We start from the raw sequence: 56,394 nt of genomic DNA on the forward strand, positions 1-56,394 counted from the left end.
GCATGGCCGGCAAGACCGAATACTGGTTCCTACGCGCAGCTCCGTTACCGGCGCTTCTGTTCGGACCGCTCGCCGGCCTGTTGACGGTTTGGGCGCTACCCATGCATCGTCGGCGACCGATCGCCATGGTGAGCCTCTTGTGCTTTCTCGGCGTCGTCGGCTTCTATGCCTTGCGAGAATACGGACGTCTCGCTCCTTCCGTCGAGCGCGGGATCGTCAGTTTGGACTATGCGCTTTCCTATCTCGACATGGTGGTCGTGGTGGGAGCGCTGTGCGGGTTCATGGCGGTCGCGGCCTCGGCCCGCATCTCCACCGTCGTGCCCGAACAGGTCAAACGCGCGCGGCGGGCAACCTTCGGCGACGCCGACTGGCTTTCGATGTCCGCCACGGGAAACCTCTTTCCGCCGGATGGCGAAATTGTCGTCGGCGAGCGTTACCGCGTCGACAAGGCAATCGTCCATGAGCTGCCCTTCGATCCGAACGATCGCTCGACATGGGGACAGGGCGGCAAGGCCCCGCTCCTCACTTATAAGCAAGACTTCGATTCCACCCATATGCTCTTCTTCGCCGGATCGGGTGGATACAAGACAACCAGCAATGTCGTGCCGACGGCACTGCGCTACACCGGGCCGTTGATCTGCCTCGATCCGTCAACCGAGGTAGCGCCCATGGTGGTCGAGCATCGCACCCGCGTCCTCGGCCGCGAGGTCATGGTGCTCGATCCGACGAACCCGATCATGGGCTTCAACGTGCTCGACGGCATCGAGACGTCGAAGCAAAAGGAAGAAGATATCGTCGGCGTCGCCCATATGCTCCTGTCGGAGAGCATGCGCTTCGAAAGTTCGACCGGCTCGTACTTCCAGAGCCAGGCGCACAATCTTCTGACCGGGCTGCTCGCCCACGTTGTGCTGTCGCCGGACTATGCCGGAAGGCGAAACCTACGCAGCCTGCGCCAGATCGTTTCCGAACCTGAGCCGTCGGTGCTCGCCATGCTGCGCGACATTCAGGAGAATTCGGCCTCAGTCTTCATCCGCGAAACCCTGGGCGTCTTCACCAACATGACCGAGCAGACATTCTCAGGCGTCTATTCGACGGCGTCGAAGGATACGCAATGGCTGTCGCTCGACAGCTACGCCGCACTGGTGTGTGGCAATGCCTTCAAATCGAGCGATATCGTCAGAGGAAAGAAGGACGTCTTCCTGAATATCCCTGCGCCGATCCTGCGCTCCTATCCGGGTATCGGCCGGGTAATCATCGGCGCGCTGATCAATGCGATGATTGAGGCCGACGGCGGGTTCAAACGCCGAGCGCTGTTCATGCTCGATGAGGTCGACCTGCTCGGCTACATGCGCGTTCTCGAAGAGGCGCGCGATCGCGGCCGCAAGTACGGGATATCGATGATGCTGATGTATCAGTCGGTCGGTCAGCTTGAGCGGCATTTCGGGAAGGACGGCGCGGTGTCATGGATCGATGGCTGCGCCTTCGCAAGTTACGCCGCGATCAAGGCGCTCGACACGGCGCGCAACGTCTCGGCGCAATGCGGAGAAATGACGGTCGAGGTCAAGGGCAGTTCCCGCAACATCGGCTGGGATATGAAGAACAGCGCGTCGCGCAAATCGGAGAATGTGAATTTCCAGCGGCGGCCGCTCATCATGCCGCACGAAATCACGCAGTCGATGCGCAAGGACGAGCAGATCATCATCGTGCAGGGGCATAGCCCGATCCGCTGCGGTCGCGCGATCTATTTTCGGCGAAAGGACATGGACGCGGCCGCCAGGGCCAATCGTTTCGTCAAGCTCGACCCGTAGTAAGTGCTGAACCGTGCCCGAAGGCCTCGCCCACTCTTTTTTTCGGGAGCAACCGGCACACTTCTGCAGAACAAACCCACAAATCATCACCGCAATGAATCGGTCGGGCCGGATTGATTCAAGGAAGTCGTTGGACGCTGCTTCCAAAGAAAGCGAGACTCCGGCCATGAAGGACAAAGATACAGCAACAGTTCATCTTCGCCGCATCGACCAGTCGCAGAATATGCGGCGGTACTACTCTATCGCCATTCAGCCGACGCTGTTCGGTGGGGCTTCGGTCATCCGAAACTGGGGCCGTATCGGCGCAAATGGCCAGTCGAAGATGGAGACCTTCGACGGAAAGGACGAGGCGGCGCAGGCATTCGAGCGCCTCGCGCGGATAAAGCGCCGCCGCGGTTATCGCACCATTGACGCTACCGGAAACGGCTAATCTCTGTGAGATCCTTGCGGCGGGCGATGAACTCACGCAGGAGCGGCAGGAAGAAAGCCTTGCTGAAGCGCCCGACCGGCGGTTCCGGCTCCAGATAGAAAGATCTGCCGACAATATCTGTATTGAATTCATCGAGAATGATCCAGAGACGCCGGTCGGCGTCGAGACCTGCACGACGTTTCTCGATGTCGGGAATCTCGGGGGCAAACCGCGACTTCTCAGGCTCCTTGGTGGTGATCGGAAAGAAAAGCACAAAATCACCATCCATGCGATGAAGCCGGACACCAACGGTGACCGGCCGGTCCTTGCGCCCTTCGGTCTCTCCCGCGCGGGCCTGCCGCGCCCACAGATAGGCCCTGTCGGCTCGAAGCTGATGAGGTGGAACGGCCCTTCTCAAACGGCATCAAGTGCCTAACGTGGTCGTGTTTAAACGCCACAAAGAAGAAGGACCGCTCCATGGAAAAGATTACCACAGTCGGGCTGGATTTGGCCAAAACCGTTTTTCAGGTTCACGGCATTGCTTCGGATGGAAGTGTGATTGTGCGTCGCGCGCTCCGCCGGTCTCAGGTGCTGGACTTCTTTCGCACAAGCCTGTGGCAGCGCGCATTATTGGGCTCGGGGAAATTCAGGCTCTGGGGCATAGGGTTCGGTTGATGCCGCCTGCCTATGTGAAGCCTACCTCAAACGCAACAAAACTGACGCGGCAGACGCCGAAGCTATTTGCGAGGCAGTCACCAGGTCGACCATGCGCTACGTGCCGGCAAAAACACCGGACGAGCAGGCTGCCGGAATGGTGCTCAAAGCACGAGATCTGCCCATCCGTCAGCGCACTCAGGCAATCAACGCCTTGAGAGCTCATCTTGCCGAACTGGGCATTGTCAGAGCGACCAGTCTGGTCGGAATCATGCCTTGCCGCCATAGTGCGCGACGACAGTGACCTGAGACTGCCGGTTGAAGCGCGAATGGCTTTGGAAGAGCTCGTCGAGCAAATCGAGACGGTGACGGCACGCATTGAAAGGCTCGATCGAAAGATCCTTGAGGCGGTGAGAAAAGACGACAGCGCTCGGCGCCTGACAGCGATACCCGGCGTGGGGCCGATCATCGCAGCGAAAACGAGTGGGGCTCCGTCGCAGAAATCCTGCAGACCGTCCAAAAACTCTCTGGATGAATGATGGTCTGCGCTGTTCAGTGCCGGAACTCTGTTGGCATCGAGATTTTTCTGATTTCGATGTTCAACGAGTCCGATAAGGCACTGTTGAACACTTTGGCATCCATATTTGGTTCAGAAGGTGCGGTGACGATCGCGCTTGCCTTTGATAGCCGCAATCTTCTCCGCAAGTTTGCCACCGCCGGCACCACAGCCATTGCCGTTACCCAGCTTCTCTTCGTCGGCGTCGCTTTCATCGAGCCGCTTCATGTAGTCGGCCAACTTCTCATCCGCCTCGCTGATGAACTTGGTCAGCGCGCCGCGTGTAAAGTTGCTATCCTTGTTGTTGACCGCCTTGATGCGCGTGCCATCGACTGCCAGAAGCTCTTTCCCAAACAGATCGAGCTGGCGGCACAGGATGACGAACTCCCGGAACACCTGCCGAAATGCAGACCGGTTGATCTTCCAGAATGCCGCTATAGTGCGAAAATCCGGCTTCAGGTGGCGCAGAAGCCAAATCACCTCGATGTTGCGATGGCACTCCGCCTCCAGCCGGCGGCTCGATCGCACGCAGTTGACGTAACCATAGACGTACAACTTAAGGAGATCGGCAGGATCAAAGCCCGGACGACCAGTCTCCTTTGCCGCCACTCTCACAAAGCGAGCGGCTTCGAGATCGAGGCCGTCAACGAAAGCCTCGATGAAGCGAACCGGATTGTCCGGGCCAACATAATCCTCAACCGCTTCCGGCAGAAGCAGCATCTGGGAACGGTCAATTCCTGATAAATGTGCCATACCAAATTCTACCATGAAGCCACCAGAGGGGGGAATCTTGCTAAAGTAATTCTATTCGAGACTATTGACCTCAAGGCCGCTTGAGGTTGCAAACTATTCGACGAATTGGAGCTTTTGCCGTGACAATAATCTTGAAAGACGAGGACCTGGTAGGTAGCTCTGTCATGAAAGTTGCAATCGATGCCGTGGAAGGGGCCTTTCTCGCTCGCGCTCATGGTAAGGCAGTGTCGCCGCCAAGACATCACGTATCGTTTCCGGGAATTGGGGATCTGGTCTTTACGGTAGGTGGTATTCTTGGAGAGAGGCCACTCGCAGGCTTTCGGGTTTACGAGACATTCGATGGGTCCGAACACTCCCAGATCGTTGCCGTCTGGTCTGCAGACGACGCCAGGCTGAAAAGGATCATCCTCGGGGAGCGGCTGGGTGCTATCAGGACCGGTGCGATCGGAGGATTGGCCATTCGGCATCTCAGTTCACCCGAGGCTAATATCGTTGGCGTGTTGGGTAGTGGACTCCAAGCGCGCACCCAACTCGCAGCTGCCGCTGCAGTTCGCGAAATCACAGTCGCTCGGGTTTATAGCCGTAATGAGATAAATCGCGCCGTCTTCGCCCGGGAAATGCAGCTTGAGCTTGGTATAGATATAAGACCTGCAGAGAGCGTCAGAGAGGCCGTAAGTGATGCCGATATAGTCATCTGCGCCACATCCAGTAACCAACCGGTGGTCACCGCTTCCGATTTGAGATTTGGCGCTCATATCAATACCATCGGCCCGAAGACCCTAAAGGCATACGAGCTTGGACTTGATATTGCCGATGCGGCGAAGATCATAGCAACCGATTCTTCCGAACAGACACGTTCCTACGCATCGCCCTTCTTCCTCACCGGTTCAGGCAACGAGCAACGCGTGGTGGAACTCTCTGATATAATCGCGGGAACAGCGCTCGGACGGACGTCGGCGGCAGAGACCACCTTGTTCTGCTCGGCTGGCTTGGCAGGAACAGAGGTTGTCGTAGCCTCAGCAATCTTTGACAGCTTGTGAACCTGCCCCACTCCAAATAGATGCCCCGGGGAGCTAGTTTTGGGACGGTCTGCCTGACATTTGTGCCTCGCAAAAGTCGGATCATGTCGCTCAAGGCGCGGGTGCCGGAAAATCCGCGATTGCCTCTTTTAGCCATTCGACAAAATGCTCTATCTTTCGCCGCCCGGGCCGCTCAACTTTCACGACATACCGATAGTCGCTATGCAAGAACCCGTAGGGCGCGACCAGCCGACCGGATACGACGTCTCCCGCAACCAGATGCCACGGCGCTATTGCTGCGCCGAGCCCGCCCAGCGCCGCCTCGATGGTCAGGTGATAGTGGTCGAAAATCCTCGTTGCAAGGGCTGCGTCCTGCTCATCCTGGTTCGCGAGGCGCGACCATTCGTGCCAGACATGGGGGCGTGTTCGCGTTTCCAGTCGAGGGAGCGTGGCCGTGCCGGCCCGAACGCAATGCAACTCTCCCGTCGCAGCCGACGGCGCGACAACGAGCCCTAGTTGCTCTTGAAACAGGAGCGAGCAGTTATCCGGAATCGAGGCGCCCGGCGGCAAAACCGCAATCTGTACGTCGATCAGCGTGCGCGGTAGCCTATCGTCCGTCGCGAGCCGTACATCATAACGCGGATATTTGGCGGTAAAGTCATGAAGCCGCGGAATTAGCCAACGCATGGCGAAAGTGCTGAGGCACGCGACATCCAGCGTGCTGTCGTCGCCCTTCGCGACAATACGAATCGCGTCCTCAATCTGATCGAACGCAGCGGTTAGGGCGAAGCCGAACACACGGCCTTCCATTGTGAGCCTAGGGCGATTTCGAGGGCCTTCGAAAAGCGGCACACTGATGAATGCCTCAAGATGGCTGACGTGGCGACTGATCGCTCCATGTGTCACCGCGAGTTCCTCCGCAGCGGCCGTGAGCCGACCATGGCGCGCGGCGGCTTCAAACGCGCGCAACGCTGCAACTGGCAAGTTTTTACGATTTTTCATGTGATCTAAATTCACATTAAGTCGGCCAAGATGTCAATATTTTCCTCAGCTCCATTGTGATTAGTGGTGCAATCGTCAAATCATTGAGGTTGAACCATGCCATTTGTCAGAACCGCTCTTCCCCAAGGAACCGAACCGCATCGCAAGCGCAGTATCGTCCAGGGTATTCACGACGCTTTGGTCGAAGGGATCGGAATGCCGAAGGACGAACTGTTCAACCTTGTGACTGAATACAGGGACGGCGAGTTCTTCTATGACCGGAGCTTCAACGGCATCGCCCGTTCCGAAAATCTGATCGTCGTGGAAATCACGATGCGCAGGGGCAGAAGCGACGCCATGAAGCGTGCGCTCTATGCAGCCATTACCCGAAACCTCGAAGCGACGGCGGCGGTGTCTCCCAAGGATGTTTTCATTTTCATGCACGAGAATGATTATTCGGACTGGAGCGTCGGAAACGGTGTGTTCGCGATGGCGATCACCCAACAGCGCGGGACCGATTGCTAGGGGTGTGCCCACCCTTCAGCCAGCGTCGCGGGAATACTGATTTTCGCTCCATCCCCTTCCGCATCGGAGAAAACCGCGTATCCTGAAAGCCCGTAAATAATCATAACTTTCGGGGGTTCCATGGATATTTCGACCTTACTTGCCTTCGCGGCGGCATTCTCCGTGTTCGCCGCCAGTCCCGGCCCTGACAATATGACGATCGTCGCTCGCACGATCTCACACGGCGCGGCCTCTGGCATTGCCTACGGGGCCGGAACCGTCGTCGGCATTCTGCTTTTCCTGACGCTTTCCGCGTTCGGCCTCTCGGTCATTGCCGCCGAAATGGGGATCGTCATGACGATCCTGCGCTATGCCGGTGCGGCCTATCTGATCTGGATGGGCATCAAACTTTGGACGGTCGCACCTGTCGTGCCGGACCTGCAACCTGCTTCGCAGCGGCGCGGCCTGCCTGCGATCTTCGCAACCGGCGTCGCGCTTAACTTGGGCAACCCGAAGATGCCTCTTTTCTACATCGCCCTCCTACCGAATGTGGTCGGCGCTTCGCTGACGCTCGGTCATGTCGCGGTGCTGGCGACCGTGATCCTAGCGGTCGAGGTCGTGGTGATCGGCGGTCATGTCATCCTCGCCGGCCGTGCGCGCAAGCTGCTCCGGACACCATCTGTCGTGCGCCGCGTGAACCGGACAGCCGGGGGTGTCATGGTCGGCGCTGGCGTGGTCGTCGTCGCATCGAGGTAGGCCACCAAGCTGTCGCAAATATCAGTCGCGAAACTTTGACTTTCGCACCCGACTTTTGCGACAGATTTTCTCCTGCAAAATCAGCATTGTCGATTTCGTCGCGAATGTTAGGAGATTGGCCAGACCTCACTGCCGCTTGTGTTGGTTTTCTGTTCCATTTCTACTCGGCCCAGGTTTGTCCTTAGCGTGTATAATTTCAGGAATGTCCCACGTGAGCTTTTTAGGATGTTCTTTTTTCGTTCGTAAGGTTGGCCTTTTTCGCAGCTTCGAGCCGACAAAGCCAGATAGGCATAGCGGATGACGGTAGCGGTCTGGATATCGACAAAGCTCATAACCGGCCCTTCTCGTCCTCCTGCACATAGGATTCGACAGCTCCCTGAAACTCGTCGAAAAGGCTGTCGGGCATCGTCTCGATCGTGCCGACGGCACGGGCATCCGACTGACGCATCAACCGCTCGTAGTCGTCAATGCTGAGAAGGACGAGGCGTGGCTTATTGCGCTGGGTGATCGTGACGGGATGGCGCAGCGCCTCGGCGATAATGTCGCCAGACTTGCGGGAAAGGTCACTGGTCGAATAGGAACCAACGGAACGAGGCATAACGATCTCCTGTCATTGTTGAGATTGCTGTAAAATACAGCATTAACAGCATTTGTGCACTTGCCAGAGCAAGGAAATGCCGCCCTTAAAAGGGCGGCTCGCTGCTGATACGGCCTTCCTGCTCCGCCCACCAGACGGCCTCCTCGGCCCAGAGCGCCTCGCGCTCGGTCAGTGCCTTCGCCAACTCCCTCTCAATCCAGCGGCGCTCGTTACGATAGACGGCATTTCGCAGCTCGGCGCGCAATTCCTCGATGTGCTGATCGATCGACATTGGTCATCTCCTTGATGTTTGTGAAAGACGCCGCCCGCGGCCATGGCGGGCCGGAGGCGTCAAGGAGCGCGGAACGCGACCGCCGGAGGCGGCGAGTGGGGGAGCCGATTTTCTGACGCAGTCCCGCAGGGGCTGCGGCTGAAAATTGGGGGGACCGCTCGTCCTTGAGGCATTTGAGTCGCCATGGCACCCTTGGACGAACTGAGCAGACAAAGTTTGGTCTCGTTTGGCACCGGAGGAGCGGAAGGGGGCTCGATGCCCGCTTTCGCTCCCATGACAAAGCGGATCGGTCAGCGCCAAAATGCCGAAGCCGGCCCCGATCGCTCGGGGCCGGCTGCCTGCTCAGTTCGGGTTGTTCCAGAGGATCACCTTCTTCGCCGGATCGCCACCGGGGGCCTGTGCGAGATTACCGAAGATCACACCGATTTCGGGCGCCTCCAGCTTTACCGAAAGGTATTCCTCGCCGGTCTGGCGGGCGATGCGGTTCCAGCCCGCGCCGATCTCGAAGCCAGTCCGGCGGTGGATGACGCGGAAATCGGGCGCTTCCTCGCTTGCCTTCTGGGCATTCGGGACAATGGCGATCGGTGCGTTGACCCGGATGGTGGCGAAAACGCCTTCGAGGCTGCCGTCGGTCTTCTGCGTCAGGGTTGCGATCGTGGTGGCCATGGTATTGTCTCCTTCGGTTGCTCGGGACCATTCCCGATGGCGCACGAAGAGACGGCCGGCGGCTGCGGTCAGCTCGCCTGAAAATTTTGCAAAATTGTATTTTCCGCCAAGCCAAAAAACCTAAATAGAATTTTGCAAAAATTTCGGGCGAGTCTTACCCCTTCAGGGGTTGGCCGCAAAAGCGGGCGGTCGTCTATACGAGCGACATACAACGGGAATGGTTCGGAGCAATCGAAGGGCAAGAGAACCATCGTGGCTGCCCGGTCCCGGGCGCTGTGCAAAGCAGCCGTAGTTCCATCAGGCGCTTCGCCAGCATCCAGGGCAACACGACCTCATGGCGACCGCTTCCGGCTCAAAAGGCATGCGGTGACGTTCCCGTCTCGCCTTTCCTTCGCAGACGGGACGATCGGTACAGCGACCGTTCTGTCCATTGCCGACCCTGCGGCAACGTCTGGTGGCGTTGCGCCCGCCCGATATTCGATCCGCGATCTTTGCTGGTTTGCCCGGTTATCGCCTGGACACCGGAAGGTGGAGACCCTCTGGCAAACGGTCTGCCGGCAGGCCAGCAGTGTCGAGCGAACTGGGGCGGCTTCGTCGACGGAGCCAGGCCCATCGGTGATCACAAGGTGACAGGATCCGAGCAAGTCACGAACGGAATGCCGTAGAGCGGGACATTCTGATCCTGCGAAACGAAATGCGCCTCCTCTGTCACGGCCTGGGCCATGAGGAGATGATCGAAGGGATCGCGGTGATGAAGCGGGAGAGCAGCAAGAGCGACAAGATGCGCGTCTGTGATATCCAGCCGATCGAAACCCTGATTCGGCAAGATCGCAAGAATCTCTTCTATATCGGCATCGAGCTTGCCGATCCGCAGCTTCACGGTGATTTCCCAAAGAAACGACACTGACGAGGACATCGTTCTCAGGATCGCCGATAAGGCGACGTGCATGGCTTCCCAGCTTCTCATCGTCGTTCAGCCACCACAACAAGGCATGCGTATCGAGAAGTAGCCTCACGCTTCGTCTTCCATCGAGGCCACAACGTCCGCCGGCAGGGTGTCGAAGTCTTCGGCAACCTTGATCTTCCCGCGCAACGCGCCGGGCTTGCGAACAACAATGTCCTTTGACGGCGGTCCGATTTCCGCGACGACCTTATGATGGGAGGTGAGGACAAACCGCTGACCATCCTCGACCTGTTTCAGGAAGGACGTCAGGTTGCCGCGAAACTCGCGCACACCGACACGACGGGGGGAAGAAGTCTGTTGTCGGGATTGTGGCATGACGAGGCTCCGTTTGAGTGGGAAATGTGTACACAAATTGCCGAAAATGCAAGGCCCACTTTGTCTTCATCTCATAGGTTCGACAATTGATGTTAGCCGAAATCTCTCCGCGTCAGCCTATCCTTCAAAGAAGGCGACAGCATAGTCCGATGCACCACGCAAGACATGGACAATGACCACTTGTTCGGCGTCTACCCGATAAAAAATAAGATAGTTCCCATGCACCTGGCGGCGAATGCCGTAGCCTTCATATTGGGGCACCAGCGGAAACGCCAAGGGATTGTATGCCAATGCTTCGCACTTGCCGCGCAGTTCCTGTACGAAGAGAGCGCCCGGCGCGGACTATCGTTGGCGATGTAATGCACGATGGGTTCTAGATCGCTTCCCCCGCCGGAAAATTCAACGATCATGTGGGCCGTTCATCTGTGCAGCCATCGCACGATATTTGGCCTCCAGGCGGTCAAACACTCCATCGGCCGGCTTTGTGCGACCAGCGTCAGCATCGGCCAGCCCGCGCATAATCGACGCATCGAGTGCGGCCAGCTTTGTTTCCCTGCCCTGCACAAGCCGCACGCCTTCGCATAGCACTTCGCTCCTGGAGCCATAACGGCCCGTATCGACAAGCTGCTGGATATAGCTTTCGAGCTGTTTACCCAAATCGGTACTGATCATGTCAAAACCTCTGTCAAATGCGTTTGCAAAGGATGTTCGATTTATCAACTATTATCAATGCTCAGCACCTTTCACGTCACACGCGGTGCCCAACGTGATAGTTGGAATTTGACATGCCCTGTACGTCACAAAACCCGCATGTCGATCTTGAGCCTGTATTGCTTGAAATCAGGGCAGAAACGGCGTATATACATCCCAGTATATACAAGGAGGAGCGAAGCATGCCCCATATCGCCCGCGTATTTCAGTCCGGTAACTCTCAGGCGGTTCGCCTGCCGAAAGAATTTCGTTTCGATGTCGATCGTGTGGACATAACGCAGGAGGGCGATGCACTCATTCTGCGCCCGCACGTTGAGCGTGGTGACGCGTGGTCGTCCCTGAAAGCAGCGATGGCGCGCGGCGTGAGCGACGATTTCATGGAAGGTGGGCGCGAGCAGCCAAAACCACAGGACCGGCCGGAGCTTGATACGGTGTTTCCGTGATTTCGCATCTTCTCGACACGAATGCGGTCATTGCTCTGGTTGGCCGTCGATCGGACATGTTGGTCAATCGGGTGTTTCAGAGCGCCGAAGGAACGATCGGCCTGCCATCGATCGTCGCACATGAACTGTATTTTGGAGCCCAGAAGAGCGCAAAGGTCCAACACAACCTGGAAACATTGCGCCTGTTATTTGCTGATTTTCCGATCCTCGACTTCGATCAACGCGACGCTTTTGTCGCGGGGGAAATCCGGGCGGCTCTCGCCGCAAAGGGAACGCCTATCGGCCCCTACGACGTCCTGATAGCAGGTCAGGCCAAGGCCCGGGGCCTGATGCTCGTCACCAACAATCTCGGTGAGTTCAACCGCGTGGACGGATTGCGCGTTGAAAACTGGTCAATTGAATGAAGCTGTCAGCGGAGAGATTTTAACCAGTGCCCTATCCGGTGTGCTCTGTTCGCAAAATCCGGTTTGATGCCCTCGGCGAAGAGCAGAAACATTGCGTCGATCACAGCAAGCAAAACCGCGATAGCGCTCAGAATAGCAATCATCCATCCGAAAGCGATAGTGATCGCAAAAGCAGGCTGTCCGAGTGCGGGTCCCCATAGATCGGCATTGCCGACAATCAAGCCGAAGGCGAGAAGGATCAGCACGGAAGGCGTTGCCCACACCGCGAGAAGCAGGACCTCGATAAATCGGAGCGACGGCGAAACAGCGCTATGCTTTATCCGCCATGGAAAACGGAAGCGTATTGATGAGGCCGGATCACTGAACCTCATTTCAAGATATCGGTGCTTCAGCCCGGGCAGTTCCGATATGAACGTCCCGATCAACGCCGTAGCTATGCTCGCACCACGGTTATAGCGTCCGTCCGGCGAGGTCCTCAGTGCTATCACTGAGCGGACAATACTAGCCAGGACAAGAATCCACGCGCCGACCGTTGCTGCGGTCTCCAGCCACAATGGGTTTTCCTGCGGCCTCAAAACGAGCGCGAAATAAGCGAATCCAAGAGCACCAAGCACGACGGCCGTGCGGAATGGAAACATGACGAATATCTCTGCTCGACGAAGAGAGGAGCGTCGTTGTTCAAACGATGAAACAGAGTTCGGCATAGCACCCTCGTCAGTCGCACGATATCCTGGTCGAACTATAGCATCCGACCGTGCGACATCAACCATACCCGGCCAGTGCCTTCAGGGTCAACGTTGGCTCCCCTTGCGCGCGACAGGCCGAGACCACTGGCCACATGATGACTTGGGAGTATTTCAGAGGCCGCTGCGGTTGAACCGAACGGCCGCTGAAGGGCGTTTACAGATTGTCTCAGCCGAAGCGCCAGACCGGGATGCCGAACTGGCGGGCCTTGTCGGCAAGATTACCGGTAATCCCGGAGCCGGGAAAGACGATGACACCCGCCGGCATGATCGAAAGCATCGCATCGTTGCGGCGGAACGGAGCCGCTTTGGCGTGTTTCGTCCAGTCAGGCTTGAAGGCGATCTGCGTCACCTTGCGGGCCTCGGCCCAGCAAGCGGCGATGCGTTCGGCTCCCTTCGGTGAGCCGCCATGCAGCAGGACCAGATCAGGATACTTGGCATGGGCCTTGTCGAGGGCGGTCCAGATTTGCTCATGGTCGTTATAGTCCATCCCGCCGCCGAAGGCGATCTTGGTGCCGGCCGGGATCAGCACCTCGGTCTCGGCTCGCCTGCGGGCCGACAGGAAGTCACGGCTGTCGATCATCGCCGCGGTCATGTTGGCATGGCTGACCTTGGAGCCGGTGCGCGGGCGCCAGGCCGATCCTGTCTGCGCCTCGAACAGGTCGGCCGCAAAGTCGCGCATGAACTCGAAGGCGTTGCGGCGTTCGAGGAGCGTGATGCCTTCGGCGATATGGCGCTCCAGCTCGACACTCTTGACCTCCGAGCCATCCTGCTCGCGCTGGCCGGTGCGCTGGGCATCCTCATTGCGCTGAAGCTCGCGCTGAATGCGTTCGCCCGCACGGTGGAAAAGGTTGGGAACCGACCAGAGCAGGTCTTCAAGATCGGGCTCCAGCCGCGTATCGCCAAGCATCTCGAACAGGGCGTCGAAGATCGCGGTCAGCGCCGACTGGACAATCGGCTCCTCGGGCAGAGGTCGTGGATCCGGCTCGTCCTGGAAGGGGCGATGGCCGTAAAGCTGCATCTCGTAGATGAAGCGGTCGGTCGGGGAAGAGGTGTGGTGTGGCTCGAAGCCGTCGTCGTTGGGAAGCATGAGGTTCATGATGGTCTCCGTCGGTTGGGGCCGCGCCTCTCGCGGCCTGACGGCGATCCCTGTCCATGCGGAGGCGGGCCAGAACCGCTGCGCTGCGCGCTGCGGCCACGCAAAGCAGTGGGGCCCGCCGGGGAGGTTTTTTGCCCCGCGAGGAGCACCGGCTCCGTATCGGCCCGAAAAGTGGGAACCGGTTTTCGGAGCAGCCGATGCGCGAGGAGAGCCGGTGCGGGGAAAAAACTTTTCCGGCGGCGGCTGGCGGCCCGCCCGCCGCATGGTAAGGGTCGCCTCCCGGCAGGCCCGCGGGCGCGCGCCCATCCGGGCGGCGACCGGCAAGCACCGGCCTTCCCAACCACGCCGCCGCAACCCCTTCCCCGTCTCCCCATCACGGCCCCGTCACGCAGACAGGAGGACCTGAGCATCTTCCGGGGCGAGCTGCGCCCGCAGATTGGCGATCAACCGGTCCGGTCCGAGTTGGCGCAGATCCTCGTTGAAGTCGCCGAGTTGCGGGGTGAGCACAAGCGGCAGGATGCCGAGCGCCTGCGTCCGGCGGCTCAATCCCTCGATGCCGTGCCGGCCGGCGGCATCCGCGTCCGCCGCAATGTAGAGGCGCTCGCACTCGTCCGGTGGCCGGAAGGCGGCAAGGTGAGTGGCGGTCAGCGCTGATGCCATCGGCATGGTAGGCATCACATGCGACAGCGACAGGATGCTTTCGAGCCCCTCGCCAGCGATCATGACCGGGACGGGGCAATCGACGGAGAAACGGAAGCGTACGGCATTGCCGAGCAAGCCTCCAAGAGCACGCCGCGGCGTGTCCACCTGCGCCTTACCGATGCTGCCCGGATCGAGCCCACAGCGATCGAGATACGTGCGGTGTACGCCGGTGATTGTTCCGAAGGGATCGGTCACCGCTGCGATCAGCGCCGGAAAGCTGCTCGTCCTGCCCGTGACAAGATCGCGATAGTAGCAGGAGGGGTGAAACCGGAGCGCGGGATGCAAAGCCGCCCGTAGAATGCCCCGCTGGCGCAGATAGCTGTCTGCCAGCGTACGGGCAAGCGGCTGCGTCATCCGAAACAGGCGCTGCGCGCGTTCGTTTGCCGGCCTGCCCACCGGCGGACCTGGGCGGGGGGGGGGGCCGGGGGGCGACGCGGGGCCGGATTGGGGTTCGTTCAGAAAACGCCGCGCCTCATCGGCCACGTCGCGGAAATCTACCAGCCCGCAGGTTTCCCGCATGAGATCGAGCAAATCGCCGAACTGAGCCGTCGCCGCATCCGCCCACCTTCCCATGCGAGGACCGGAGAGGTGGACATAGAGCGACTTACCCTTGTTGTTGGCGACATCGCCAACGATCCAGTAGTTGCCGGCCCTGCGGCCGGCGGGGAGATAATGACGGCAGAACGCCTCGGCATTGCGCGCGAGACGATCCGCCAGTTCAGACGCGGACGACATGGCAGCTACCCCCGGCCAGCAACGTCGACGATGCGATATCGCTCGATCAAACGGGAGAGGATCGCCAATCCCTCATCCGAGGTCGGGATGAAGAACCTGACCTTCCAGGCGATCATTTCGGAGAACAGACCAAGCGATCGCAGCCTGTCGCGCATGCTATCGGAAAAGCCGGTGAGCTCGACGCGATAGTCGTTCATCACCCGGACACGCCGCAGCGTCATGTTTCCGGCAAGCGCGACAACAGAGGAGCCGCCGAGCAGCGATTGCCAGACCTCAGCGGCGCTGACGACCTCGGTCTGGTCGAGCCCAAAATTCCGGCAAAGCCGCGTCAGCCCCTCCGGGGAGACCAGACGTCCCACAATGCGCTCGCCGTCATCGGTCTGGAGACGATAGACCCGGCAATAATCCTGCGGCAGCAGCTTCCAGATCGGCAGCAACAGGCCCGACACCACATGCATGGTCGACACTGAGAATTCCGGAAGGTCGGCGATTTCGGCCTCCCATGCGGCGGAGAAGCTCTGTTCGTCCGTCGCTTCCCAATTTGTTTCTTCCAGCTGGCGCACTTCGAAGCGGATCTCGTCCATCGGCCGGATGAGCGCGACGCGTGGCTGGATTGAACCGTCGTCGAGCATGACCGATCGGGTCGGAACCTGCATCGCCGGGCGGCCGGACTTGCCGTTGATCATCAGAACGGCGTGCGGATCGCGCGCGGCGAGGCTCAGAGCATCGGCAAGCGGCATTGGCCTGTTGCGATCCATACGCTCGATGGTCAGGAGGTGTGATTGAGCGCCGGTGACCGGATGAGTGTAGACCAGCCGCCGGTCCTTCACCGTCATATGATCCGCTGTCAGTGTCTCAAGACCCTTGTCGTAGACGCCGGCGGCGATCGCGCCCTCAATGCGGGCGGCCAGCAATTGCTCGAAGGCGTCGAACAGCAGGTTCTGCATGGCGATGGTCAACGCCAGCATGCGGTTCAGGAAGGTGTGGATCGGCGGCAGTTCATCCTTGAGACCGCCCTCTTCGTCCCTCAGCGACAGACCGGTGATCGCTTCGAATTTTTCCAGCGAACAACCTTCGATACCGCCGGTATGGACCAGCTTGTAGAACTGCCGCAGCGCGTCCCGGGCATATTGGGATTCGAGGTTGTCTTCACTGCGGAACATCCCCTGTCCGCCGGTCTGGCGCTGCCCGCGGGTGATAGCGCCGAGCGTGTCGAGACGCCTTGCGATCGTCGACAGAAACCTCCGTTCGGCTTTCACATTGGTGGCGATCATGCGGAAACGGGGCGGCTGCGCCTGGTTGGTGCGATGGCTGCGGCCGAGCCCCTGGATCGCCACATCTGCCCGCCAGCCGGCTTCGAGGAGATTGTGGAGCCGCAAGCGCTGGTTCTTCGCTCCAAGATCGGCATGGTAAGATCGTCCCGTTCCCCCTGCCTCGCTGAAAATCAGGATCGGCTTCTCGTCGTCCATGAAGGCGCGGGTCTCGTCGAGGTTGGCGCTACCCGGCCGGCTCTCGACGGCAAAGCGATCGATCGTGCCGCCATCCTCGCGCCGAACGATGCGGCGGCCGCGGCCGGTGATCTCGGCCACTTGACCAGTGCCGAATTGCTGGACGATCTGGTCGAGAGCGGTCGGAATGGCAGGAAGACTGCCAAGCCGTTCGAGCAGCGTATCACGGCGTGCAACGGCTTCGCGGCACAGGACGGGATTGCCATCGGCGTCATAGACCGGCCGCGACAGGAGATTGCCTTCGGCGTCGGAATATTCCTCGAAGAGCTGGGTCGGGAAGGAATTGTTGAGGTACTCGGCGACGATCTCACGCGGCGTGACATCCACCTGGATATCGTTCCATTCCTCTGTCGGGATTTCCGCGAGCCGGCGCTCGATCAGGGACTGGCCGGTGGATATGATCTGGACGATCGCCGCGTGGCCTTCTTCCACGTCCGTCTTGATGGCGCTCATCAGCGCTGGCGTCTTCATCGACGTCAGGAGATGGTTGAAGAAGCGCTGCTTGGTGCTTTCGAAGGCGGAGCGGGCGGAGGCTTTGGCTTGCCTGTTGAGGGTACCGCCACTCGACGTGATGCCCGAAGCCTCAAGTGCCTGATCGAGATGATTGTGGATGACCTGGTACGCTTCGGCATAGGAGTCGTAGATGCGGACCTGCTCCTCGGTCAGTTCGTGTTCGAGGATATCATATTCGACGCCCTCGAAGGACAGGGATCGCGAGGCGTAAAGGCCCATGGCCTTGAGATCGCGGGCCAGGACTTCCATCGTGGCCACGCCGCCGTCCTCGATTGCCGCGATAAACTCGGACCGGGTCGAGAAGGGAAAGTCTGCGGCACCCCAGAGACCGAGGCGTTCGGCATAGGCGAGCGCCTCCACCTCGGATGCACCAGTCGCGGAAACGTAGACAACGCGGGCATTCGGCAGGGCGCGCTGAAGGCGCAGACCGGCCCGGCCCTGTTGCGAGGCAGACTTCTCGCCTCGATCCGACTTGCCACCGGCGGCATTGGCCATGGCATGCCCTTCATCGAAGATGACGACGCCGTCGAAGTCTTTTGCGCTCCCTGTCGCGGCGTCGCCGCTCCCCGCCTCTTGACCCAGCCAGTCGACGATCTGCTGCACCCGCGAGCGCTTGCCCTCGCGCTCATCAGTGCGCAGTGTCGCGAAGGTGACGAAGAGGATGCCTTCATCGAGCTTGATCGGCTTGCCCTGCCGATAGCGTGACAATGGCGTCACCAGCAGCTTTTCCTGGCCGAGTGCCACCCAGTCACGCTGGGCATCCTCGATCAGGGTCTCGGATTTCGAGATCCACAGGTGCCGGCGACGACCCTTCAGCCAATTGTCCAATATGATGCCGGCGGCCTGGCGGCCTTTTCCGGCTCCCGTGCCATCGCCCAAAAACCAGCCTCGGCGAAAGCGGACAGCGCCTTCGGTCTCCGGGGTGACCGCCTTCAAATTGTCGAAACTGGCATCGAGGGACCAGTGGCCGGCAAGATAACCGGAATGGGCCTCGCCGGCATAGATCACGCTTTCAAGCTGGGCGTCGGAGAGATCGCCGCCGGACACGATGCGCTTTGGCAGATGCGGACGGTAACTCGGTTTGGGCGGGGCGACCGATGCCATCGCGACGGATTCGACCAGCTTGTCCGGATGCAGTCTTGCATCCGGAATCCTGATCGCCTGCAATTGATAGGGTTCGTAGATCCCATCGGCGACATCGGCGCGTGCGTCTGTCGCTTCGTCGCGCAGTTCGTAGGACAGCTCGACGACTTCATCGTCGATCCGGGATACCGGCGAGGACGCCGGACGCGACGCATGAGCGGCTAAAGGGCGGTTTGCTGGAGCCATCACCGCCGCAGGGCGCATCGTGTCGGCCGCTTTGCGGGCAGCCATCTTCGCTGCACAGGCACTCAGGATTCCGTTGGAAAGCGCGCCGATGGAGTTCGGCGCGGTGGATGGGGAGCGAGGCGGAAGGCCCGAGATCCAGGTGAGCAACGTCTCCAGATCGGGCGCCACGCCCTGCGATGCAACGAGCTTTGCCGGATCGGCGGCGGCGATCTTGTCGATGACCGTCAGGCGGGTTTCCATCGTCGTGCCGTGGCGGGCGTAGATGCTGCCATCGATCGCGGCGCTGAACAGAACCGTGCCGCGGTCCTGAAGCCGGACGAAGGCCTCGCGCCATTTGGTATTGTCGGGAGAAAGGCTGGAGCCGGTGATTGCAACCAGCCGGCCGCCGGGGGCAAGCCGCGCGAAGGCGGAGGCGAGATGACGCCATGCGGCGTCGACCATCCGGCCTTCGACATGAACGCCGGCGGAAAACGGCGGGTTCATCAACACGACGGTCGGGTGAAGCGCGCGATCGAGATAGTCGTCGATATGGGAAGCGTCGTGCTGTGTGACCGGCGAACCCGTGAAGAGATGCTTCAGAAGGCCGTGGCGAACAGGAGCATATTCGTTGAGAGACAGTCGCGCGCGAGCGAGTTCCGCGAAGATCGCCATCAGACCGGTTCCGGCCGACGGTTCGAGCACCATGTCGCCGGCCATGAGACCTGCGGCACGGGCCGCGACGTAGGCGAGCGGTATCGGCGTGGAAAACTGCTGGAGCTGCTGGCTTTCCTCTGAACGCCGGGTGTGGGTCGGGATCAAGCCTGCAACCTTGTTGAGCATGGCAAGCGCTGCCTGCGGCGCGTTCGCGCGGGAGCCGATCGCGCCGCCGAACTTGCGCAAGAAATGGACTTGCGCCACTTCCGTTGCCTCATAGGCGTCCTTCCAGGACCAGAAGCCCTCGGCATCCGAGCCGCCAAAGGCGTTCATCAGGATGGTGCGGAGATCGGCTGCGCCGATGGCATGGCCGCGTTCGAGAAACGGCAGAAGCTCATGGCTGGCCATAAGAATACTTTCCGCGCGACTGGCGGAAACAAGCGAAGTGGCGGCCACGTTCGCAGCAGGGGTCGAGATCACGTTCATGGAAAACCCTGTCGAGAGCAGGAAAGGACGAGCCCACCCGGACGCTCTCCAAGCCCCGGCAGGTCCCCCTTTCCGGCCCCTCTCTCCCTCCAGGGCGACATAGGCGGCGGGCACGTAGGCGATCGTGAAATGCCGATATTCCCATCCGTCAACCGTGACATCGACATGGGGACCTTCGAAGGCGGTGACGATTCCACCCGTGCCATAAAACGTACGGATCAATATACCGGGACGAACGAGTGCAGCGACGCGCGTCGATGGGAACGCGGGAAACGAAGGTCGTCGATCTATGGGCCGAACTGGGGATCACCCTGCAAACGCTTCATCAGTTCGTGGTCCAAATGGTAATTTACAAACCGATGGTGAAAATTGCTCGGGTTGCGTTTCGGCTGGGAGTGGGATGACCACCAAGGAGCGCGGCAAAGTCGAAAATAGCGCTGTACCTCCGCAGCTCTTTGACGGTGTTTCGCTGACGCCAGAACGCAGGAAGGCCATGGGATCAAACGATCTTCAATAGCTAGTTTTAGTGATTTGTGTAACAGGCTTCCGCCTGCAATTTGGTTCCACCGGCAAGTGACGTCAAAAAATTTGGCACGAGGGTGTTGAATTCATGACTAATCTTCACCCGCGAGAAGCCCGCCAAGCCATGGCAGCTCGCGTCGTGATCAAGCGTGATCGACGCTGCGTCCAACGCAACAAACCAGCCTGCTGCCGTTGCCCTCGCGAAGGCTATCGCTTTGGAGGGGCTGTAGACGTCGCCATCTTCGCATTCGATCTGCGGAATGCCCATACAGCGCGCCGTCGCGATCGCCGTGTCGTGAAGAGCGTGGCTGGTCCAGAACAATCGACCGAACTCGATCATCCCGAACAGCATCAGCAAAAACAGGGGCATGACCAACGCAAACTCCACCGCACTAGCGCCGGAGCGCGACTTCCAGAGTTTTTGGATGGCGGACTTCATTGTGTTTGAACGATCGCGCTGGCGTAGATGAAGCCGTCTTTGACGAAGCCGTAGCTGGAGAACAGTGGCGCATATGCCTGCTTTGCGGTGATCGCGACATATTTGCCTGCGGGCACTCCGTCGGGACAGGGAGTGCCACATGACTGTTGCTGGCCCCAAATGAGCGACGACGCTGTACCGGTTGGGCAGTAGCATGCATTTGCCTGGCTTGCTGCGCCGCCGAGCTTTATCCTGTTTCCGGCGTAACTTGCCTTTGCACCGTTGTTGACGACGATTGAAGCTGTCGCTTCACCGGAAGCGTCCTCGCTGGCAATGATTGTGGCGATCTTCGTTGCCAGATCTTCACCGCTCTTGCTGTCGACCTGATCGGCATGAACCATCGCGTAGCTCGCACTGTTCGAGATCGTGGCCTCAAGCTGAAAGCGGGAAAAGATCAGCAATCCCAAATCAGTGCTACCTGCCAGAATGATAGTGAGGATCGGCGCTATCAGCGCAAATTCGATAGCAGCGTTGCCGCTGCGATCTTTGCTGACGAATTGCCTTAGACGAGCGCACATACTCATAGCTCTTTCCACGGAGATTTGAATGAAGTTCATTGGACCAGCGCCACCTTACCAGTGCCACTTGACAGGGTGCATTCCGACATCGCCTGTGAACCTCCGGATAGTGAAATGCTTGCACCGATCAGTTGCAGGCAGCCGGTCGCAGCGTCACCGATCTGGCCGCCGCCGCCGAAGTCGATCAACCCGTTCGGAAAATAGAAAGCCCCGGAGATTTTACCCCTTCCGCCTGACGTGATTTCCGCGCCGGCCGTGTTCTTCGACGATTGCGGGCCGATCACTGCCAGATTGGCATAGTCACCCGACTGCGGTGCGGTAAGGGTAATCGCGTTGCCGCCGGTCAGGCAAAAGGACTTGTCCTTGCATTCCCAGTCAGAAGGGGTGTCGATACCGGAAATGACGATCGTCACATTCTTGCCGGAAACGGCAATGTTGTCGCTGCAGGCGGATCCCCCGGTATTGACTGAGAAGTACCCGTCAACCGTATAGGTGCCGGTGCCGAGCCTGGCGCCGCCGGCCAGATTGACGTTGCCGGATATGTCATGTTCCGCGCTGGCGGGAATGGTGATGCAACTGCCACCGCCACCGCCGTTCAGGTCGCCGTTGAGGCGGAACGCACCCTTGCCGCTACTGGCATCTGCCATCACCGTTATGGAGCCGCCATCGAGTCCAATCGCATTGTCGCCACTGGATTTCCCAAACGTGTAGCTATTGGACGTGCCGTCGCCAAGTTTGAGCGTCGCGCCGGCGCCAGTGTAGAACCCGGCGTCGAAAACAAACGCGCTCGGCCCATCAATGGTGACTTTCCCGGAGGCGCAGAGGCTATAACGAGCATCACCGCATTTCTCGTCGCCCATTCCGACATGGAAGGAACCGGCTCCGAACGTCAGGTCCGCACCATAGACACCCTTTGCCACATTGAAGGTGCCAGCTCCGAATTCCAGCTTTGTGCCGAAATCGTTCTGGATTCTCCCCGAGAAGTTATATGTCGTATTTTTGCTGCCAGAGACGTTGAATTTCACCTGGACATTGCCCTTGACCATCAGTGAGCCAATGTTGATCGTGGAGCCCGAACAGGTGATATCCCATCGGTCCTTGTAATATTCGTTGAAATTCGTGGGGTCGTACTTGCATCCAATGGCTTCGATCGCGGCTGCCGTTGTTTTCGGTGGTTCGTCTCCGAACAACAGGTCGGCGCCTTTCTTCTGGACCGAGACGCTTCCTGGCCAAGAGGCGTTGCGATTGACAGCGAAACGTTGGTGGAGCCCGGCCACACCCGCATGGCCCTCAAGAGGATCGCTGGTGTACTGGTTCGCTACAGGCGCCGGGCTGCCATCCGCCCGCACGATATTGCTGGTCCATGGGCAGGGTTGCGAGGAGCCATCAAAATAGGTGGCTTCCTTGGCCGTGATCTTGGTGCCGCATGGGGCGACGAGATCGCTGTTGGAGTTTACGTAGCATTTGCTTGCTCCGACCTGGACGCCGCCTGATAGAGTGACACCCGATCCAGACTTGTCGAGAGCGATGATGCAGCCATTCTCCGAAGAGCCGATTGAGGAATAGGCTTCCGCTCCTATATCAAGCTTCGGGCTGACACCAAGGACCGGCGCGAGAACGAGCGTGTTCGTCGTGGTGATGGTGACGTGCACGGCCTGAACGCGCGCGTCTTTCGGAGACGCTGCGAGCGAAACAGAAACACTGGCGGCATCCACTCCATTGAGCTGCGCCACACGATGTGCCGCTGCCTTCATCTTCACTTCCGAATTCGTCTCGTTATAGGCAAGTGCTCCGGCGTACGACGCGAGGTCGGCGGTGCGCTGGTTCTCGTCCCGTACAAGCAGTCCGTATCCGTATTCGACAGCCAGCGCAGCAAAGCCGATCATGATCGGCAGGCAAAAGGCGGCCATGATCGCGATGCCGCCGGTCCGATCGTTGCCCAGCGCCCTGATCCTGGCCAATGCGATTCTCGTCTTGGAGGTGTTCCTGTAAGAACTGGGTCCGGCAGCGATACGGATCATGAAAAAGACTGCCCGTCGTTTGCCGACACGGCATCGGTCACGAGTGAGAGATTCTGTCCGCCTCGGGCCGCACGCTGAATTTGCGCATACAGGGCTTCCAGGTAGTTTGTTATGCCCAGCAACTCGGTGCGTGCATGTTCGAACGCATCCTGCGGATATCCGTGAGAGGAAATCCTGGACCCATCGGTGCGGGCGGATGGATTGTCAGGTTGCACTTGGCGAAATGGGGCTTCAATGACTTGTTTCATGAGAAGACTTCTTACTGCCTGCGGGTTGGTTGCAGTACTTTTGACGAGAGACAGGAAGGCGCATGCGTCCTGCCGATTTATGGAAGAACCGCGTCAAATCATTTGGGCGGAATATAAAGGTTCAGTGGATCGAACAGCATAGCGAGCCGGTAGGCACGTCGCTGTGAGCGACACATCACCTATGAATCTTAACGGGACATTGCCTTTAGGGGAGGGCAGGGCATTCGGCTGCGCGAAACGGATACTGTATTGCAAATACGGATATCTCATCCGGTCACGCCACTGGTTCAGGAACCTGGAAATGGTGGGTGTGCTTGATCCTGGTTCAAAAGATCAGGCCGCGCGCCGTGGTTCGAGAACCGGCTGGCACTGACTCCGCGCAACGATTTCTCGGTTGCCACCCTCCCGCATATGGACCGGACATAGTCCACGATTTACCCTGACTGCAGCTTAGAAAGGCTCTTTTGTGAGGATTTGCGACCGGTCTGGTCATCATGACCGCGGTGACCGGTCGCAGGTCGTCCCAGGAAAGGACCACCGCATGTCCGCTGCATCGCGGAGCATAATCATTGTGTCGCAGGGGCCGTAAGGGATCAAGTCGCGAGCGTTCCCTGAAATGTCACATCATTGCCCATCTGTCATCTGATCGACAGCCGGTTGATGTACGTACCTCGGCATGAATTTTGCTCATTTCAAACGAAAATCAACGCCCACAATCACGGCGGCTGCTTTTTTCATCGTTTGACATTTATTTCAGCAAAGTTGTTGGCCAACATGCCTCAGAATAAAGCAATGAAGTTCATGCCCCGCTTTCACGGATCGACCTTTGAGGGCATGGTCGATACCCTGACCGGACAGTTCGGCTCGTTCGCAGCTTCACCGATCGGTCCAGCCAAAAGCTTCCAATGGAGTACGGATATCTGGACGAACGGTGCTCTGACCTTGGTTGCGGGCCAGTATCATAATGAATGGCGTGTCAAGGCAGTGCCTCAGACGGCGAAATGGCTGTCGATCCTCTCGGTGAATGAGGGCGCCATCGACGTATCGTTGGGTCAACGCACCATTGGAGGCCGCCCGGAACGGCTGGTCTTGGTCAACAATCACGAAGCCGATCATTTTTCCGTACGAGGAGCGCCACATATATCAAACGTGTTACGTTTGGACTGGTCAATTATCGTGCAGGCCGTTTCCTTAATCTTCGAAGTACCCTTGGAGGGCTCACTGGATTTATCGCCGATGGTAGATTTTTCGACGCCAGAGGGACAACTTCTCGGAAATCTCGTGCGGACAATTATTTCCGGCATGTACAACAACGGACCGTTGCTGCAATCGCCGCTGGCCATGTCGTATCTGGGTCAGACGCTGGCCGACGTGGTGGTCCGAACGATCCCGCATCGCTTCTCGCTCCGTCTGGAGAGGCGAACGCATCTGATCGCGCCGTGGCATGTGCGCGATGCGATCGATTTCATGCAAGCGAACGTTGCGAAGCCGATCACGGTGTCGGCAGTGGCCGAGGCCGTAGGTGTATCGGTGCGGGCGCTCGAAATCGGATTTCGCACCTTCAAGGAAACGACCCCTGCCGCGTATCTGCGAACCCTTCGATTGCGCGCCGTCCGCAGCGACCTGCTCGATCCATTGAACCGGCAATCCGTCAGAGCGATCTGTCTGAAGTGGGGTTTCTTCCATTTGGGCCGGTTTTCGCCAGCCTATCGGGCTGTCTATGGTGAAAATCCGTCAGATACCAAGAAACGAACTGCAAATACATGACCGAGTTTGGAGCCGGATGACTATAAGTTCGATCGGTCCGTAGTCTAAAATCCGCTCAAGACTGAGAAATGGAGCACGGTGGTCCGATTTCACGCCTTTCGGCACGATACGCCAACACCAAGCAAGCGGCAGGGTAAGCATGCATGTATTCGATTGCTTCGTTCCTAAACTGACGCGGTCGGGAATGCAAAATGCGAAATGAATATCCGATCAGCGCACGACAATTGCACCCTACCGATAAGATTTACACTTTGTAAATCATCCCCCCCATTCTAGGGGTATCCGATGGGGCGCGGTTTGCACCATTCACCGCCATGACGGCAGGCTTCGGAAGCGGCACTCCCGCACCACGTCATTTGCCGAACCCATCTCCCAGAGGATGTCATGTCGAATCATTCTTATGTGCATACCGCTCATCATGCTCACCGCAGCTCCGTTTCCGAATCGACCGATGCACCGTCGAAAAGCCAGAATATCGAGCGTCGTCTCGAATTCATGCAGCTTAACGCGCAAGGGCGGGCCAGTATTCGTTCCCTGAAGAGCCTCGTTGAGCGCGAACTGCCGCATGGCCTCGACAAATTTTATGCCCAGCTTCGCAACAGTCCGGAGGTCAAGCAGTTCTTTTCCGCCGACGAGCACATCGCCCGGGCCAAGGGGGCGCAACAGGGTCATTGGGTCAACATTTCCGACGGCAACTTCAACGACGATTATGTCAACAAGGTCCGCACCATCGGCACCGTTCACGCGCGGATTGGCCTGGAGCCGCAATGGTACATCGGCGGCTACGCGATCATTCTCGATCACCTGATCAACAGCGCCGTCGAAGAGGTGTTTCCCAAAGGCGGAATGTTTTCCAAAAAGACGATGAAGCCAGCGGACTTCGGCAAGGCACTTGCAAGCCTGGTCAAGGCCGTAATGCTCGACATGGATCTAGCCATTTCTGTTTATATCGATGAAGCGGAAGTCGCCAAGCAGAAAGCCCAGGCGGACGCCATCGCGAGCGAGCAGAAACTGGTGAGTGACTGTTTCGGTAAAGCCATGTCCGCCATTGTCGACAAGGATGTCAGCTACCGTATCACCGACGACCTTCCTGCCGCCTATCACCGGCTGCGGGACGATTTCAACCACGCGCTCGATCAACTGGCTGGCACCATCAGCGAGATTGATGGGGCGGCCTCGCAGATTCACGCTGGTTCGCAGGAAATTCGTTCCTCCGCAGACGATCTTTCCAAGCGGACTGAACAGCAGGCAGCTTCGATCGAAGAGACGGCCGCCGCGCTTGAACAGATTACCACGACCGTCAGGGACTCCAGCAGACGGGCTGAAGAGGCGGGCCATTTGGTAGCCAAGGCGCGTGAGGGCGCCGAAAAGTCCGGCCAGATCGTGCAACGGGCGGTCACGGCGATGGGAGCGATCGACAGCTCGTCGCGCGAAATCTCCAATATCATCGGCGTTATCGACGAGATTGCCTTCCAGACGAACTTGCTGGCGCTGAATGCCGGCGTTGAAGCGGCTCGCGCCGGTGAGGCTGGCAAGGGCTTTGCCGTCGTTGCCCAGGAGGTTCGCGAGCTTGCCCAGCGTTCCGCGAAGGCAGCAAAGGAAATCAAGGAGCTGATCAATACCTCCGGCGAGCAGGTCAAGGCCGGTGTCTCGTTAGTCGGGGATACCGGAGAAGCATTGACCGTCATCGTTGAGGAGGTCAAAGAGATCGACCGGCATATCGGCTCGATCGTCGAGGCCGCACGCGAACAGGCGGCGGCGCTTCAGGAGATCAACACTGCCGTCAACGCCATGGACCAAGGCACACAGAAGAATGCCGCCATGGTGGAGGAATCCACCGCCGCAAGCCATGCGCTTGTGCGGGAGGTCGGTCGCATCGCCCAGATGCTGAGCGAGTTCAATATCGGAAAGGTGCAGCGTGCGCATGCGCCGCAACAAACGGCACGCCAATCATCACGGCCGCAAAGTTCTCCTGCGCGCGAACTGCACGGCAAACTCGCCAAGGCCTATCCGACGCAGGGCAGCGCTGCCATCGCTGAGAATTCATGGGAAGAATTCTGATGCAAGGCCTGCGCTCAGAGGGTACTTTATTTGTATCACAGAGCACACGTAACCAAACGCAGCCCAGATCACCTAAGCCGATCTTGTGCGATTATCATTTCTCCATTTTCGGATTCTTCATGCCGTTCAACAGGCCCCCTAAGCGTGTTCGCGCCCAGACCTATTCCGTCATCGCGGTAACAGTCTCCTTTGTCGCTGTTGCTCTCGTGCTCACTGGCCTCGTAGCGCGTGTCGTTACCACGATGACCGGCTCGGCAAATGAAATTGACGATGCCCGAGCCAGTCATATGACCCAAACAGTTGTCGAAGAAGTGTCGGAGCGACTGGCTGCGACGACGACGGACAACGCGGTTTGGGACGATGCCTACGCTGCCATTGGTTCAGCGGCGGGGGCCGTGGACTTTGCTTATGAGAATTGGGGGAAAACAAGCGCGGATTATTTGCTCTATGACGGCGTTATTGTCACCGGGCCTGACGGTGGCACGGTGTCCGCCTATGCGAAGGGGCAACCATTCGAGCCGCATGTCTATTTCGGAGATGCCTTCAGACGACAAGCCGAGGCCGCAGCAGTTCCGACGCAGGGACCGTTGGTCCATTTTTTCAAGACAGGGAATGGTGTCGCTCTGGTCGCATCCCAGGCAATCCAGCCCTTCGAAACCAGCGCGGAACTTGCCAAGCTTAGCGTCCTGAGTTTTTTCAAAGAACTTACGCCGGACGTTCTCGATACGCTGTCCGACGAGCATGAACTGGACGGTCTACGCCTCCAATCGACACCAGAGCCGGGTCTTCTAAGCGCGCCGGTCAAGGACATAGACGGTGTCGCCATTGCCCACATCGTCTGGCCGAGCAGGTTTCCCGGAAACGCTATCTTTGACAAAGTCTATTCTGACGTGGTTACAGCGGCGGGCATCCTCGCCCTGTTTCTGGTGGCCGTCCTTCTTGCGGGCGTGTCCGAGGCGAGACGTCTGCGGCAACTGGTGGACGCAACTCGTTTCGAAGCAACCCACGATGGACTGAGCGGCCTGCTCAATCGGCATGGGCTGCTCAACAGCCTAGAGAATATGGACAAAAACGTAGAGGTGTCGCTTTACCTGATCGATCTCGATGGCTTCAAGGCCGTCAACGACGCGTGGGGACACGCGGTTGGGGACGAGTTGATCTGCATGGTCGCCAACGCGCTGCGGGCCTGTCATCCGGAAATACTGGCAGCGGCGCGGCTCGGTGGCGATGAGTTCGCGTTGGTGCAGGTCGGATCGATCGACCGCCGCGAGATAGAAGAAGCCATCCTCGCACTCTTTGCCGAGCCGTTCAGGATTGACGGGCGGACAATTGAAGTCGGGGCAAGTATCGGGGTTGCACCTCGAACGGGGAATGTTGCGCCGTTGGAACTGCTGCGCAGGGCCGACATGGCGCTCTACCGCGCCAAGGAGAACGGCAAGGGTCATGCTGTTGCGTACGATCTGGAGCTTGATCGAGAACGCCAACGCATCGCTGATATGGAAGGTGAATTGAGGGAGGCCATAAACAGCGGAAGAATAGAACCCGTTTTCCAACCCCTCGTTTCCGCGTCGACCGGTGCGATCATTGGACTTGAGGCGCTGGCGCGTTGGCGAAGTGCTGTCGGGAACATCAGCCCTGAAGTCTTCATTCCACTCGCGGAAAAGTCCGGTCTCATCGATGCTCTCGGTGTTCACATGCTGCGAACCTCGATCCGCCACGCAAAGAGTTGGCCTAAACTGGCCTTGTCGGTCAACGTCTCACCCATCCAGTTGTGCAATCCGGATTTCGCCGCGCAGGTGATCACTGTGCTCCGGGAGGCTGATTTCAACCCAAATCGCCTTACTTTGGAGATAACCGAAGGCGTACTGATGTCTAATCCCGAGCAGGCGCGTCGGTCGATAGATCAGCTCCGGCGGGTTGGCATCAAGTTCGCGCTTGACGATTTCGGTTGCGGTTATGCGAGCATCGGCGCGCTACGCCAATTCGGCTTCGATCGTATGAAGATCGATCGATCGCTTGTATCGGGCGTCGAGGAGAACGCCAACGGGATTGACGTTCTTCGGGCGACGGTGGCCTTGGCAACGGCTCTCGACATCCCCGTTACCGCCGAGGGTATCGAGAACACGCAGCAGGCAGCGATCTTGCGAGACACCGGCTGTGATCAGTTCCAGGGCTATCTCGTCGGCAAGCCAATGTCGGCCGACGAGATTTCCAGGAAACTGACGCGAAACGAGTTTGCTGCATGACGGTATAAAGCTTGGTCGAACGCTGAGATCCGAATCTCGCCGCCGTATATCCGTGCCCGTTTAATGTTCATGGGCCGAGTTGCCCAAAGCGGCGGACCTGATCACGTTGTTCCCTGAACAATTCAGAAAGCCGTTGCGCAATGCAGAGGGTAACGAGATCTGATTAGGTGACAGATGGTTCATAACGAAGACAAATCGGGTGAGGAAGGTGATATGGAATCGAACAGGATCTACTTTGAAGGTAATCCCTGGCCAGAGGGCCATCCAATCGTCGCGTTTTCGTGGTCAGCAAAAGAGATTGAAGGAGATGTATGGTTCGACATTCATCTCGAGACAGCAAATTACAATTCAGAGCGCGAGATAAAAGACAAGGAAAGCTCGAACTACGTCAGCGACTGGGACGCGCCCTACTCTTGGGAAAACTATCAATCCTGCATATTGTCGTCGGACGACTGGCACAATGGCGGTTTTCGAATCTGCCCCAAGGATGAATATACACCGGAGTTTCTCGATGGCCTCGAGTTGCTGATAGACCCCCACCCGGAAACGATAACAGACAGAAATGATTTCGCGTTCCAGATATACCTGCTTGGCCATGATACGGTTGCCAAGCATAAAATCAAATTCGACCGGATCAACAATTCCAATTGTTTCAAGATCACCTGGTTTGGTAAAATCGCACGAACGTACGTAGGAGACCATGAATTCAAGCACAATTTTTCAGTCATGGTGACATCGGCTGATTTTCCTCAACTGCCCGAAACACTATGATTTTAGCCCGTAAAACGAATTTGGTTTTTCTCGCGTTGCTCATCGGCGGTTCTGGTTCAACATTGGCAGAATCCGGAAGGCCCGTGTCTGGGCGTGATGTCGACCGAATTCAAACTATACGCTTGCTGGAGGCCACACCTTCTCCATGCGCAGAGATTTCGTTCGGTCCAATTTCAGTGGCGCTATCGCACCTGGATCTTGAGACTCTCGCCAATTCGTCTCCGCGTCAATCACCGAGCGAAGTCAAGCGGATTGGAGAGATTCGAGGCAAGCGCGCCGCAGAGCTGCTTGAAGCGCTCAAACCGAAGGCGCGTTTAAGCGACTGTGTCGGAAGAGCCGATGGAACTGCCGGGGCCGACTGGACGTACCTGGTGTTCGAACTGGTCGAGGATGGGAGAGCAGCAATATTTGCTGATAACGACAAACCAGTTCGCAGCGTACAAATTCGCTATTTGGGAATGCGCTGCGGAGAACACTGCGGCCGTGGCGACATTTTCGTATCTGTCCCCGATGCCCCACGCCCATTTCTGGTATTGAACTGGTGGGCTTCATGAGCCGGTTATCGTTTCTCACGCAACTTGCGTTCAGCGACACGTTAATACCGAGAATGCGCGCGTCCCCAGACAACCTGATCGGGGTGCTTATCAAGTCATGCTTCGGCCAAGTGAGCTTTCCGACTGATCAATTCGTAGATTCGCTTCACCACACGCTCAAACCACTTGAGCGTGTCTTTTCGGCCTACCGCCCAGACGTCCACCGAAGCAACCATCATGACCGCCCTGTTCAATACGAGGATTGATCCATCTCGATCTTTCGGTAGCAATCGCTCAACATCTGCATGAACATTCAGGCCACCGATTCTGACGGCCAGTCGACCTTGGAGCGGATTTCTCCCCGCCGCCATTGCTCCAGCCTTTCCGTATAATACGGCGCGATCCGCTCGAAATTCTGCCAGCTATCCTCAGTCATGGCTTCGCCAGGTTTGCGCCAGTTGTTGCTATCGCCGAAGACCGCTGCCACATCGTCCAGCGCCGAGACGTTCTGCGGTTTCATCAGCCGCTTCATATAGGCGTGGCAGAAAGAATCATGTTCTGGCCGCACGTCGCCTTCCCACAGCAAGCCTCCGAGAGTGGAAGAGAGAAAAGCCAGAGGTGTCAACTGGCGCTCCCGAAGTGCTGCCAGTTGTTCGTCGGTGAGACGTCCTTCGCGCAGGATGCCGTTCAGCGCGCACCAACTGGCAAAGAAGGCGTCTTCGACCGAAAGTTGCGGATTGCCGCCTGGATAAATCGTTGCGTAAGCTCTCTCTTCAACAACGCTCAGCAAAAGACACCTGGGTAGTCCGTCCGAGCCGAGCGTGGCCTTGGCTCTCAGGCCTTCCCGCGGCGCCGGCAGCGTGAACCGGACTTCCTCGACCGCACCCTCGATTCGACGGATGAAACGCTCGCTCAAAGCAGCGTCGTCCATTTGCCAATCGAAGCCGGGCGGGAGCGAGCCGCGATACTTCGGATAGATGAACGCATGCGAGACCCAGGTGACCCAGCTACGTCCGTCCTTGCGCGGCGGAAAATAGGAGCGGCTGGTAATGCTGGCTCGTGCCGCGAGTTCGATGCCGAGCTTCCGGTTTTCAAGGTCGATGGTGTTTGTCGGCGTCGCATTCTTGAACGGTTTTTTGCCGATCGCCTCAGCAAGCCTCAGAGCGGCCGGGTCGTCAATGCGCTTGCCGAGAGCATCGAGAAGCAGCGGTGTAATATCCTGGTCTGTCATGCAATCTCCGGCTCGGTCATTGGAAGCACGCGGCGACACGCAGGCGCGCGGCGCTGTCAACAGGCTCTGGCTCAAGAAGCCAACAACATGGTCCTTGTTACTCCGTATACCGAGAAGGAAGCCCAGAAATCAACTTGCTACGTGGGTGCCGTCGCGAAAATTAGAGGCAGCGTCAAGCAGTCATGATGGATATCGCCGATGTGCGATTTCAGACAAATATGATACTGCCATCGCCCGGTAATTGGCACGCAAGAGCTTCCTATGACCGTCAACATTCCATCGGCCTGGCATCTCCGCCTTACCAATCTTCGCAATCAACATCCCTCCCGGATGCGGGACATTGCCCTCAGCCATCTTGTCGATGAAGACTTTGATTCCGATGACGAGAAGAACATAAAAGAACTCTTGCTGTCGTTCATCTCGGACATCGACACGTCATGCTGCAGTCGTTCGAGAATGCCTTGGGAAGGGTTGACCATCGACGATATTTCTCGGCCCTGGGCCGTTGCTATCAAACGATGATGGCGATCAACCCAAAGACGGCGACTGAACGGATCAACTACCCGTCGAGGGAACTTGTCGGGACGGAGACGAAAGAGGCATTCGATGCATTTGTCTCGTGCCTCGACAGTGTTGAATTGCGGGAGCCCATGCGAAGGACGATTGTCGAATGGCGCTTGCTGGGTCGTGAGCCTTATCGGGCTTTCTTTTATCTTTCCCAGTTGGTTGAAGGAGAAGTACATGGATGATCTGCTGAAGCAATTTCTCGCCGAAGGGGAGAAATTGATGGAAAACAGGCCGTTGGATTTTTTTGAAAGTTACATGTCGCCTGAAACGCAAACGGCCAGCGGCATTCCTATTGTATGGTTCATTGCGTGGTGCCGCGCCAATGATTTGCTTTCTGACGGCTTCCGAGAGGCCATCGAAAATTATCCAAAATCCGACGTGCGCAACACGAAAGCATTCCGCGACTTCTGTGATCGCTATACGGAAGGCTCGCTCAAGCCGGAGCACCTGTCGGAACGAGGGGCGCAGTTCGCCAGAAAATATTACGGGACAGGATGGTCACACACATATTTCGAGGATCTTGAAGCCCTGTTCCCGGACGTCGAGTCCTTTGATCGGCTTGTCGACAACCCTGACAACTATGAGGCGGTGTGTCGGGTTCTCTCGAAGCGACTGACTGAATTTTCTCAGGGCAACGCCTAATTTCCCAGTGATGACCAAATGTAGGATATCCTCAAGGATCTGGTGAGCGGCATGAGTATTTGGGCGATCGCAAGAAAATTTGGCACCAGCCGACAGACCATTGCGCAAGCCCGCGATGGATGTTCACATTTCATTTAACCTTAGCGTACGATCTTTCACAAATCTTTTTCCCGCTCCTTCATGGCTGGCGCGCTAGCGACACTACAGCCTCTCAATGTTTTACTGACTATTTTTCGGCAGTATAATGTACAGTGGCCATATAGATTCGGGGGTGGACAAGGAGAGTGGGGATGCGGAAATTTGCAATCGGAGATCATGTCACCGAGGAAACCGGGCCTGAATTGCAGGAATTTCTCGCCCAAGCCTACGAGCAGCGTTTGCGACCATTGTGCATGTGCAAGGATCCGTCCGTGCCAATGTACATCGCCCGTGTCGAGGACCAGTACCTCATCAAACGGATGCCGCTATCGGGACGCGACCATGATCCTGCCTGCCCCTCCTATGAGCCGCCCTACGAGCTTTCCGGCCTCGGCCCGCTGATCGGCAATGCGATCCAGATCGATGCCAGCGGCAAGACCGACCTGAAACTGGATTTTTCGCTTACGAAACGGGGACCGCGTGCAGCACTTGGTGCATCGGCTGAATCATCTAAAGCCGGCATCCACAGCGAGCCACAGAAGCTGTCGCTCAGGGCAATGCTTCATTATCTCTGGGAGGCTGGCGAATTGACGGAATGGCGCTCAACCTGGAAAGGCCGTCGCGGCTGGGGCCGGGTTCGCTCCAGTCTCATCACTGCTGCGTCACAGATGTCGGCAAGAGGTGGCCCTCTTATCGACATGCTCTACGTGCCGGAAGTATTTCAACCGGAGGACAGAGGCGGCATCGCCGCAAGGCGGGCGGCGGCACTAAAGGGCGTGCAGGCGACGAAGTCAGGGCCAAGGAAGTTGATGATGATCGTGGCCGAAGTGAAGGAGTTTTCCCCGGCGCGCGAAGGCCAGAAAATCATCGTGCGACACACGCCTTTCCCGCTGATGATCGAGGACGGCGCATGGCGGCGGCTGGCGACGCGCTATGAGACCGAGTTCGAACTGTGGCGATCGAGCGAGGCTTTCCATTTGATCGTCATCGCCACGTTCGGCATTTCCGCTGCTGGCATCGCATCGGTGGAAGAGATCGCACTGATGGTGGTCAATGATCACTGGCTCCCGTTCGAGGATATTCACGAGCTCAGGTTGCTGGAAAAGCTCGGTCACCTGAAGCGAAAGACCGTCAAGGGGCTGCGTTTCAACCTGCCGCGCGATGCGCCGATCGTGTCGGTGATCATGCCGGAGCAGAAGCCGGCACCCGTCGCAATGTTTATCGTCCCTCCGACCGCCGGTGACGACTATGAACACGCCCTTGCCGATATGATCGAAACGCGACCGGAAATCACACCGTGGGTCTGGCGTGTAGCGGACGGCGAAATACCCCCGCTCCCTTGATCCGGGTTGCGCGCTACCGACCGTTGACAGGACACAGCGAAAGAGCACCTGCTACGGAGAAATTCATCCGCTACAGTCAGCCGGAGCATTATGAAGCCAGATAAAAAGCCGTTTGTCGTTGAGTTCAAGAACCGACGTCGTCAATCCACACAACAAAACTCGATTTGGAGCACTATCGACTTGAAAGAGGCCAGCAATCAGGTCGCCGCCAATGAAATGGCTGACGTGATCGACGCGAGCACGGCCGAGCAGCGATCGGACGCTGGCGCGACCCTGAATATCGCCGATCTCAGCGTCTGATCGCAGCCCGACCGGCCTTTTCGATGGCTCTGCCGCCACTTCGGCGTGGAATGAGAAATCTGTCATTTAGGTTCTCCAGAACAGAAAGCCCGGCGCGATGGCCGGGTAATGAAAGGGATGGATGCGGATTTACGTTGGGCTGTCTTGGTCAGGCGGCGCTTTCGAGCAGTTTCTTCGCCTTGCCTTCGAGTTCGAGCCGGTTGTCCTGATGCGACTTTCCCCGCGCCAGCGCGGTGATACCCTGCACAAAGTCAAAGATGCTCTCAGGAGGCCTACCCTCTTCGGACAAAACGGTCTCGATGATCTTGCCCGTTTCGGCCTTGGAGAAACCCCGGCGGCGCAAGAACGTCTGCCGATCCTCATCATTGCGGGCAACGACGCGTTCACGGGCAGCCCTAACGCCGGCGATGAAGGGTGCCGGGGAGGAGTTTGCGAAGTTTGTCAACGCCGGAGCGGCCTCGTGGGCAAAGCGCTGTGCGGCGAATTTCGAGTGGCGGATGGTGATTTCTTCGAAATTTTCGGTGCCCCAAAGATTGCGATTGGCACACACCGCGCGGAGATAAAAGCTCGCAATTCCAAGCGTTTTCGAGCCGACCTCGCTGTTCCAGGCATAGAAACCACGGAAGTACAAATCGGGTTCGCCGTTCGGCAGGCGGCCCGCTTCGATCGGATGGGTGTCGTCACAGAGAAAGACGAACACGTCGCGATCACTGGCATAAAGCGTCGTGGTATCCTTGGTAATGTCGACGAAGGGATTGTGGGTCATGGTCGACCAGTCGAGCAAGCCCGGCACCTTCCAGATGGTGTCGCCCGTGCCGTCTCCAGCAATGTTCATAATCGCGGCGATCAGATCCTTGTCCCAGATCCGGCCGTATTCCGGACCGGTCACCGCCCGAAGTTCGAGGCGGCCGTCATCCATCTCCAGGGTTTTCACCATTTCGGTATTAGGGTTGAGGAGCCCATGCTGAAGATTGATCGCTGCGAGCGGCGCGGGAAGCTGGCGCATGTAGCTCGCGGGCGCACCGACCAGGCTGCAAAGCTGGCCGTAGCTCCAGTGCGTCGGTGCCAGCGCCTCACGCCCGCCAGGAACGATCAGGGACAAGCGCTCGGCATTGTCGCGGGTCGCCTCGACACGGATTTCAGCGGTCTCGATCGTGCGAACACGCGCTTGCTCGGTTCTGGCGCTGACGGCGCGATGAAGATCGGAGAGCGAGAGATAGCGCTCGTCGTCCGGACGCGAGAACCATTCTGACGACACGCGCCCAATGCGCTCGCCACGGGAGATGTCGACCTTGAAACCGGACGACGCCGGTCGTTGGGTTCGCGAGGGACTGGAAGTCATGGTGTTCATGCTGAAGTCTCCTGTAACGAAAGAGCCCGGCTGACCGCTCTCGCGGCCAACCGGGCTGATGAAGGAAGAATTAGGTGACATTGCCGTCAGGCGGGCACCGCGATGCAGGCGATCGCGAAGGCCTTCTCTCCGGCCTTCCGGAACCGCCACCCCGCAAACGGCCCTCCCCTCCTCTTGCGACTGCGCAACAATTGCTTCCGGTCGGACGATAAAGGTCTATATTCTGGTCAAAAGGAGATCGGATCGATGAAACTGTCGGAACAGGTCAAGCCCATCAGCTACCTCAAGGCTCATGCGCCGGAGGTCATTCGCCAGCTCGCCGATAACCGGCAGCCGGTGGTGATCACATTGCATGGCGAGGCGAAAGCCGTGCTTCAAGACGTCACGCAATATGAAGAGACGCAGGAGACGCTGGCGCTCTTGAAGGTGCTGGCACTGACAACAAGCAGGTAGAAGACGGGAAGGTCCGCCCCGCAAAAGAGACCTTTGCGCGCCTTCGTGCGCGCTTGGCGAAGCCCGAAGCCTGATGCCGTATCGTGTTCTCTTTGCGGAGGATGCAGAACGGGACATCGAAGATCTCTACCGCTTCCTCGCTACCCGGGACGGAATCGGGGCGAAATCGAGGAATCCTACCTGGAGCTCGAGGATTTGCCCACCCGGGAAATGTTCCCAAGGAATTGGCGGGCCTCGGCATCACCGAATACCGGGAATTACATCACAAGCCCTGGCGGATGATCCATCGCATCATCGGAGAGGATGTGGTCATTTGTTGTATCGTCGACGGTCGGCGAGACATGCAATCCTTCCTCGAACGACGGCGGTTGCGCTGAATAGCACGATCCCGACGCGCTGGCGTCACGAGTGATGCCAAGGCAGATCCTCGACCTGCTCTGCATCGCGATCGAACAGGACATGGCTAAAGCCTTTTTGGCGCGCCCATGTCATGACGGCAAAGAGATCATCGGGAATGCGCTGGTCGGCCACGCCGGCGTTTTCATCATGGGCGTAGAAGAACCAGCCGTAATCGGCGTAGCTCCCTCCGACGCAGGGCCATTCCGCGCAGGGTGTAATGTCGAGAATTTTCGCGGTTGCGGCGGTCACATGACCGGTCGAGATGGTCACGAATGCGCGGATTTCGAATGTCGTCATCAGTTTCGACCTTTCCCGATTACGGGAGGGCTCGTCCGGGCGGCACACCGTCCGGATCGATCCACTCAGACTGCTGGATAGCTACGCCCTCGAGGCAGGCGCACATTGATACCTCAGTCGATCGCCTCCATAATTTGTGCGGCTTCAGGATGCTCCGCTGAATAAACATAGAGGCGGCCATAGGCTTCCAAGAGACGGTCGGACGGATGCCGGAAGGAGAGATGCGAGAAAGCAAAAAGCGTGGCGATAATCCCCGCAGCCCCCGCCGATACGTCCTCCTGAAACCCGGTGATTTCGCCGGTGATTCGAAAGCGCGATCTGGATCGCGGGGCCAGAAACAGCGGCGTACCTTGATGCTCATAGAAGTCCCAGAACCCGCCGCGGTAGTCGAGAGGGCTCAGCCGTTCCATGAGGCTGTAAACAGCGTTCTCGCCGATGATCAGCAGCGAGCGCCCGAACAGGGTCGGGAGGAATTTTAAACGGCGCTCGTCAGGAACAATGGCGGCGGATTAGGGGCCAGTTTCGAATACAGACATCGATCTTTCTCCAGAGAGGCGAGTGGGTCAGTACGGGCGACCCTCTCTCGACCGACCGCCTGGTTCGCCCTCTCCCGGCCCCTCTCCTCCTCTTCCCGGTTGACCAACGCCCACCCGCGCCGGCCGCGCTCGAAAAGTTTCAGCGGTCCACCTGCGATCAATCTGGATGGAGACGACGGGCCGCAGACCGGATCGCTGTCATTGCCGCGTGAAATTCGGCGTTACTCACCACGTCGGAGAGATCCACCATTGTGATGGTGGTCTCGCAAGCCGACTGGATCTCTTCGTCGGTCACCGAATCCGTCAAAAGTGATCCGAAGCCGTCATCGACATCGAGTACCGCGACTATCGCGCTGCGGACCCGGTCTTCGTGCAAGCGCGCAAGAACATGGCTTGCCCTCGATGCGTCGATCGGCTCTTGGGGATCGGCTGCACAGGCGAGAATTGCCTCACCTCGCGCGATTGCACACGCCGCCTTGGCCAACCAGTACGACGGCGAAGCTCGCGGCGCATGTGCATCGTGGACCATCATCTTCAGCAGTCCGAGCAATATCTCGAAGTGGTCGGCACGACGCTGGACCGCTTCGTCGAACTGGGACGGCACGGGGATCGATGATCCGGTATAATGAGCCTTTTCGCCTTTCCAAATGCCGGTGACGTGTACCTCACCGGAGGCATCATAATCCTTCTGCAAAGATTCCCAGTTGTCGTCGACGAGCGCGGCCTTGCAGGCCTCCTCCGGCGTGTCGGCGATGTAGGTGCCATGCCGAAATATCGGCAGGGTATAGGTCGTTTCGATCGTGTAAGCGGGCATGACGGCGCTCCTGAAAAACACGGAAGCCCGGCTCTCGTCCGGGCTTCCGTTAGGGCGGGCTTTGGCGTGGTTACTCGGCGGCTTCGAGATGATCACCGTCGTCGTCCGGATCGGTGGATACCTCCTCCGCATCCTGGTCCCCGGTCAGGAAGGCCGGCAGATCGACGTCGTCAGGTTGGGCGGCATCGTCTTCGATACCGTCGTCGGTCACCGTCGCATCAACCTGAGTGACCGTGGTCGTTGCGGCGACCGGAAGCCGCAGCACTTCGGGGAGCCATCCGCTGCCTTCCAGCAAACGGGCCGCCTCGCGCGCCATGTCGGGCTTCTTCAGATGATTGATAAGCTGTGCCGACTGTTCGCCCTTTGCCTCGCGGACCGCCTGCAGGATATGCGCCTTGGTCACACGCTCGAGGTAGTTGTCGACCGTCGGCGTCCAGCCCGCTTCCACCATGCCAAAACCGAGCGAACGGGCGAGCTGTCGGGCATGGATGTTTTCCTTGCCCCGCTTGTTCCATGCCTGGACCGTGGTGTTCACCGACAGCGAGACGCAATGCGCAAACAGCGCCATGCGGCTGGTTTCATCGAGCGAGACCAAATAGTCCCAGACCTCGTCAGCGTTCGCGGGAAGATCATGACCCCACGATTCCTGCCGCTGTTCGATCTCTTTCGCCCAGACCGTATCGCCGAGCCCCTGTGCCTGACCGAATGTGGTATGCTGGAGCGTGATCTCCAGGCACGAGTCCGCCCCGTATCTGTAGAAGATCTTGAGGACGGCGACATGGAGCGCGGCGACGAATGCCATCACAGGATCGTTCGCCAGCGCATTGCGAAGAGCGACGGTGCGGGCGGCCGTCAGATCTTCGATGACGCGATCGGAAAGAGGGCGAAGCTTTCCGTCGTCGTCTTCCGGCTCTTCAACGCCGGCAGGCTTGCCGTTGATCGAAACGCCACCGTTCACCGAGGCAGCAACGGTGTCTTTTCCGCCATGACCGTCTCCGTCATCGGTATCAGCGTCATCCGCCTCGACAGCGGGCTCATCCTCTGGCCGGACGAAACCACGTTCGATCTTCAGTTCACCGCTGCCGGCAAGCGAGATAAAGGCGCCGCCGCGCGCGACGTCTTCCGGATCGAAGACATAGGGCCGGTCGTTCAACGCATCCAGTTCATTCCCGAGCTCTTCAAGTCGAGCTTCTGTTTCCTCGGAGTAGTCTTCCGTCTCGGCATAGTCGGCGTCGAGCTTGTCATACTCCGCCTTCAGGGCGTCATGACGAGCAAGCTCTTCCTCCGTATATTCCGCCTGTTTGCCGTAGAAACGGCGAAGGCCGGAGGTATGACCATATGAGAAGTCGAAGGCCGCCTCGACCCATTTCCAGCCTTCTTCGGCCTTCAGCGCCTCCGCGTCGGCGGTCAGCCTTTCGATCACGAGCTGTTCGAGCAGCGCCGGATCCTGCAGCCATCCGCCATTGTCCGGTTCGAACAGATCGCGCATGACGACACCGCCGGCAGCCTCGTAAACGTCGATGCCGACATAGGTGGCGCGGCGATCGGCGGCCCGGACCGCGGTTTCCGTCAGCATGCGGCGGATGTAATTGGCATCCTGGCTATAGGACCGCGAGACCGTGTCCCAAACCTGCTCCTGGCGAGCGTGGTCATTGGTGATCGAGAATGCCATGACCTGGCCGAGCTTCATCTCGTCATTCGCGTAGATCTCCAGAAGCCGCGGCGAGACCGACGCCAGCCGCAAACGCTGCTTCACCGTCGCAACCGAGATATGGAGGCGTGCGGCGATCTCCTCCTCGTCGAGCCCCTGTTCGCGGAGCTTCATGATGGCCCGAAACTCATCGAGCGGATGAAGATCTACGCGCTTGATGTTTTCGGCGAGCGAGTCCTCGACTTCAGGCGTTTCGCCCTTGCTGACGATGCACGGAACCGCTGCTGTCTTCGACAGCTTCTTCTGGCTGACCAGCAGTTCCAGCGCGCGATAGCGACGACCGCCGGCCGGGATACGGTAAATTCCGGTCTCGGCGCCGTCAGCATCGATCTCGGCGCGGACGTTGAGACTCGTCAGCAGTCCGCGATGGGCAATGTCTTCGGCAAGTTCCTCGATCGAGACGCCCGCCTTGATCTTGCGAACGTTCTGCTGGCTCAAAACGAGCTTGTTGAATGGGATGTCACGCCCGGCATTGAGCGTGATTTTCTGGATGGCCTGTGCCATATTGTTTCTCCGTGGCGGATCGGCCGGAGCCTTCTCCGACAACCACAATCCGCCACGAACTCTCCTTCCCCCCTCTCCCTCCGGCCGCATCCGCCGCCCTCACCGCTCTGCGCCGGCATTCTCTGCATCACCGGTCCCGGAAAAGCCCAGACAGCCGGCCAGAGAGGATCGTCTTACGATGTTCCATCGCCAGCGGCTCTCCGATTCAGCCTCCCTGCCCTGCTTTCGGCGCACGGTCGCGAGATCGATGCCGAAGATTTCTGTAAGGCACTCGCAGGCAGAAAGGCGGCCAGAAGTTCGCCTTTACAAAAGCGCAAGTGCGCTTCGCACAGGCGGCATGGCGCAACGTGACACGTTCGTTTCTGATCTGTGCACGAAGCTCGATATCGAGCGCGCCATTCTACCGGAAATACCGGCGCGCAGGGTGAACTTAGGGATTATAGCAAGCGCGTCCTTGGCTTGGAGGGGCATTTCACCTGAAAGCCCCATGTGGGCGCCTCGAAGCACCGTCACCACCAGTTCGACGCTATTCTTATCAGTACCAGATTGGGTTCAAGCTGGAGGTCCCAGACCTTGGCGCCGGTCATTTCTATGCCGCTGTGCTCCGCGTTATCGCTAGCGTGTTTCAGAGAACCGTTTGATCTCATCACTATTGGTCGTTCTGGACATTTCGTTGTTTCAATTCCGGGATATCTTCGGGGCCAAACGTTCCATTTGAGAGTGGCGGCCTCTGAACGGACTTGCCGTGCTCCATCTTCTGCCAATAACCCGCCGGAGGCCGGGCTACGTCACAGGCATCACAGGCTTTGGCCAAATGAATCGGGTCAAGCCCGTATTCCTGAGCGATTGTTCTCAGCGGCTTGGTCCAGACAAGGTTGTAGAGCTTGGCGCGTTAATTCCGGCATGATAAAATATCACCTCTCCTTGCTATATATCATCATACGTCGATGCTTAACGACCGGCATTAATGTTGCTGAAATACCTTTCCATCCGTCCTCGATTCACCGGACCGAAAACCTGTTTATCAAAAACCCCAGAAGCAATTGAATGGCAAGACCGGCGACGCCGACGCTGAGAAGATGTCCAGCAAGAACCAAAAAAATCGGTAGACAGAATGATCTTGTGAGAACCCGCGCTGTTGGAATAAAGCGACGCGTCGAGGACTGTAGACTGTTCCCGCGTCCGCGATCTGGCGATATGACATTGATCAGTTCTATGGTGAGGTGCCCGCGATTTCTCTTCAGTTCTCGCATCCCGGCCACAATTCCCCTGCTCCCGGCGCTTCGCGCCAATGGAACGAGCGGGGATCAAGCCGGCATAGGCGTTTCAGGATTACTTAGCGAGATGTCATAAGTCTTAGGCTGGGGAGGTACGCCGCGACGACAGCGATCATCTTGCTCCCATCGCCTCCGAAAGCAGACGAACACAGACCGCAGTTTTCTCATTCGCTGCCGAATGAATTCGAGATATCGAAGTCGTCTATGGTGCCAACCCGACTCCATATCGAGCACCGGTCTCCCAGAACCATTCCTGGTCGAGATTCAGTTCCCGGGACGTTTCCACGATAGCTGATTCCGCGCGATCGAAGATCGCATAGCAGATCTCGGTATCATCGTGGCGCGCGTGATAGACAATTCCATCTGCCCTGACAGGGTGGTCAAACAGCGCCTTTGACCAGGCCTGAGCCGCATCATAAGGAAGCCCGGAATGCGGGATTTCCGCCGTCGCCCCAACAATCGCAAGTCCCGGACCGGTCAGATCGATCAGCTTCAGCGGCGACACAGTTTCAAGCCGAACATATCCTTTGCGTTTCAAAAAGCCAGCGTCGATCAGCGTGTTTCCTGGTGAGCGCAAGAACGTCTCGGCAAACGCACCGTTGACGAGCTTCGCGACATAGAGCACGCCGTAAGAGCCATCAGGAGCGTTGAAGCGGCCAGTCCTGGATCGGTCAAAAAAGATGGGTTCGTATATAGCCGTGTAGAAGCGATGGGTTTCACTCCCTGCGGGGAGTGAAACAATCTCGGGAGTACGACTATGCAGGTCTGGCGGTGGCAGTGGGACGGTCACGCGCCCTGCTCACCGTAGCGGTTCGCCGCTTCGAGGACCAACGGAAGGTTCCCTTCTCGCAGGACCTCGATCGGCTTTTTCCCACCCAAGCGATCATCCGGCCGCGCAAGGAAGTTCAGCACAGCCCAGGGGCTTTCGACGGGAAGCGCGTCCTGTACCTCCTTGAGACCTGCCACCACGCTACCGTCACGATTGAACTGAAGCGTCGGATAGCAGCGCCGGTTGCTCGGGCCGGGAACAGCCAGCAAACTTCCCTCTTGCACGCGCTTGTCGACCGCCTGGCGGGAAACCCCATGCAGGAGTGTCCTGACCTGCTCCAGATCATAGGCGCCGCCCGCTGCCTTTAGATCGTTCTGTGCGATTCGAACGCCCTGAAGCACAGCCTGGCTGCGTGCGTCCGGTTCGAAAGCCGTCTTGTTGACCGTGCTGGTTGTCTCGGCACGTTCTTTGGCCCTGGCAAGTTGGCGCATTCTTCGAACGACCATGCTATTGCCGCGAAAGCGCTTGCCGACGGTCCGGGCGACAGAACTCGCGGTTTCCGGCTTCGAGGTCACGACGGCAAGCCGTGCGCCCGCAGGCAATTGGAATCCAGCAACCCCCTCGAAAGGGTTCGCATCAAGAACGAACATCGTCATGATGCCGTTCGGCGTCTTAGAGGTGGTTTTCGACGTCTTGGACTGGGTTTTCTGGGCCATAGCGGTTCTCCTGAAGAGAAGATGGCTACCTGAAGCAACTTTGTCAACTACGACAACTTAGAACAGCCCAGTTTGGTTTGGCAGCCTCAACAATCTTTCGTGGGATAGCCTATGGGAAAGAATACCCGGGAAGAGGTAAAGTGCGACAATTCAAGATCGGCGACACTGTTCTCGTTGCAGCGCCGAACGACAGGTGAATGGGCATTACTCTCTCATCAACCATTGGCGCCGGACGCAAGCGCGTCACGAAAATAGATCTCACTCACCCGAAACCGTCCGTCGATCCGTTTGCATTGGACGATGATATCGATCGCGATCGTCAGCATTTCGCGGATGTCGTGCCGTTCGAGGTCGCCACCACCTTCCGACTCCTTTACCAGCAAGGTCAATTGCTCGAAGGCTAGGCGCGCAGAGTCGGCATGCACGGTCGTGATTGAACCGGGATGCCCGGAATTCACATTGCGGATGTAATAAAAGGCTGTGCCATCTCTGAGCTCCTGCAACAATATCCGGTCCGGACGCATACGCAGGCAGGATTCGAGGAGGTCCCTGGCGCCGATCTTCGCGGTCCCCTGGCCGCCCTTCGAATAAAAGAGACGGACGTGGTTGGGCTGCGGGATGACCAGTTCCGGCGTATCCTCAATGGAAATGATACGTTCAGTATCCGGGATATACTGGATCAACGCCTTGGATAGCGTCGTCTTGCCCGATCCAGTCGCCCCGGAAATAATGATGTTTTTCCGCGCCAGCACGGCCTCCCGAAGGAACTGCTTGTGAGCGCCGGCGCGATAGAGTTCCGACAACCGTTGGTCCGGTTGCCCGCTACTCTCTTGTGTGCGGACCACATCGTCGAACAGTCCACCCTGGTCAAGATCACCAAGGCTGAGCGACACCGAGGACGGTTTGCGAATGGTGACACTGACGGTTTCCCTCGTCGTCGCCGGCGGGATCACGATCTGGATTCGCTCGTCGTCGGGCAGGGTCGCCGACAGGATCGGCCGGGTTTCGTCGATCGATTGACCGGAATAGCTCGCCACCGCCCGAGCGAGGCGCATCAACCGGTCATGGGCAAGTTCGGGCAAATCGTGGACCTGCCATCCGTTCGCTCCTTCGGTCACGACCTTGCCGGGCTTATTGACAATGACCTCATAGAGCGATTTGTCGCGAAGGAACGGCGAGAGCGGCAGGAGCAGTTCACGCACGACACCGGAATCTGCGGCTTCAGTCATCGTAACACCTACTTCGTCACAAGCTTCAAGTCCGGGGCAAAGTCGCCGAGTACGGCGCGGTCATCAATGCGGTTGCGCGGTTCGGTGACGCGCAGCCGGTAGACGCTGGAAAAATCGAGATCGCGCGCCACGAAGATCGAAACCAGGCCTCCCTGATGTTTCATCAGGGTTGGCGGGATGTTGATCGATTGTTCGACGGCAATCGCCGCGGCCTGCTGACCGGCGCTGGTGGTGTTTTGTGCATCGACGTCGCTATCACGCAATTGGCTGTTGGCATAGGATGTCACATCGCCGACGATCGACAACAGGATGGCGCTGCCGAACCGTTCCCACCAATGTGTATCGACGTAGCCGTCCATGCCGGCGCGGCCCAGCGCATCGGTTGCCGGTGACGCCAGGGTAATGATCACACCCTTCGGGGTCTTTGCCCGGTTCCAGAGAACAAAAAGGCGCTTCTGGCCACGGCGCAGTCCACCACGATATTCGCCGACGACCTGCGTGCCTTTCTCCATCAGCACGACGCGGCCGTTGTCGGACAGAACATCGCGATTGATGACGCAGCTGGTGAATCCCGGCTGGTCGGAAGAAAGGGCCGTCTCGAGCACGCAAGGGATGGAGGTCCCCATGGCGACGACGAAATCGCGGTTGCCGAGCGTGCCGGCACGGGAGCCCTGCAACTGCGTCGGGGTCAGCATGCGGTTGAAGCGCTGATCCTCGCTTTCCCCCTGCCCCGTAAAGCTGCCCGGCGCGTTTGCGAGCGGGACATAGTTCGAGGCGGCATTGGTGTTCGCATCATCTTGCTGGCGCCTGGCAGTCGGCGTCTTTTCCGCACCATAGGCCATGACGGGTGCGCGCCGCGCAGCGTCGAGCAGCTTGTCGTCGTCGGTGGGCGCTTTCTCGGCAACGACGGGTGTCGGAAGCTGGACTTCGGCCGGTGTGGTCACGAGCTGGACCGGCTCCTTTGCGGGTTCGAAATCCGACGTCTGGCGGATGACCACGCGCTCCGGCTGCACGCCATCTGTCGGCTTGTTCTTCCCACCCATCGACCAGAGGGCAAAGGCGACAAAGGCAACGATCGCGACGGCGACGGCGCCGCGCTTGAGGACGGGGTTGTTGTCGATCCGCCGGCCGGTCGATGTTTCAGCACGCTCGCCAGGGATCAGGGTGACTTCTTCGTCGGCCATGACACCTCCTATTGCGCTGTACCAGGTGCGGCCTTGACGACGCGCTCAACCGACGGTGAAGTCGTATTTGTTTCGGGATTGATGCCGACGCGATCATAGGCCTCGTTGAAGACGCACAGCACATCGCTGCCCCGGCGCAGGATAAACTTGCGGCTGATAGCGTGGACCAGCACCAGATTGCCGTCGACGGATTTCGGGACCAGGCTTTCGGTGCCGTCCGAATTCTCCATATAGATCGCCGGCATTTCCTGATTGCCGATAAAGGCGAAGGTCGTGACCTTCCCGTTGTCATAGACGGCCTGCGGTTCGAGTGCCTGCGATCCTTGAGCGGAATACCGCCAGTTGCGGGGTCCATAGGCCTCGTGAAGAGACAGAACACGATCGGCTTCGCCGGCCTGCGCTGCTTGGGCGCGAGCGGCTGCGTCCTGTTTCCGGCGCTCGGCTTCATCGGCAGGATAACGGTATTTCAAATAGAAATAGGTGTTCTGCCCGGCTTCGACGCTGCCGTCCCGGACGGTCAGTTCCATCTGATAACTGCGCGTCGAACCGTCCCGTCTGGTGGTCACCACAGAGATATTCGTTACGGGCTGGTTTTCCCGCGGCTTGAGGAACAGGATGTTGCCGGCCGGCGCCACCTCCCATGCGACGCTGTTGCCGAGCGCGACATGGGCGATCTCCTCGTCGGCCGCGAATTCAACCTGCACCGATGAACGCAGCGTGCCGACCACGCGCGTGATGTTGTAGGGTTGGTAGTCGATAAACCGGACCCGGCCGTCTTGGGACGCACCGCGCGGGATTTCCAGGGCCGAGGTCGTCGAGGAAAAGCCGGCGATCACGAAAAGAACGAGCAGAAATCTCTGTTTCAATTGATGGCCTCCGGATCGGCGCGATATTCGCTAACGACGAAGCCCAGGGGATTGACCAGCCGGTCGGAGGAAGACATCGGAGCGTTGACATAGGAGAAGGTGAGCGTCGCGACCCAATGCGTGGTGCGCAGATCGTCACCGCGCGTGACGGTGCGCATGTACCGGACGGAGGCCACATTGGCGTTGATCAGCGAGATCGATACGATATTGATCCGCGCGGTCGCGCTCCGACCATAGGTGTTCTGGGGTGAACCCGGATTGCTGCCGCGATAGGACGCCGCAAAGCGGGACTGCTCAGCTTGAGTCGACAGGAGCGCCACCGTCCGGAAATTTTCCTCTCCCTCGCTCCAGACATAGCCTTCGCGGGCGCGAACATATCTGGCCGCAAAAAATTTCGTGACGGCTTCGTCATAAGTGCCGGCGGTCGAGGTCAGCGCTGAAACCACGTCGACGATCCCCGTGGAATTGTCGACCCGCACGACGAACGGCTCGACCGTCTTCAGAGGCGTGAGGCCAGCGATCGCAAAGACGGAGACGACGGCAACGACGCTGGCCGAGATCGCAACGAACCAGGCGATGCGGGCCGAGCGCTCGACCTGGATGAGCCGATCCTGATCGAAGCGGCGCGCCTTGTCGAAATAGCTCTTGAGGCTGTCGGCGTTCACCATCTCAGTTGCCCTCGCATGGACGGTATGAGCCAGCGACATCGAAGTGTGCAAACGCAGCCGGCGTCACAGAGGCCGGTTCTTCCGCGTAAGAGACCGCGCGGCTCGCCGGGTTCCGAGATATCTCGCTGGCAGGTGTCTGCTGCTTGCCCTTGTCCTCCCACTGCCACATGGCGCGGTTCAGCGGACGCCGGGAATAGCCGTCACATTTGGGCAGAGGGTTGGAGATCGAGGCGCAGTTGGAGAGGCTTGCGATTAGCAAAAGCAGAAAAAGAATACGGATCATCAAAATAACCTGTCCAATGTCCTTGATATCGAGGCGGTCATTCCGCCCGGTTCGCAGTCAACCGGCGGCCCACAACGCGTGTTCCGCGGCCGACCGCCCTGACTGTGTGCGAGGCCGCCCAGGCGAGCGTGCTTTCGTGCGCATCACGGGCGGCGCCATAGCCATAGGTCAGTGACGCGCCGCCGGCGGCGAGCGCCGAGGCAATGCCGGGCAATTGATAGAAGACATAAAGAGCCGCGATGCAGATGGCGCAGAGCGCGATCGGACGCATAAGAACATCGCTATAACCCTCGATTGCTGTGAAGGTCGTGTCGATGCAGGTGATCAGCAGCGAGCCGATGGCAACGACCAGCACCTGCAGGATGACGAAGTTCGCAAGCTGACCAATCCAGGATTCTGTGAACCGGCGCGTCGACTGGAACATGGCGAGTGCGATGAAGATCGGCCCAATCGCGAGGATGATGGCGAGCGCCAGACGGGCATAAAGCGAGACAATGTAGCCGATCGCCGCGACGAGGAAGCTTGCGCCGATCACCAGCATACCGCCAACGCCGGTCACGATATCGACCGGCCAGGAGGCGCGGGACCAGATCTCATAAGCGCACTTCTGGCCCTTATCCAGCAGGCTATCGAAGGTCGAGGCGCTCGGAGATGTCCCGGAGTTCAGTGCCTCGGCAATCTCCTTCGGCAGGGTGTCGAAAAAGATGTTGGTGACGTAGGTCTGGTAGTCGCTGGCGTTGCGTACCAGCATGACGATAATGGCGAGTTTTATGGCGCGGAAGGCGAATTCCAGGATCGGCTCCTGCACGGAGCCACGCAGTACGAGATAGCCGTAGAGCACGACATAGAGCGTCAGCGCCGCCGTAAGCGGACCGCTGACCCAGTTGGCGATGTTCGAGGTGCCGGTGGAAATGAAGTTTTCGAGTGGCGCCTTAAACTGCCCGTCGACAAAGCTGAACACCTGATACATTGGTCAGCCTCCGAGCGACTTGCGCATGCGCTCGAGACGGAGCTTGCCGTCGGCGGCTTCGGCGTTGCGGCAACTGGCTGTGTCGCGAAGCTCACCGGGATTGTTTCGGCATTCCCCGATGATTTTCGTCAACAAGGCCTCGTCGGCGGCCAGTTCGTTGACGGTGTAGACCTTCTCCGGAGAGCAGGCCGACAGAAGAAGCACTGCCGCACCAGAAATGAACCACCTCATTTGAGCGCCGCTCCCATGGTGTCCATGCGTTGGCGCCAATCCTCGGCCTTGCGCTGGTCATCGACCTGTACCTGCGCCTGCTGCACCATTTGCAGGCCCTGCATGCGCAGAACGTCGGTTTGCAGGAAGGCGGATTCGGCCTGCAGGCGCGCCTGGAGATCGGCGATGTCCTTGGCGTCGGCGGCACTGGAGATTTTTTGACGAAGCTCATCGATGCCGTCGATACGCTTGGTCGCAGCGTCATAGATCTGCTGACCGAGACTCATTTGTCCGGCGTTCTTGTTCTGGATGCGCGAGAGTTCCTGCGCGTAGAAATCGTTCGCGCTGGTGCGGTAGGTGGAATTGCCCTCAAGGAATTTCGCAGCGGAGTCGCCGAAGACACCGCTCCCGGATCCCGTAAACAGGCTTTCGATGGCATTGAAGTCCTGCGGGAGCGCTTTGCGGATAGAGGAATCGTTCAGCATGCTGGCAACATCGGCCATGTTGGTGATCTTGTTCAGCGAGCCGTAAAGCTGCTGCGCCTGCGTAATCTGCTGGTTCAGCGCATCGAGCTGTGATTTAAGCTGGGCGATGCTCTCGATCTGTTTGGCGATCGCCGCCTGATCGGTAACGGGAATGCCCTGGGCATCCGCGAGACCGACCGACGCCAGCAGCGTGACGGTTGCCAAAACGAGCCCTGTCCTGCCGTTGCGGATCATGAAGTCCTCCTTCTTTGCTGGAACACGGTCAGCCAATCCCCGCCCTCTTCGCCGAGTTCAGCGCGGATGGTGTCCGCCAGTTCAACATTTGCCGTACGGCCCGACAGGATCGCGAGTTCGTCGTCGAAACCATTCAGATTGAGTTCGGCAACCACGCTGTTATGGCCCTGCTTGACGATGAAGCGGCGGCTTTCGACCGAAAGCTCGCGCGAGATCAATTCGAATTCGCGCTCGGTGAGCTTGAAGCCGTCGACATAATCGGCGTGGTCGCCGCGCGGATTGGGCAGGAAAATCTGCGTCGGGCATTGTTCGATGATCGTATGGGCGATCGGCGAGACGATGGCGTCACGCGGGCTCTGGGTCGCAAACAGCATGAGACCGTTTTGCTTGCGGATCGTCTTGAGCTTGTTCTGGGCGAGATCGCGGAAGCCTTCGTCCTCCAGCGCCTTCCAGAACTCATCGATAACGATGATGATGCGGCGCCCGTCGATCAGTTGCTCGATACGGTAGAACAGATAGGCCATAAGCGGCGTGCGGATTTCCTCGTTGTCGAGGAAATCGGTCATGTCATAGCCGAGGAACCTGGCGCCGATCCCGATGTCATCCAGATCGTTGTCGAACACCCAGCCGAGCGGCCCTCCCCTCTCCCATCGCCGCAGCCGCGAGGCGATGCCTTCGGGATCGGTATTGTTGAGGAAGGTGCGCAGGGCGCCGATGGAGCGGCGCTCGACGGGAAGGTCCGCCAGACCGTCGACGGCTGAAGCAATATCGCGCAGCTCGCTGACATTCAGTTCCCGTGTCGCCGCTCCCACAAGCTTGCCGATCCAGCGAGCGAGAAATATCCTGTTCTCTGGCGTCAGATCAAGTGCCTTCAGCGGCGCGCAGCCGGTCGGCACTCCATTCCTGAGCGGCAGATAGGTGCCACCGGCGGCACGAACGAAAAGGTCTGCACCCCGATCCTTGTCGAAGAACACCATGTGGGGATCATGCTTTTCGAGCTGTGAAAGCATGAAGTTGAGGAGCACGGTCTTGCCCGCACCCGACGGGCCGCAGACAAAGGTGTTGCCGAGATCGCTGTGATGGAAACTGAAATAGAACGGTGAGCCGGAAGCGGTCTTCAACATGGCGACCGCCGGTCCCCATTCATTGCCGTCCTTCTGGCCGGTCGGGTAGGAATGATACGGCGAGAGAGCCGCGAAGTTTCGCGAGGTAATCGCACCCGAGCGCGCGCGATAGCGGAGATTCCCCGGCAGTTGCGCCCACCAGGCAGCCTCGAGCCCGAGATCCTCGCGGGCGACAACCGCTCCGCCGCTGGTCAGATGCGCACGTGCCTTCGCCATATGGTCGGTCAATTCCTTGACGGTCGGCGCGAAGACGGCGAGCCCGAGATGATGCTCGCCCATCACGAAACGGTTGGATTCGAGATCATCCATCGCATCACCGAGCTCCTCGATCTGTGAGGCGGCCTTGTCGGCTGCGCTGACCATCTGGTTCTGCTTGCGGCCCATGATCGTTCGGGCGTCCGCCTTGGACGTAAAGGCAAAGGACTGCGTCAGGACAAGTTCAAACGGCGCGGTCAGGATACCGTCGAGCATGCCACTGCGCGTGGTTGCCGGATACTCCTTGAAGCCGAACATTCCGGCATAGCGGGTCTCGGCCTCGTGACGGATCTCGACCGTTTCGCGGCCAAAGATCACCCGGTCCGAATAGATCGCCGATGAAATCCGCCCCTCTGTCAGGGGCAACGGCTCACGGCGCCCACCGACAAGCTGGTGGAGAAACTCGCTCGGCTCGGAGAACAGTATCCCGTCGCGCTCCTGGAGCGACAGGATGCGGGGCGCGAAGCGCTTCAGCCCGGCGACAACGTCGACCACCTTGTCCTGCAAGTGCTTGAGCGCCGCTTCATCCAGCTCGATGCCGGAGCGGCGCGCCTTGCGCAGACGGGACAGAAGATTCGCGGCTTTCTCGGCAGGATCACGGCTCGGAGACCAGACGAGGCTCAGATAAAGATCGTTGCGGAACAGATCCTCGTGCACCATTCGCTCACGGTATCTGGCATTGAGACCATCGGAGAAACGATTGGCGAAGTGCCCTTCGGGATAATCGTTATCACGCTGGCGGATGACATGCGTCCAGAGCGCCAGCCGCTCGTCGGCGATATTGCGATAGAGCGTATTGAGGCTGCGATGCAGGCCGTTGAGATCCAGAACATCAGCGGTTTCAAAGGAAACGCCCTCGAGCACGAGCACGGTTATCAGGGCACGGGACTCGAGCGCAATGGTGGTCTCATCGACATGGCGCACATAGGGGATGAATATCTCCGGCCCGAGCTCGCGGGACCGCAGCGTCGCAAGTCTAGACAAGGCTCATATCCCTTTCGTCGTAGCGCCGGACAAGCTTCAACGGCGAGAGTGTCGCGCCACCCCAATAGGCGGCGTTGCGGGAGCGGCCGCGGGTCTCGATCCAGGCAAGCAGGATGCGGAACATGTTATGGTCGTGCTTGACGAGCGCCCGGAACACGAGGTGGAAGATGATGCCGACGAGCGCATAGGCGATCGATCCCGCGGTGATATAGAGGATGGTGGTCAGCATGATGTTGATGCCCATCGCTTCTATGGTCACGCCGGCGATCATGGCCGGCCGGGTGCAGGCCAGGAACAGCGTGTCTTCCTCAAGGACGGGAGTGCTCGCCATGAATGTCAACCGCCGACGATGGTGTTGACCAGTTCAGTGGCCCCGAAAATGCCGCCGATACCGATGATCCAGAAACCGGCCTTTCTCAGATCCATGTAACCGAACATCCATGCGATGCAGATGATGATCACAGCGATGATCGCCAGCAGGCGGGCGATATTACCGGTGAGCATCGTGACGATGTTCTGCAGCACGGTTTCGATGCCGGCGGACTGGGCAAAAGCCGGTTCAACGAGGCAGGCAACGATGGCAATGGCCATCAGCGCGGACGCTGCAAGGGGACGAAGGCTGGTTCTGGAGATCATTCATTCTGCTCCGATCGGTCATTCTGAAAAACAAGAACAGAAGAGAGCCGTCTGGAACGGAATACGTCCCATGATGCGGTTTCTTCGGCTCGCGTGACTTGTTCAGGGACTGGCTGTGCCAGTTGGTTTTGAGCCTGTTCCTCGGCCGCCTCCTCGTGGGCAATTGGCCCGGCCGGTCCGCCAATCGTGAGCGATGCAAGTTTCGGGGAGAGGCGCCTCACCTCGTTGCGCACCTGCTCGTCATACCGGACCATTTCTCCGACCGAAGGGTCATCCCGCCCGTACCAGGACTGGAGCATCACCGTTTCGGCCCGCGCGGGACCAGCACCGAAACGCAAGGCGAGACGGTAATAGCCATCGAGAAGCGTGGCGGTTGCCTTGAGGTTCAGACACGGATCGAAGGCGTCAGAAACGGAGAGGTTCAGTTTCCGAAGCTCCTCGACACCGATCCCGCCAAGTCCGATCTGGATATCCTGGTGGTCGGCGATCAGGGACGTTGCCACCTCAATCGCTTCGGCCTTGCTGGCGGGCCGCTCAGCAAGCGGCATTCCGCTATTGATACGGATATTAAATGGAAGGAACCTGCTCTCCAGGCTGACGACGGCGGCCAGCGTTTCCACCTGGACCATCGGCGCGCAACTCTGCGCGATATCGACGAATGCGGCGCTCATCGCTCAATACCAGACGCGCTGCTTGCCGACGCCATCAATGGTGACATCGACATAGTGCGGCTGCGATCGCACGTTGGGATGCGTGATCGGATAACCCATGCACTGGAGCCGGCCGTCCTGGCGCTGCCACCGTGCCGACAGGACCGAGCCGGAGTTGCCGCCGTCATTGTCACGGCCGGAAGAGCAAAGCGAGCCGTCTACCCGCTGGAGGGCGGTTGAAACGCAGGTCGCCTGTTCACCGCGAGATCCGTAGCTGCTCGAAAGGCGATAACCTTCATTGCAATAATATGGCTCGTAGCCGGGCCGGGAACTGTGAAACCCGACGCCGCTGCAGGTCGGAAACGAATGACCCTTGGCAAGCGCGCGCCAGAGTTTTTGGATCGGGGGCCGGCATTCCGCAAACTGGGTTGCACCACCGGGATTGGAAAGGCACAGGATAACCTGGCAACCCCAGTCATCAGCTCGCGCATTGCTGCCGGAAATCAGATAGGATGGCAGCATCAAGGAAACAGACAGCAGACTATTCAGCAGAAGGTTTTTCATGGACTTGCCCCTCCGGAACAACGACAGCGCGCTACGGCAACAATGTCCGGCAGGAGCGCAACGCAATTTTACTAACGTATATAACACAGTTAAATAACATGACAAGAGCGCTCAAGACACAATTGCACAACCTTGCCTTCTCCGGACTGATCCTCCACGAGATCCTCGACCATCCACTGGAAGACGAAACGCCACAGGCGCGGCTGAAGGAGATCGGCATGATGACGATCCTTTACACGATGAGCCAGGGCCACCAGAAGCTAACCCTTTCCAATGTCGTTGAAATTACCGGATTGACGCGAAGCGGTGCAAAGGAGACGGTGGATCTTCTCGTCAAGCGGGGAATGCTGAATGAAACCATGGGCACGAATTCCATGGGGCGGGGAACCGCACGTCAGTTCGAGATATCCGAAGACCTTCTAAAAAAGCTGAGCGCCTTCGAAAGCTGAATGTGCTTTTCCGATTAAACTAACTTTTTTCGACACAATCGTCTATGGAAGCGAGTCAACCGCTCGCAAAAGCACGAGCGCAGGCGGCGACTCTCAAGAGCAGGATTGGGCTTTTGAACACACCGGGTCTCGGTACAATCGAGAAGGAGCAAACCCGCGACATACGGTAAAGGATGATGGCCTTCTCACGGAAGGATATCGGACGTCTTGCCACGGGCGCGGCGCAAGCGCACATCTTGCCCATCGCATAGCTGCAATGCACAATAAATGATTGCGCATTGCACATATAGCAGGCATTTTGATCGTAGCTGACGCACTTGATGGTCTCTCCCAGTGCCATCGTGTCAGCTGTTCCCCTCTGGAGGTTATTGACCTTCACATTTTAAAGGGCCCTGGTTGACCAGTGGCCCTATTTTTTTGCTGTCGCATTGGCTGGCCCTTTGAAGGCACAAAAGTGGCCGTACTTGAAAACGAGCCTCTGGTGATATAGGTTATAGCACAATAGATAACCGAAATATCCGGAGCATCGAAATGGCTGCCACCAATGGTCTTCGCGTCTATGATGGCGCTGAATTCGCCCACGCGCTGCAGGTTGAGATGGATTCGGCTTCCGGCGAGAAGAAGTCGAACGCCGGTGGACACCCGCTGAAACATAAGCTGACAGGAAAACAGCGTGTGTCTTCCATCGGCGCGAAACTTCGCAGGGCAATGGCGAGTGCAATGCACTCCACGCCGGAAACCGATGTAGATGACATGATGGTCGTGCTGGTCGACACCCCAAACCGGGCGGTTCGGGAAACCATCCGCGATATCGTCGAGCATGTCCCGGCCATCCTCGAAGCCCGGCAAAGCAAACTGACCGATGACGCGATCGACGCGCTGGTTTCGGTCTATATGCGCACGCCTCCCAATGCCGAGGTCGAGAGGCTGCTCTATGACAGCAATGCGAAGGCTAGAGCCCGGTTTTTTGGGGAGTGGCCAAGCTTTACCAGCAAAGATCTGGCGGAGGTGGCCGGACATGGTTCCAAGAACAAGAGCATGACCGCCTCGCGTTGGAAGATGAAAGGCAAGGTCTTCTCGATCAGGCATGGCGGCGTCGAGTATTTCCCGGCCTTCCAGTTTGAGGAAGGTCAGCCGATTGAAGCTGTCGCCAAAGTGCTCACCCTGCTTGGTGAGAAAAAGTCCGGCTGGCAATTGGCATTCTGGTTTACCTCGCCGAATGGATGGCTTGCCGGCAAGCGTCCGGTCGACGTCCTGAAAGACGGCGATGTGGTGGTGTCGGCCGCCGCCCGTGAGGCGGAAAATATCGCCGGATGATTTCCCCGCCGCCATCACCCTTCCCCGCCTCGAACTCACACGAGATCAAGGCGGGGACGAGATTCCACAGGGTTCATGATCAGCGTTTTGAAAGCTGCTCTTTCAACCCTGGAAAGGGTCGTCCGAGCCGGTTCGCGCCGCTATTCCTGGGCACCGATCCAATCCCGACGCAATATCTCGCGACCGACTACGAGTGCGCGGTTCACGAGACGATTTTTCACGACGTGCCGATTGACGAGCCGAACAAGACCGTCGGCGTCGACAATATCAAACCGCTCGCCCATTCGCTCATCGAGTTGAAGCGCGATCTCGTTCTGGTTCCGCTTTTTGCTCCTGATCTGGCCAAGTGGAGCGTGAGCAGGGCCGACCTCATCGACACGACGGCCGCTGATTATCACATCACTGCTCAATGGGCGCTGGCCATTCATCAAAGCAGGCCGGACGTAGACGGTCTCATCTGGACCTCGAAGCGCTGCGATCCACAGCAGGCCATAATCTTGTTCGGAGATCGCG

56 protein-coding genes and 6 pseudogenes (2 of these 62 running past the window's edge) are annotated in these 56,394 nt (G+C 58.6%); 23 read left to right on the forward strand and 39 right to left on the reverse strand.

Translation table 11 applies throughout. The features are described 5' to 3' along the window. On the forward strand, nt 1-1,808 hold the 3' portion of the coding sequence (gene traG, locus I3J13_RS20415; protein WP_196380018.1) for a Ti-type conjugative transfer system protein TraG. 112 nt of this gene lie to the left of the window's left edge; the window shows 1,808 of its 1,920 coding nt (coding positions 113-1,920); its start codon lies beyond the left edge, outside the window; its stop codon occupies nt 1,806-1,808. 166 nt (nt 1,809-1,974) lie between these two features. After that, on the forward strand, nt 1,975-2,238 hold the full coding sequence (locus I3J13_RS20420; protein WP_196380019.1) for a WGR domain-containing protein: 264 nt from the start codon (nt 1,975-1,977) through the stop codon (nt 2,236-2,238). On the opposite strand, the gene I3J13_RS20425 is transcribed toward I3J13_RS20420, so the two are convergent. Beyond that, nucleotides 2,222-2,635, reverse strand: coding sequence for a hypothetical protein (locus I3J13_RS20425; RefSeq protein ID WP_196380020.1), 414 nt, complete (start codon nt 2,633-2,635; stop codon nt 2,222-2,224). The two genes, I3J13_RS20420 and I3J13_RS20425, sit on opposite strands and share 17 nt — an antisense overlap. 59 nt (nt 2,636-2,694) lie before the next feature. Between I3J13_RS20425 and I3J13_RS25815 the strand changes: the two are divergent. Continuing rightward, a pseudogene (locus tag I3J13_RS25815) lies at nt 2,695-3,347 on the forward strand (IS110 family RNA-guided transposase); the annotation flags it as partial. Between the two features lie 173 nt (nt 3,348-3,520). Here the strand turns inward: I3J13_RS25815 and I3J13_RS20435 are convergent. Continuing rightward, a complete protein-coding gene (locus I3J13_RS20435; RefSeq protein ID WP_236001054.1) occupies nt 3,521-4,195 on the reverse strand; it encodes a transposase in 675 nt (224 codons plus the stop codon). A 104-nt stretch (nt 4,196-4,299) separates the two neighbouring features. On the opposite strand from I3J13_RS20435, the gene I3J13_RS20440 reads away from it, so the two are divergent. After that, nucleotides 4,300-5,220: an ornithine cyclodeaminase family protein gene (locus I3J13_RS20440; RefSeq protein WP_196380021.1), complete on the forward strand. Its 921-nt coding sequence runs from the start codon at nt 4,300-4,302 to the stop codon at nt 5,218-5,220. 90 nt (nt 5,221-5,310) lie between these two features. On the opposite strand, the gene I3J13_RS20445 is transcribed toward I3J13_RS20440, so the two are convergent. Beyond that, nucleotides 5,311-6,201 (reverse strand): LysR substrate-binding domain-containing protein, encoded by an 891-nt coding sequence (locus I3J13_RS20445; protein WP_196380022.1) that lies wholly within the window; start codon nt 6,199-6,201, stop codon nt 5,311-5,313. Between the two features lie 96 nt (nt 6,202-6,297). Between I3J13_RS20445 and I3J13_RS20450 the strand changes: the two genes are divergently transcribed. Together I3J13_RS20450 and I3J13_RS20455 are read left to right on the forward strand one after the other, a co-directional pair. Then, on the forward strand, nt 6,298-6,705 hold the full coding sequence (locus I3J13_RS20450; RefSeq protein ID WP_196380023.1) for a tautomerase family protein: 408 nt from the start codon (nt 6,298-6,300) through the stop codon (nt 6,703-6,705). Nucleotides 6,706-6,825: 120 nt separating this feature from the next. Further along, a complete protein-coding gene (locus I3J13_RS20455; RefSeq protein WP_196380024.1) occupies nt 6,826-7,440 on the forward strand; it encodes a LysE family translocator in 615 nt (204 codons plus the stop codon). Nucleotides 7,441-7,768: 328 nt separating this feature from the next. Here the strand turns inward: I3J13_RS20455 and I3J13_RS20460 are convergent, their stop codons facing one another. The 7 genes and pseudogenes from I3J13_RS20460 to I3J13_RS20490 all read right to left on the reverse strand — a co-directional run bounded on the left by I3J13_RS20460 (nt 7,769) and on the right by I3J13_RS20490 (nt 10,926). Further along, a complete protein-coding gene (locus I3J13_RS20460) occupies nt 7,769-8,038 on the reverse strand; it encodes a type II toxin-antitoxin system prevent-host-death family antitoxin (protein WP_196380025.1) in 270 nt (89 codons plus the stop codon). A gap of 85 nt (nt 8,039-8,123) precedes the next feature. Next, nucleotides 8,124-8,309: a hypothetical protein gene (locus I3J13_RS20465; RefSeq protein ID WP_196380026.1), complete on the reverse strand. Its 186-nt coding sequence runs from the start codon at nt 8,307-8,309 to the stop codon at nt 8,124-8,126. 342 nt (nt 8,310-8,651) lie between these two features. Beyond that, nucleotides 8,652-8,975 carry a DUF736 domain-containing protein gene (locus tag I3J13_RS20470; protein ID WP_080855056.1) on the reverse strand — a complete coding sequence of 108 codons (324 nt, stop codon included), beginning with the start codon at nt 8,973-8,975 and terminating at the stop codon, nt 8,652-8,654. A gap of 619 nt (nt 8,976-9,594) precedes the next feature. Next, nucleotides 9,595-9,991: pseudogene (locus I3J13_RS20475) on the reverse strand (type II toxin-antitoxin system VapC family toxin). Beyond that, nucleotides 9,988-10,254 (reverse strand): type II toxin-antitoxin system Phd/YefM family antitoxin, encoded by a 267-nt coding sequence (locus I3J13_RS20480; protein WP_196380028.1) that lies wholly within the window; start codon nt 10,252-10,254, stop codon nt 9,988-9,990. Before I3J13_RS20480 ends, I3J13_RS20475 begins: the two are co-directional and overlap by 4 nt. A gap of 117 nt (nt 10,255-10,371) precedes the next feature. Further along, nucleotides 10,372-10,664: pseudogene (locus tag I3J13_RS20485) on the reverse strand (type II toxin-antitoxin system RelE/ParE family toxin). Beyond that, nucleotides 10,654-10,926 (reverse strand): type II toxin-antitoxin system ParD family antitoxin, encoded by a 273-nt coding sequence (locus I3J13_RS20490; RefSeq protein ID WP_196380029.1) that lies wholly within the window; start codon nt 10,924-10,926, stop codon nt 10,654-10,656. The pseudogene I3J13_RS20485 and the gene I3J13_RS20490 overlap by 11 nt, the downstream one beginning before the upstream one ends. Before the next feature lie 221 nt (nt 10,927-11,147). Between I3J13_RS20490 and I3J13_RS20495 the strand changes: the two genes are divergently transcribed. Further along, a complete protein-coding gene (locus I3J13_RS20495; protein WP_031233812.1) occupies nt 11,148-11,408 on the forward strand; it encodes an AbrB/MazE/SpoVT family DNA-binding domain-containing protein in 261 nt (86 codons plus the stop codon). Beyond that, nucleotides 11,405-11,812, forward strand: a complete 408-nt coding sequence (locus I3J13_RS20500) for a PIN domain-containing protein (protein WP_196380030.1) — start codon at nt 11,405-11,407, stop codon at nt 11,810-11,812. The genes I3J13_RS20495 and I3J13_RS20500 overlap by 4 nt, the downstream gene beginning before the upstream one ends. Nucleotides 11,813-11,817: 5 nt before the next feature. On the opposite strand, the gene I3J13_RS20505 is transcribed toward I3J13_RS20500, so the two are convergent. From I3J13_RS20505 to I3J13_RS20540, 8 genes are all read right to left on the reverse strand, one after another. After that, nucleotides 11,818-12,516, reverse strand: coding sequence for a hypothetical protein (locus I3J13_RS20505; protein ID WP_196380031.1), 699 nt, complete (start codon nt 12,514-12,516; stop codon nt 11,818-11,820). A gap of 208 nt (nt 12,517-12,724) precedes the next feature. After that, entirely contained in the window at nt 12,725-13,654 is a 930-nt protein-coding gene (locus tag I3J13_RS20510) for a DUF2493 domain-containing protein (protein WP_196380032.1), read from the reverse strand. Nucleotides 13,655-14,038: 384 nt separating this feature from the next. Then, a complete protein-coding gene (locus I3J13_RS20515) occupies nt 14,039-15,091 on the reverse strand; it encodes a DUF7146 domain-containing protein (RefSeq protein WP_196380033.1) in 1,053 nt (350 codons plus the stop codon). A 5-nt stretch (nt 15,092-15,096) separates the two neighbouring features. Next, on the reverse strand, nt 15,097-19,560 hold the full coding sequence (locus I3J13_RS20520; protein WP_196380034.1) for a strawberry notch family protein: 4,464 nt from the start codon (nt 19,558-19,560) through the stop codon (nt 15,097-15,099). Nucleotides 19,561-20,083: 523 nt separating this feature from the next. Continuing rightward, nucleotides 20,084-20,521 (reverse strand): TadE/TadG family type IV pilus assembly protein, encoded by a 438-nt coding sequence (locus I3J13_RS20525; protein ID WP_196380035.1) that lies wholly within the window; start codon nt 20,519-20,521, stop codon nt 20,084-20,086. Further along, a complete protein-coding gene (locus tag I3J13_RS20530) occupies nt 20,518-21,117 on the reverse strand; it encodes a TadE/TadG family type IV pilus assembly protein (RefSeq protein ID WP_196380036.1) in 600 nt (199 codons plus the stop codon). Before I3J13_RS20530 ends, I3J13_RS20525 begins: the two co-directional genes overlap by 4 nt. Beyond that, entirely contained in the window at nt 21,114-23,099 is a 1,986-nt protein-coding gene (locus tag I3J13_RS20535; protein WP_236001056.1) for a pilus assembly protein TadG-related protein, read from the reverse strand. Before I3J13_RS20535 ends, I3J13_RS20530 begins: the two co-directional genes overlap by 4 nt. Then, nucleotides 23,096-23,347, reverse strand: coding sequence for a hypothetical protein (locus tag I3J13_RS20540; RefSeq protein WP_196380037.1), 252 nt, complete (start codon nt 23,345-23,347; stop codon nt 23,096-23,098). The genes I3J13_RS20535 and I3J13_RS20540 overlap by 4 nt, the downstream gene beginning before the upstream one ends. A 774-nt stretch (nt 23,348-24,121) precedes the next feature. Here I3J13_RS20540 and I3J13_RS20545 point away from each other — a divergent pair. The 5 genes from I3J13_RS20545 to I3J13_RS20565 all read left to right on the forward strand — a co-directional run bounded on the left by I3J13_RS20545 (nt 24,122) and on the right by I3J13_RS20565 (nt 30,746). Then, nucleotides 24,122-25,114 (forward strand): helix-turn-helix transcriptional regulator, encoded by a 993-nt coding sequence (locus tag I3J13_RS20545; protein ID WP_196380066.1) that lies wholly within the window; start codon nt 24,122-24,124, stop codon nt 25,112-25,114. A 384-nt stretch (nt 25,115-25,498) separates the two neighbouring features. Then, on the forward strand, nt 25,499-27,175 hold the full coding sequence (locus tag I3J13_RS20550) for a globin-coupled sensor protein (RefSeq protein WP_196380038.1): 1,677 nt from the start codon (nt 25,499-25,501) through the stop codon (nt 27,173-27,175). Between the two features lie 119 nt (nt 27,176-27,294). Continuing rightward, nucleotides 27,295-29,421, forward strand: coding sequence for a bifunctional diguanylate cyclase/phosphodiesterase (locus I3J13_RS20555; RefSeq protein ID WP_196380067.1), 2,127 nt, complete (start codon nt 27,295-27,297; stop codon nt 29,419-29,421). A 213-nt stretch (nt 29,422-29,634) separates the two neighbouring features. Continuing rightward, the gene (locus I3J13_RS20560; RefSeq protein ID WP_196380039.1) at nt 29,635-30,192 is read left to right on the forward strand and encodes a hypothetical protein; all 558 of its coding nucleotides are present in this window, start codon (nt 29,635-29,637) and stop codon (nt 30,190-30,192) included. After that, nucleotides 30,189-30,746 (forward strand): hypothetical protein, encoded by a 558-nt coding sequence (locus tag I3J13_RS20565; RefSeq protein ID WP_196380040.1) that lies wholly within the window; start codon nt 30,189-30,191, stop codon nt 30,744-30,746. The genes I3J13_RS20560 and I3J13_RS20565 overlap by 4 nt, the downstream gene beginning before the upstream one ends. Nucleotides 30,747-31,038: 292 nt before the next feature. Here I3J13_RS20565 and I3J13_RS20570 read toward each other — a convergent pair whose 3' ends face one another. Next, complete coding sequence (locus I3J13_RS20570) at nt 31,039-31,956, reverse strand: DUF7832 domain-containing protein (protein WP_196380041.1); 918 nt, start codon at nt 31,954-31,956, stop codon at nt 31,039-31,041. Nucleotides 31,957-32,217: 261 nt separating this feature from the next. Here I3J13_RS20570 and I3J13_RS20575 point away from each other — a divergent pair, with 261 nt between their 5' ends. The 4 genes from I3J13_RS20575 (at nt 32,218) to I3J13_RS20590 (ending at nt 34,946) form a co-directional block, all read left to right on the forward strand. After that, nucleotides 32,218-32,478 (forward strand): hypothetical protein, encoded by a 261-nt coding sequence (locus tag I3J13_RS20575; RefSeq protein WP_196380042.1) that lies wholly within the window; start codon nt 32,218-32,220, stop codon nt 32,476-32,478. Nucleotides 32,479-32,697: 219 nt separating this feature from the next. Next, nucleotides 32,698-33,165 (forward strand): DUF7832 domain-containing protein, encoded by a 468-nt coding sequence (locus tag I3J13_RS20580; protein WP_196380043.1) that lies wholly within the window; start codon nt 32,698-32,700, stop codon nt 33,163-33,165. A gap of 290 nt (nt 33,166-33,455) precedes the next feature. Next, the gene (locus tag I3J13_RS20585; protein WP_196380044.1) at nt 33,456-34,646 is read left to right on the forward strand and encodes a DUF1173 domain-containing protein; all 1,191 of its coding nucleotides are present in this window, start codon (nt 33,456-33,458) and stop codon (nt 34,644-34,646) included. 90 nt (nt 34,647-34,736) lie between these two features. After that, on the forward strand, nt 34,737-34,946 hold the full coding sequence (locus tag I3J13_RS20590) for a hypothetical protein (protein ID WP_196380045.1): 210 nt from the start codon (nt 34,737-34,739) through the stop codon (nt 34,944-34,946). Nucleotides 34,947-35,094: 148 nt separating this feature from the next. Here the strand turns inward: I3J13_RS20590 and I3J13_RS20595 are convergent, their stop codons facing one another. Continuing rightward, the gene (locus tag I3J13_RS20595) at nt 35,095-36,297 is read right to left on the reverse strand and encodes a DUF932 domain-containing protein (RefSeq protein ID WP_196380046.1); all 1,203 of its coding nucleotides are present in this window, start codon (nt 36,295-36,297) and stop codon (nt 35,095-35,097) included. Between the two features lie 246 nt (nt 36,298-36,543). Between I3J13_RS20595 and I3J13_RS20600 the strand changes: the two are divergent. Then, nucleotides 36,544-36,824: pseudogene (locus tag I3J13_RS20600) on the forward strand (type II toxin-antitoxin system Phd/YefM family antitoxin). Beyond that, nucleotides 36,824-37,127 (forward strand): annotated as a pseudogene (locus tag I3J13_RS26065) (type II toxin-antitoxin system RelE/ParE family toxin). Before I3J13_RS20600 ends, I3J13_RS26065 begins: the two co-directional pseudogenes overlap by 1 nt. Before the next feature lie 25 nt (nt 37,128-37,152). Here I3J13_RS26065 and I3J13_RS20605 read toward each other — a convergent pair. From I3J13_RS20605 to I3J13_RS20620, 4 genes are all read right to left on the reverse strand, one after another. After that, on the reverse strand, nt 37,153-37,446 hold the full coding sequence (locus tag I3J13_RS20605; RefSeq protein WP_196380047.1) for a DUF5983 family protein: 294 nt from the start codon (nt 37,444-37,446) through the stop codon (nt 37,153-37,155). Between the two features lie 113 nt (nt 37,447-37,559). After that, nucleotides 37,560-37,946, reverse strand: a complete 387-nt coding sequence (locus tag I3J13_RS20610; RefSeq protein ID WP_196380068.1) for an antirestriction protein — start codon at nt 37,944-37,946, stop codon at nt 37,560-37,562. Between the two features lie 193 nt (nt 37,947-38,139). Further along, a complete protein-coding gene (locus tag I3J13_RS20615; protein ID WP_196380048.1) occupies nt 38,140-38,796 on the reverse strand; it encodes a hypothetical protein in 657 nt (218 codons plus the stop codon). A 70-nt stretch (nt 38,797-38,866) separates the two neighbouring features. Continuing rightward, nucleotides 38,867-41,011, reverse strand: a complete 2,145-nt coding sequence (locus I3J13_RS20620) for a ParB/RepB/Spo0J family partition protein (RefSeq protein ID WP_196380049.1) — start codon at nt 41,009-41,011, stop codon at nt 38,867-38,869. Between the two features lie 272 nt (nt 41,012-41,283). On the opposite strand from I3J13_RS20620, the pseudogene I3J13_RS25830 reads away from it, so the two are divergent. After that, nucleotides 41,284-41,491 (forward strand): annotated as a pseudogene (locus tag I3J13_RS25830) (recombinase family protein); the annotation flags it as partial. 999 nt (nt 41,492-42,490) lie between these two features. Here the strand turns inward: I3J13_RS25830 and I3J13_RS20625 are convergent. From I3J13_RS20625 to I3J13_RS20695, 15 genes are all read right to left on the reverse strand, one after another. After that, entirely contained in the window at nt 42,491-43,078 is a 588-nt protein-coding gene (locus I3J13_RS20625; RefSeq protein ID WP_196380050.1) for an RES domain-containing protein, read from the reverse strand. Continuing rightward, nucleotides 43,075-43,773 (reverse strand): hypothetical protein, encoded by a 699-nt coding sequence (locus I3J13_RS20630; RefSeq protein WP_236001058.1) that lies wholly within the window; start codon nt 43,771-43,773, stop codon nt 43,075-43,077. The genes I3J13_RS20625 and I3J13_RS20630 overlap by 4 nt, the downstream gene beginning before the upstream one ends. Nucleotides 43,774-43,988: 215 nt before the next feature. Continuing rightward, nucleotides 43,989-45,002, reverse strand: a complete 1,014-nt coding sequence (gene virB11, locus I3J13_RS20635) for a P-type DNA transfer ATPase VirB11 (RefSeq protein ID WP_196380051.1) — start codon at nt 45,000-45,002, stop codon at nt 43,989-43,991. Nucleotides 45,003-45,010: 8 nt separating this feature from the next. After that, a complete protein-coding gene (gene virB10 / locus I3J13_RS20640) occupies nt 45,011-46,186 on the reverse strand; it encodes a type IV secretion system protein VirB10 (RefSeq protein WP_196380052.1) in 1,176 nt (391 codons plus the stop codon). A gap of 8 nt (nt 46,187-46,194) precedes the next feature. Beyond that, complete coding sequence (gene virB9 / locus I3J13_RS20645; protein WP_196380053.1) at nt 46,195-47,052, reverse strand: P-type conjugative transfer protein VirB9; 858 nt, start codon at nt 47,050-47,052, stop codon at nt 46,195-46,197. Further along, complete coding sequence (locus I3J13_RS20650) at nt 47,049-47,720, reverse strand: VirB8 family type IV secretion system protein (RefSeq protein ID WP_196380054.1); 672 nt, start codon at nt 47,718-47,720, stop codon at nt 47,049-47,051. The genes virB9 and I3J13_RS20650 overlap by 4 nt, the downstream gene beginning before the upstream one ends. A gap of 1 nt (nt 47,721) precedes the next feature. Further along, the gene (locus I3J13_RS20655; protein ID WP_196380055.1) at nt 47,722-48,003 is read right to left on the reverse strand and encodes a hypothetical protein; all 282 of its coding nucleotides are present in this window, start codon (nt 48,001-48,003) and stop codon (nt 47,722-47,724) included. 37 nt (nt 48,004-48,040) lie between these two features. Next, a complete protein-coding gene (locus I3J13_RS20660) occupies nt 48,041-48,973 on the reverse strand; it encodes a TrbL/VirB6 family protein (RefSeq protein WP_196380056.1) in 933 nt (310 codons plus the stop codon). A gap of 3 nt (nt 48,974-48,976) precedes the next feature. Beyond that, nucleotides 48,977-49,204: an EexN family lipoprotein gene (locus I3J13_RS20665; protein ID WP_174028575.1), complete on the reverse strand. Its 228-nt coding sequence runs from the start codon at nt 49,202-49,204 to the stop codon at nt 48,977-48,979. Continuing rightward, nucleotides 49,201-49,902, reverse strand: a complete 702-nt coding sequence (gene virB5, locus I3J13_RS20670) for a P-type DNA transfer protein VirB5 (RefSeq protein ID WP_174028574.1) — start codon at nt 49,900-49,902, stop codon at nt 49,201-49,203. The genes I3J13_RS20665 and virB5 overlap by 4 nt, the downstream gene beginning before the upstream one ends. After that, complete coding sequence (locus I3J13_RS20675) at nt 49,899-52,265, reverse strand: VirB4 family type IV secretion/conjugal transfer ATPase (RefSeq protein ID WP_196380057.1); 2,367 nt, start codon at nt 52,263-52,265, stop codon at nt 49,899-49,901. The genes virB5 and I3J13_RS20675 overlap by 4 nt, the downstream gene beginning before the upstream one ends. Continuing rightward, complete coding sequence (locus I3J13_RS20680; protein WP_196380058.1) at nt 52,258-52,596, reverse strand: VirB3 family type IV secretion system protein; 339 nt, start codon at nt 52,594-52,596, stop codon at nt 52,258-52,260. The genes I3J13_RS20675 and I3J13_RS20680 overlap by 8 nt, the downstream gene beginning before the upstream one ends. Before the next feature lie 5 nt (nt 52,597-52,601). Further along, nucleotides 52,602-52,901 carry a TrbC/VirB2 family protein gene (locus I3J13_RS20685; RefSeq protein ID WP_113082100.1) on the reverse strand — a complete coding sequence of 100 codons (300 nt, stop codon included), beginning with the start codon at nt 52,899-52,901 and terminating at the stop codon, nt 52,602-52,604. After that, nucleotides 52,898-53,572, reverse strand: coding sequence for a lysozyme family protein (locus I3J13_RS20690; RefSeq protein ID WP_196380059.1), 675 nt, complete (start codon nt 53,570-53,572; stop codon nt 52,898-52,900). Before I3J13_RS20690 ends, I3J13_RS20685 begins: the two co-directional genes overlap by 4 nt. Before the next feature lie 3 nt (nt 53,573-53,575). Next, nucleotides 53,576-54,115: a hypothetical protein gene (locus I3J13_RS20695; RefSeq protein WP_174023271.1), complete on the reverse strand. Its 540-nt coding sequence runs from the start codon at nt 54,113-54,115 to the stop codon at nt 53,576-53,578. A gap of 98 nt (nt 54,116-54,213) precedes the next feature. Between I3J13_RS20695 and I3J13_RS20700 the strand changes: the two genes are divergently transcribed. The 3 genes from I3J13_RS20700 to I3J13_RS20710 all read left to right on the forward strand — a co-directional run. After that, entirely contained in the window at nt 54,214-54,564 is a 351-nt protein-coding gene (locus tag I3J13_RS20700; protein ID WP_107327867.1) for a MarR family transcriptional regulator, read from the forward strand. A gap of 531 nt (nt 54,565-55,095) precedes the next feature. Continuing rightward, nucleotides 55,096-55,881: a hypothetical protein gene (locus tag I3J13_RS20705; RefSeq protein ID WP_107327868.1), complete on the forward strand. Its 786-nt coding sequence runs from the start codon at nt 55,096-55,098 to the stop codon at nt 55,879-55,881. Beyond that, nucleotides 55,878-56,394: the 5' portion of an RES family NAD+ phosphorylase gene (locus tag I3J13_RS20710; protein WP_174023273.1), read on the forward strand. It continues 113 nt past the right edge of the window; only the first 517 of its 630 coding nucleotides appear in the window; the start codon lies at nt 55,878-55,880; the stop codon falls past the right edge of the window. The genes I3J13_RS20705 and I3J13_RS20710 overlap by 4 nt, the downstream gene beginning before the upstream one ends.

The organism is Agrobacterium leguminum (assembly GCF_015704895.1).
GTDB lineage: Bacteria > Pseudomonadota > Alphaproteobacteria > Rhizobiales > Rhizobiaceae > Agrobacterium > Agrobacterium leguminum.

Coding starts and splice junctions, on each gene's coding strand:
- I3J13_RS20420 (WP_196380019.1), top strand. CDS start 1,975: ATGAAGGACAAAGATACAGCAACAGTTCATCTTCGCCGCATCGACCAG.
- I3J13_RS20435 (WP_236001054.1), bottom strand. CDS start 4,195: ATGGTAGAATTTGGTATGGCACATTTATCAGGAATTGACCGTTCCCAG.
- I3J13_RS20445 (WP_196380022.1), bottom strand. CDS start 6,201: ATGAAAAATCGTAAAAACTTGCCAGTTGCAGCGTTGCGCGCGTTTGAA.
- I3J13_RS20450 (WP_196380023.1), top strand. CDS start 6,298: ATGCCATTTGTCAGAACCGCTCTTCCCCAAGGAACCGAACCGCATCGC.
- I3J13_RS20455 (WP_196380024.1), top strand. CDS start 6,826: ATGGATATTTCGACCTTACTTGCCTTCGCGGCGGCATTCTCCGTGTTC.
- I3J13_RS20460 (WP_196380025.1), bottom strand. CDS start 8,038: ATGCCTCGTTCCGTTGGTTCCTATTCGACCAGTGACCTTTCCCGCAAG.
- I3J13_RS20465 (WP_196380026.1), bottom strand. CDS start 8,309: ATGTCGATCGATCAGCACATCGAGGAATTGCGCGCCGAGCTGCGAAAT.
- I3J13_RS20470 (WP_080855056.1), bottom strand. CDS start 8,975: ATGGCCACCACGATCGCAACCCTGACGCAGAAGACCGACGGCAGCCTC.
- I3J13_RS20480 (WP_196380028.1), bottom strand. CDS start 10,254: ATGCCACAATCCCGACAACAGACTTCTTCCCCCCGTCGTGTCGGTGTG.
- I3J13_RS20490 (WP_196380029.1), bottom strand. CDS start 10,926: ATGATCAGTACCGATTTGGGTAAACAGCTCGAAAGCTATATCCAGCAG.
- I3J13_RS20495 (WP_031233812.1), top strand. CDS start 11,148: ATGCCCCATATCGCCCGCGTATTTCAGTCCGGTAACTCTCAGGCGGTT.
- I3J13_RS20505 (WP_196380031.1), bottom strand. CDS start 12,516: ATGCCGAACTCTGTTTCATCGTTTGAACAACGACGCTCCTCTCTTCGT.
- I3J13_RS20510 (WP_196380032.1), bottom strand. CDS start 13,654: ATGAACCTCATGCTTCCCAACGACGACGGCTTCGAGCCACACCACACC.
- I3J13_RS20515 (WP_196380033.1), bottom strand. CDS start 15,091: ATGTCGTCCGCGTCTGAACTGGCGGATCGTCTCGCGCGCAATGCCGAG.
- I3J13_RS20520 (WP_196380034.1), bottom strand. CDS start 19,560: ATGAACGTGATCTCGACCCCTGCTGCGAACGTGGCCGCCACTTCGCTT.
- I3J13_RS20525 (WP_196380035.1), bottom strand. CDS start 20,521: ATGAAGTCCGCCATCCAAAAACTCTGGAAGTCGCGCTCCGGCGCTAGT.
- I3J13_RS20530 (WP_196380036.1), bottom strand. CDS start 21,117: ATGAACTTCATTCAAATCTCCGTGGAAAGAGCTATGAGTATGTGCGCT.
- I3J13_RS20535 (WP_236001056.1), bottom strand. CDS start 23,099: ATGATCCGTATCGCTGCCGGACCCAGTTCTTACAGGAACACCTCCAAG.
- I3J13_RS20540 (WP_196380037.1), bottom strand. CDS start 23,347: ATGAAACAAGTCATTGAAGCCCCATTTCGCCAAGTGCAACCTGACAAT.
- I3J13_RS20545 (WP_196380066.1), top strand. CDS start 24,122: ATGCCTCAGAATAAAGCAATGAAGTTCATGCCCCGCTTTCACGGATCG.
- I3J13_RS20550 (WP_196380038.1), top strand. CDS start 25,499: ATGTCGAATCATTCTTATGTGCATACCGCTCATCATGCTCACCGCAGC.
- I3J13_RS20555 (WP_196380067.1), top strand. CDS start 27,295: ATGCCGTTCAACAGGCCCCCTAAGCGTGTTCGCGCCCAGACCTATTCC.
- I3J13_RS20560 (WP_196380039.1), top strand. CDS start 29,635: ATGGAATCGAACAGGATCTACTTTGAAGGTAATCCCTGGCCAGAGGGC.
- I3J13_RS20565 (WP_196380040.1), top strand. CDS start 30,189: ATGATTTTAGCCCGTAAAACGAATTTGGTTTTTCTCGCGTTGCTCATC.
- I3J13_RS20570 (WP_196380041.1), bottom strand. CDS start 31,956: ATGACAGACCAGGATATTACACCGCTGCTTCTCGATGCTCTCGGCAAG.
- I3J13_RS20575 (WP_196380042.1), top strand. CDS start 32,218: ATGACCGTCAACATTCCATCGGCCTGGCATCTCCGCCTTACCAATCTT.
- I3J13_RS20580 (WP_196380043.1), top strand. CDS start 32,698: ATGGATGATCTGCTGAAGCAATTTCTCGCCGAAGGGGAGAAATTGATG.
- I3J13_RS20585 (WP_196380044.1), top strand. CDS start 33,456: ATGCGGAAATTTGCAATCGGAGATCATGTCACCGAGGAAACCGGGCCT.
- I3J13_RS20590 (WP_196380045.1), top strand. CDS start 34,737: ATGAAGCCAGATAAAAAGCCGTTTGTCGTTGAGTTCAAGAACCGACGT.
- I3J13_RS20595 (WP_196380046.1), bottom strand. CDS start 36,297: ATGAACACCATGACTTCCAGTCCCTCGCGAACCCAACGACCGGCGTCG.
- I3J13_RS20605 (WP_196380047.1), bottom strand. CDS start 37,446: ATGACGACATTCGAAATCCGCGCATTCGTGACCATCTCGACCGGTCAT.
- I3J13_RS20615 (WP_196380048.1), bottom strand. CDS start 38,796: ATGCCCGCTTACACGATCGAAACGACCTATACCCTGCCGATATTTCGG.
- I3J13_RS20620 (WP_196380049.1), bottom strand. CDS start 41,011: ATGGCACAGGCCATCCAGAAAATCACGCTCAATGCCGGGCGTGACATC.
- I3J13_RS20630 (WP_236001058.1), bottom strand. CDS start 43,773: ATGGCCCAGAAAACCCAGTCCAAGACGTCGAAAACCACCTCTAAGACG.
- virB11 (WP_196380051.1), bottom strand. CDS start 45,002: ATGACTGAAGCCGCAGATTCCGGTGTCGTGCGTGAACTGCTCCTGCCG.
- virB10 (WP_196380052.1), bottom strand. CDS start 46,186: ATGGCCGACGAAGAAGTCACCCTGATCCCTGGCGAGCGTGCTGAAACA.
- I3J13_RS20650 (WP_196380054.1), bottom strand. CDS start 47,720: ATGGTGAACGCCGACAGCCTCAAGAGCTATTTCGACAAGGCGCGCCGC.
- I3J13_RS20655 (WP_196380055.1), bottom strand. CDS start 48,003: ATGATCCGTATTCTTTTTCTGCTTTTGCTAATCGCAAGCCTCTCCAAC.
- I3J13_RS20660 (WP_196380056.1), bottom strand. CDS start 48,973: ATGTATCAGGTGTTCAGCTTTGTCGACGGGCAGTTTAAGGCGCCACTC.
- I3J13_RS20665 (WP_174028575.1), bottom strand. CDS start 49,204: ATGAGGTGGTTCATTTCTGGTGCGGCAGTGCTTCTTCTGTCGGCCTGC.
- virB5 (WP_174028574.1), bottom strand. CDS start 49,902: ATGATCCGCAACGGCAGGACAGGGCTCGTTTTGGCAACCGTCACGCTG.
- I3J13_RS20680 (WP_196380058.1), bottom strand. CDS start 52,596: ATGGCGAGCACTCCCGTCCTTGAGGAAGACACGCTGTTCCTGGCCTGC.
- I3J13_RS20685 (WP_113082100.1), bottom strand. CDS start 52,901: ATGATCTCCAGAACCAGCCTTCGTCCCCTTGCAGCGTCCGCGCTGATG.
- I3J13_RS20690 (WP_196380059.1), bottom strand. CDS start 53,572: ATGAGCGCCGCATTCGTCGATATCGCGCAGAGTTGCGCGCCGATGGTC.
- I3J13_RS20695 (WP_174023271.1), bottom strand. CDS start 54,115: ATGAAAAACCTTCTGCTGAATAGTCTGCTGTCTGTTTCCTTGATGCTG.
- I3J13_RS20700 (WP_107327867.1), top strand. CDS start 54,214: ATGACAAGAGCGCTCAAGACACAATTGCACAACCTTGCCTTCTCCGGA.
- I3J13_RS20705 (WP_107327868.1), top strand. CDS start 55,096: ATGGCTGCCACCAATGGTCTTCGCGTCTATGATGGCGCTGAATTCGCC.